This window comes from Chloroflexus sp., assembly GCF_034434295.1.
Taxonomy (GTDB): Bacteria; Chloroflexota; Chloroflexia; order Chloroflexales; family Chloroflexaceae; genus Chloroflexus.
Genome location: NZ_DAOTZQ010000092.1, coordinates 1 through 47,083, shown reverse-complemented (window position 1 = coordinate 47,083; position 47,083 = coordinate 1). Strand labels below are relative to the sequence as shown.

34 protein-coding genes and 1 tRNA gene are annotated in these 47,083 nt (G+C 54.7%); 14 read left to right on the top strand and 21 right to left on the bottom strand.

The window, feature by feature from the left end; translation table 11 throughout:
• The 4 genes from VAE57_RS13135 to VAE57_RS13120 form a co-directional block, all read right to left on the bottom strand.
• On the bottom strand, positions 1-808 hold an 808-nt coding region (locus VAE57_RS13135; protein ID WP_322822326.1), incomplete at its 3' end, for a helix-turn-helix domain-containing protein.
• A 511-nt stretch (positions 809-1,319) separates the two neighbouring features.
• The gene (locus VAE57_RS13130) at positions 1,320-2,135 is read right to left on the bottom strand and encodes an FkbM family methyltransferase (RefSeq protein ID WP_322822325.1); all 816 of its coding nucleotides are present in this window, start codon (positions 2,133-2,135) and stop codon (positions 1,320-1,322) included.
• A gap of 83 nt (positions 2,136-2,218) precedes the next feature.
• Positions 2,219-2,551, bottom strand: a complete 333-nt coding sequence (locus VAE57_RS13125; RefSeq protein WP_322822324.1) for a multidrug efflux SMR transporter — start codon at positions 2,549-2,551, stop codon at positions 2,219-2,221.
• A 340-nt stretch (positions 2,552-2,891) separates the two neighbouring features.
• Positions 2,892-3,773, bottom strand: coding sequence for a LysR family transcriptional regulator (locus VAE57_RS13120; RefSeq protein WP_322822323.1), 882 nt, complete (start codon positions 3,771-3,773; stop codon positions 2,892-2,894).
• A 405-nt stretch (positions 3,774-4,178) separates the two neighbouring features.
• On the opposite strand from VAE57_RS13120, the gene VAE57_RS13115 reads away from it, so the two are divergent.
• Both VAE57_RS13115 and VAE57_RS13110 read left to right on the top strand, forming a co-directional pair.
• Positions 4,179-5,762, top strand: a complete 1,584-nt coding sequence (locus VAE57_RS13115; RefSeq protein WP_322822322.1) for a proton-conducting transporter membrane subunit — start codon at positions 4,179-4,181, stop codon at positions 5,760-5,762.
• Between the two features lie 42 nt (positions 5,763-5,804).
• A complete protein-coding gene (locus VAE57_RS13110; RefSeq protein ID WP_322822321.1) occupies positions 5,805-8,321 on the top strand; it encodes a DUF2309 domain-containing protein in 2,517 nt (838 codons plus the stop codon).
• Between the two features lie 1,108 nt (positions 8,322-9,429).
• On the opposite strand, the gene VAE57_RS13105 is transcribed toward VAE57_RS13110, so the two are convergent.
• From VAE57_RS13105 to VAE57_RS13095, 3 genes are all read right to left on the bottom strand, one after another.
• Positions 9,430-9,897, bottom strand: a complete 468-nt coding sequence (locus tag VAE57_RS13105) for an ATP-binding protein (RefSeq protein ID WP_322822320.1) — start codon at positions 9,895-9,897, stop codon at positions 9,430-9,432.
• 3 nt (positions 9,898-9,900) lie between these two features.
• Entirely contained in the window at positions 9,901-10,650 is a 750-nt protein-coding gene (locus tag VAE57_RS13100; protein WP_322822319.1) for a histidine kinase dimerization/phospho-acceptor domain-containing protein, read from the bottom strand.
• 74 nt (positions 10,651-10,724) lie between these two features.
• Complete coding sequence (locus VAE57_RS13095) at positions 10,725-13,778, bottom strand: clostripain-related cysteine peptidase (protein WP_322822318.1); 3,054 nt, start codon at positions 13,776-13,778, stop codon at positions 10,725-10,727.
• A gap of 272 nt (positions 13,779-14,050) precedes the next feature.
• Here VAE57_RS13095 and VAE57_RS13090 point away from each other — a divergent pair, with 272 nt between their 5' ends.
• Together VAE57_RS13090 and VAE57_RS13085 are read left to right on the top strand one after the other, a co-directional pair.
• The gene (locus VAE57_RS13090) at positions 14,051-15,868 is read left to right on the top strand and encodes an ABC transporter ATP-binding protein (RefSeq protein ID WP_322822317.1); all 1,818 of its coding nucleotides are present in this window, start codon (positions 14,051-14,053) and stop codon (positions 15,866-15,868) included.
• Between the two features lies 1 nt (position 15,869).
• On the top strand, positions 15,870-17,687 hold the full coding sequence (locus VAE57_RS13085) for an ABC transporter ATP-binding protein (protein WP_322822316.1): 1,818 nt from the start codon (positions 15,870-15,872) through the stop codon (positions 17,685-17,687).
• Positions 17,688-18,606: 919 nt separating this feature from the next.
• Here VAE57_RS13085 and carB read toward each other — a convergent pair.
• From carB to VAE57_RS13045, 8 genes are all read right to left on the bottom strand, one after another.
• Positions 18,607-21,900, bottom strand: coding sequence for a carbamoyl-phosphate synthase large subunit (gene carB, locus VAE57_RS13080; RefSeq protein ID WP_322822315.1), 3,294 nt, complete (start codon positions 21,898-21,900; stop codon positions 18,607-18,609).
• Between the two features lie 685 nt (positions 21,901-22,585).
• A tRNA-Ser gene (locus VAE57_RS13075) sits at positions 22,586-22,676 on the bottom strand.
• Between the two features lie 263 nt (positions 22,677-22,939).
• The gene (locus VAE57_RS13070; protein ID WP_322822314.1) at positions 22,940-23,314 is read right to left on the bottom strand and encodes a response regulator; all 375 of its coding nucleotides are present in this window, start codon (positions 23,312-23,314) and stop codon (positions 22,940-22,942) included.
• A 34-nt stretch (positions 23,315-23,348) separates the two neighbouring features.
• Positions 23,349-24,443, bottom strand: a complete 1,095-nt coding sequence (locus VAE57_RS13065) for a response regulator (protein WP_322822313.1) — start codon at positions 24,441-24,443, stop codon at positions 23,349-23,351.
• Positions 24,394-26,094: a sensor histidine kinase gene (locus VAE57_RS13060; RefSeq protein ID WP_322822312.1), complete on the bottom strand. Its 1,701-nt coding sequence runs from the start codon at positions 26,092-26,094 to the stop codon at positions 24,394-24,396. The genes VAE57_RS13065 and VAE57_RS13060 overlap by 50 nt, the downstream gene beginning before the upstream one ends.
• A 3-nt stretch (positions 26,095-26,097) precedes the next feature.
• Positions 26,098-27,039, bottom strand: coding sequence for a spermidine/putrescine ABC transporter substrate-binding protein (locus VAE57_RS13055; RefSeq protein WP_322822311.1), 942 nt, complete (start codon positions 27,037-27,039; stop codon positions 26,098-26,100).
• A gap of 115 nt (positions 27,040-27,154) precedes the next feature.
• Positions 27,155-28,228, bottom strand: a complete 1,074-nt coding sequence (locus VAE57_RS13050) for a spermidine/putrescine ABC transporter substrate-binding protein (RefSeq protein WP_322822310.1) — start codon at positions 28,226-28,228, stop codon at positions 27,155-27,157.
• A 677-nt stretch (positions 28,229-28,905) separates the two neighbouring features.
• The gene (locus tag VAE57_RS13045; RefSeq protein WP_322822309.1) at positions 28,906-30,402 is read right to left on the bottom strand and encodes an aldehyde dehydrogenase family protein; all 1,497 of its coding nucleotides are present in this window, start codon (positions 30,400-30,402) and stop codon (positions 28,906-28,908) included.
• Positions 30,403-30,576: 174 nt separating this feature from the next.
• Between VAE57_RS13045 and VAE57_RS13040 the strand changes: the two genes are divergently transcribed.
• Genes VAE57_RS13040 through VAE57_RS13015 form a run of 6 tightly spaced genes read left to right on the top strand, consistent with a single transcriptional unit; the run spans position 30,577 to position 35,877 of the window.
• Positions 30,577-31,341: a PP2C family protein-serine/threonine phosphatase gene (locus VAE57_RS13040; protein ID WP_322822308.1), complete on the top strand. Its 765-nt coding sequence runs from the start codon at positions 30,577-30,579 to the stop codon at positions 31,339-31,341.
• Positions 31,342-31,358: 17 nt separating this feature from the next.
• A complete protein-coding gene (locus VAE57_RS13035) occupies positions 31,359-32,756 on the top strand; it encodes an LCP family protein (protein ID WP_322822307.1) in 1,398 nt (465 codons plus the stop codon).
• Positions 32,757-32,806: 50 nt separating this feature from the next.
• Positions 32,807-33,379: a LysM peptidoglycan-binding domain-containing protein gene (locus VAE57_RS13030; protein WP_322822306.1), complete on the top strand. Its 573-nt coding sequence runs from the start codon at positions 32,807-32,809 to the stop codon at positions 33,377-33,379.
• A complete protein-coding gene (locus VAE57_RS13025; RefSeq protein ID WP_322822305.1) occupies positions 33,376-34,044 on the top strand; it encodes an alpha/beta hydrolase in 669 nt (222 codons plus the stop codon). The genes VAE57_RS13030 and VAE57_RS13025 overlap by 4 nt, the downstream gene beginning before the upstream one ends.
• A gap of 11 nt (positions 34,045-34,055) precedes the next feature.
• Positions 34,056-34,751 carry an LIM domain-containing protein gene (locus tag VAE57_RS13020; protein WP_322822304.1) on the top strand — a complete coding sequence of 232 codons (696 nt, stop codon included), beginning with the start codon at positions 34,056-34,058 and terminating at the stop codon, positions 34,749-34,751.
• A gap of 34 nt (positions 34,752-34,785) precedes the next feature.
• The gene (locus tag VAE57_RS13015; protein ID WP_322822303.1) at positions 34,786-35,877 is read left to right on the top strand and encodes a tRNA-queuosine alpha-mannosyltransferase domain-containing protein; all 1,092 of its coding nucleotides are present in this window, start codon (positions 34,786-34,788) and stop codon (positions 35,875-35,877) included.
• Between the two features lie 100 nt (positions 35,878-35,977).
• Here the strand turns inward: VAE57_RS13015 and VAE57_RS13010 are convergent, their stop codons facing one another.
• From VAE57_RS13010 to VAE57_RS12995, 4 genes are all read right to left on the bottom strand, one after another.
• Complete coding sequence (locus VAE57_RS13010) at positions 35,978-37,048, bottom strand: hypothetical protein (RefSeq protein ID WP_322822302.1); 1,071 nt, start codon at positions 37,046-37,048, stop codon at positions 35,978-35,980.
• Positions 37,049-37,054: 6 nt separating this feature from the next.
• Positions 37,055-38,029, bottom strand: coding sequence for a sugar phosphate nucleotidyltransferase (locus VAE57_RS13005; protein WP_322822301.1), 975 nt, complete (start codon positions 38,027-38,029; stop codon positions 37,055-37,057).
• Between the two features lie 3 nt (positions 38,030-38,032).
• Positions 38,033-38,266, bottom strand: a complete 234-nt coding sequence (locus VAE57_RS13000; protein ID WP_322822300.1) for a zinc ribbon domain-containing protein — start codon at positions 38,264-38,266, stop codon at positions 38,033-38,035.
• Positions 38,267-38,425: 159 nt separating this feature from the next.
• Positions 38,426-38,638, bottom strand: a complete 213-nt coding sequence (locus VAE57_RS12995; protein ID WP_322822299.1) for a hypothetical protein — start codon at positions 38,636-38,638, stop codon at positions 38,426-38,428.
• Between the two features lie 1,023 nt (positions 38,639-39,661).
• Between VAE57_RS12995 and VAE57_RS12990 the strand changes: the two genes are divergently transcribed.
• On the top strand, positions 39,662-40,594 hold the full coding sequence (locus VAE57_RS12990; RefSeq protein ID WP_322822298.1) for an AEC family transporter: 933 nt from the start codon (positions 39,662-39,664) through the stop codon (positions 40,592-40,594).
• A gap of 6 nt (positions 40,595-40,600) precedes the next feature.
• Positions 40,601-42,205, top strand: a complete 1,605-nt coding sequence (locus VAE57_RS12985; protein ID WP_322822297.1) for an amidohydrolase — start codon at positions 40,601-40,603, stop codon at positions 42,203-42,205.
• A 20-nt stretch (positions 42,206-42,225) separates the two neighbouring features.
• Here the strand turns inward: VAE57_RS12985 and VAE57_RS12980 are convergent, their stop codons facing one another.
• Entirely contained in the window at positions 42,226-43,923 is a 1,698-nt protein-coding gene (locus tag VAE57_RS12980; protein ID WP_322822296.1) for an NAD(P)-binding protein, read from the bottom strand.
• A 10-nt stretch (positions 43,924-43,933) separates the two neighbouring features.
• Positions 43,934-44,953: an anthranilate phosphoribosyltransferase gene (gene trpD, locus VAE57_RS12975; protein ID WP_322822295.1), complete on the bottom strand. Its 1,020-nt coding sequence runs from the start codon at positions 44,951-44,953 to the stop codon at positions 43,934-43,936.
• 418 nt (positions 44,954-45,371) lie between these two features.
• Between trpD and cmr1 the strand changes: the two genes are divergently transcribed.
• Together cmr1 and VAE57_RS12965 are read left to right on the top strand one after the other, a co-directional pair.
• Positions 45,372-46,313, top strand: coding sequence for a type III-B CRISPR module RAMP protein Cmr1 (gene cmr1, locus VAE57_RS12970; RefSeq protein WP_322822294.1), 942 nt, complete (start codon positions 45,372-45,374; stop codon positions 46,311-46,313).
• A 29-nt stretch (positions 46,314-46,342) separates the two neighbouring features.
• The coding region (locus VAE57_RS12965; RefSeq protein WP_416208454.1) for an RAMP superfamily CRISPR-associated protein at positions 46,343-47,083 on the top strand (741 nt) is incomplete at its 3' end.

Below are 47,083 nucleotides of genomic sequence, written 5' to 3'. Positions count from 1 at the left end.
CAAACGCACGTGCCGTTCCCTCCACCAACGGCAAGTAACACACCATCCAAAGTGTATGCTGCGTAGACGGCATCCCCACTCTGATGGTTGCATAATGAAGTGGCCCCAAAACAGGATGGCAGTACCGATATTCATTATATTCATTATTATATTCACCGTGATACGCTGTAGCAGTGAGCTGCGTCTGTTCCCAACAGAATTGGAAGTCTGGATAGTTGCGTAACGTTGTTAGCAGGTTTCTGAACATTGGACTGGCACGGTACCGTAATGAGAGCATACGAAACAATCGCAAACTGGTAATGACAACGTGCTGCCATTCATCATTTGGTAACGAACGAAATGTTGACTGTGGTTCAAACAACATGCGGATCAGGTTGTGTCTTGGACTGGCATCACCATTTGGCGGCCCGATAATGTTGGCTAATGTAACAAACATCTGATTGGCAGCGATCAAATGCATGTAGGGATCGCAAACAAAACCCGGAAATGGCATGGTTGCCAGACGAGCACAAAGGTGCGATTCTACGTGATCGTAAAGAGGCAAGGGTGGTGCCGTTAACTTGTCTACATCCATCGCAGCGAGAAAGAATTCATACCGTTCGCCAGCCGTTAACCTGAGTGCATCCGCCAGTTTGCGCACAACCGTGGTATCGAGATGGGAGAAGGTGCCACTTTCGATGCGCTCGATCATACGGCGTGACAGACAGGCTTTATCGGCCAGGACTGCCTGCGTCCACACCTTTCCCTGCTCGTCGTAGTGTTCTTTGCGCAGCGCTTTTACCAGCCTGCCAAATGCTTCTGGATTCATCGTTGCTCTCAGCAATTCGTAACGTCGCTTCTGACCGTGCGTGTTCGGGCTTCCTGTCATAAGAGACGCGACAACAATGGTTGATTCGGCAGGACTTCGGAAGACATTTCAACCGGCTCGTCTATCAGTTCGGGCGATATACCCGGTACTCACGACGGCGGCCTGCATACCCAGAGTACGACTGGCGGACGCCGGCACGCTATCAGGTATCGCCAAATCCTGGCACAACCACAAGGCATCAACACCCGGCTACCAGTGTTCATGCCGTTTTAGAAATCGTCTTCAATTGCTGAAAAGGTATCGATGGAGAACAGGCCGCGTGTAGCAATAGCAGATGGATTGAGTTATTTTACTTGCACAACAACCCAACTCAGACATTCCCGCCCAGGCAATGGCACAATCCAGAGATCACGCTGTGCTAAACATGTAAGAACACTGCTCATCACCTGCAGCAATACTCTTACTTAATTTACTACCTATTTCCTACCTTCTACCCCCTACCTCCTATCTCCTATTTTCTATCTCTTATCCCCCCATACCAGCACTTCGGCAGCGAAAGTCCATCACGGGCCGTATTCGTGTGATCGAGGGGATGGGGAAAATCACGGCGATAGTGCTCACCGGTTAACCGATCTCGGCGGAGAAATGTAAATTCCATGGTACGGGGAATAGTAATGTCACTCAGCGTCATCGCACCACGCTGATTATTTGGATGGATATGAACACAGGCATGGGTTTGGAGCAGTTTCGCGATTGCCCGACCGGCAACCCGGAAGAAGAATTTATTCCACAACTGATCCAGATAATGAAACTCGATCACAATGATCCGAAACCGGCGGAGCAGGTCGGTCGACGTTGCCAGCAGCACTTCGTACTCCGATCCCTCAATGTCCATTTGCAGCAAGAGATCGTCAGTGCTGTCTGCCGGCAGCGATTGCTGCACCCAATCATCTAATGTGATGTACTGCTCGTCGGTCAATGCGCCAATAAAGCGCTTGCAGAAGCGAAACGCCGGATGGTACGATGGTGGCCCATCAACTGAGGCGTCTGCCATGAAGACAGTCATCCCCCGCCTGGCGCAATCGTGCTCGAAATCGGCAATTCCGCCAACACCAGGCGAGAAACAGGTGGTAATTCCTTCCAGATCGTCTGGTAGGAGGTAGCCACCATCACCGGCAGGGCCGAGACGGATGAAGGGTGTCGGAGGTGTCAGTGGATGGAGTTGACGGATCAGGGTTCGTACCTGATCAACCGGCGTGAGATTGGTGAGAAACATGCGCCGGTAGGCCAAAAGCCTGATCGCCTGCTGTAAAACGATTTGTTTCATCACAGTGCCAGAATAATTGATCTACGTATTGAACACTGTCATTCTAGCAGTTGTGATGATCGAAATCAATAAACATTAGCTTACTAGCGCACCTCAACTTTTGACAAAAGATTCAAAATAACTACCCCGACAATAATAAACCCAATCCCAATCAGTGCCCATACATCAAGCCGCTGGCCGTACAGGAACCAGGCTGCAACCGTGATCAGCACAATCCCGATTCCCGACCAGACTGCGTATGCGATGCCAACGGGTATTACTTCCAGCGCCAGCGACATTGCGTAAAACGAGATAGCATAGCCTGCTACGACGATCAGCGATGGCAAGGGGCGGCTAAAGCCGGCGCTGGCTTTGAGTGCTGAGGTTGCCACAACTTCGGTCAGAATTGCTACCATCAGGTAGAGCCAGTGTTTCATGATGGTTCTCCATGGTGTTCATAGTGCCCAATGATGAACAAATATGCCGCTACGGTGCCGTTGATGCACCCACAATAATATTTCATGACCCAAGTTGCTACCTGTGCTGTGCGCAGGCCACGTGAGGCTGGCTGCCAGGATGAACGGTACGACGCTGCGCCCAATACTATGCCACGTACCTGGATGAACGATGTGGGTAGCAGCCGGTTCCTATGGACGCGCTATGTCACGCACCCCCTCAGAGTAGCAGCTTGGGTCATCCCCATCCTCTGGATCCTCCGTGCCTCTGTGGTGACAAAGGGAGCAATTTGGGTTAATAATCAATCGGTCAGAATGACAGCTATTCCGGTGTTGTGTTTCCGGGCAGCACCAGCCGTAGGAGAGGATTGGGAAAACGGCGCGGCATGGTAATCGCACAGAAGGTTTCGACAAGCTCCGGCAGTTCAGCGTATTCCACCAGCATCCCGCTGCGCAACTCATCCGTCACGACAATCGGCGGAATGACTGCTAATCCATTGTGTTCACGCGCTACCAGACGAAGCATCGCCATATCGTCGATTTCAGCCACGATACGAGGGTGAATGCCTAGCCGATGAACAAGCGCATCAAAGCCGGTGCGAATCGTAGACTCCGGTGATGGCACGATAAGCGGTTCACGCCGGAGCAACACCTCCAGCGGTTGCTGATACCGATCTGATCGCGGTTGTCCAATCAGCCCTACCGGTTGCGTATCGATGATATGGACTATCCACGGCGTAGCGTGATCGCGATTGGGAACACCGGTTGACAGCACAATATCCAGATCGTAGAGCTTCAGACTCCCAAGTAGCTCGTCAAGCGTGCCGGAACGGACAATCACGGTAATTTCGGGATCGGCAAACAAAGGACGCAAAAACCCCACTTGAAAATTGCGCGATAAGGTGGCCAGCGCACCAACTCGCAAGACCTTTTGGTGGGCTTCGGCCAGCCTGCCAAAGGTACCGAGCAGTTCGTCACCTTTGGCGAAAATGGCGTCGGCAAAGTCCAGCGCAATGTGACCGGCTTCGGTCAACACCAGCCGGCGACCAGCACGCTCAAACAGTGGTTGCCCCAGATACTCTTCGAGTGCGCTGATCTGCATCGAAAGCGCTGACTGGGCAATGTTGTGTTTACGAGCGGCCCGCGTCAGGTTACCTTCATGAGCCACAATCCAGAAGTAACGGAGGTGATGGTAATTCAGCATATTGCCAGGTCTCGTATCGGTACATGCTTTCGTCCTTGCCAGATGCTACCACTATACCACCGCCGGGTAGCAAGTAATTCACCGGTGATGGAGGTGGCAATGCGTCACGTCGTGATTGAGGAAGAGCACGATAACCACATACCGGCACATTATTGCGGATGCGCCGTGACAGGGAGGAAGATGGTGCTGTCACTCAGAATCGTGTCGCCTGGCCCCTCTCTTGCCACTCCACGCTGCGCAAGAATGTTTGAAAGCGTCTGGTTATACCATCCCGATAATGGTCAGAGCAGGTCATAAAACGTTCTTTCAAAAAGAACGTTTTATGATAATATATATATTTTACTGATTATTTAACACATGCTACTATCGAGATGTCGAGGATATTGTGAAGGAGGGAACGACAGTATGGACGCGTTGGTCAGTAACCTGGCGCTGTTGGGGTATCTCCCACCACTGTTGTTGATGGCCGTGGCCCTGCTCGCGGCCATCAATCTGTTGCCATCGGCTCATCTGACATTTCAGATCGGACGGCTAATCGGGATCGGTTCATTCTTACTTCTCCTCGGTATTGGGATCGTTGTCTTTACTTCCGGGCCAATAGTAAACCCAATCATCGGTGTTGGTGAGATCGGTTTTGTCGCCAGGTTTGACGCACTGAGTGTCGTGATGTCGTGGTTGGTCATCTTGTTAGGTACGCTCTTGATCCAGTTTAGCCGCAATTATCTCGATGGTGATCCACGCCAGAAGGTGTTTTTTCTTCGTCTCTACCTGACGATCAGTACAGTGCTATTGATGGTGTCAGCCGGTAACCTCTGGCAACTGGTGCTGGCCTGGATTGGTACCAGCCTCACTCTGCACGAATTGCTGGTCTTCTACCCCGAACGTTCACGCGCCATTCGGGCCGCCCGCAAGAAGTTTATCATAGCGCGGATCGGTGATCTCTGTCTTATCATTGCGGCAATTCTCCTCGCTCAGACCTTCGCTACAACTGATATCGGCATGATCCGGGCTGCCGCTGCCTCAGCTCTCGCCACGGGCGTTATTCCAACCGGAGCAGCCATCGCTGCCATTTTGATTGTCATAACCGCAGCTTTGAAATCGGCGATGTTTCCCTTCCACGGTTGGCTGCTTGAGGTAATGGAGACACCTACACCGGTTTCAGCACTGTTGCACGCCGGTCTGCTGAATGCGGGCATCTTCCTGGTTGTCCGTTTTGGTGAACTGGTGTTTCTCTCCACCCCGGCACTGATCCTGCTGATCGTGATTGGTGGCTTTACCGCCATCTTCGCTTCATCGGCAATGATTACCCAGAGCAGCGTAAAGGTCTCGCTGGCCTATTCCAGTGCTGCACACATGGCGTTTATGCTGATGCTGTGTGGGTTTGGCGCACACACAGTAGCGATTATGCACCTGATCGCTCACTCGTGTTACAAGGCGCACGCTTTCCTGTCGTCGGGCAGCATTATTGAATACGTGCGCAATACCGGCATCCAGAAACTCGATAAAGTCCCCAATCCGTTGCAGTTGCTGATGAATATCGTGCTGGCAATAGCCATCTTCCTGGCGGTCGCAACAGCACTGGGGATCGATGTCACTAAACGCCCCGCCGAGACCGCGATGATCACGATCTTTATGATCGCGGTTGCCTATCTGATTGTCAAAGGTACGACCGGCCAGGCCCCGCTGTATGTTGCGAGTCGCACCATTGGTATGGCAACCCTGGTTACCATCGCCTTTTTCATCCTTGAAGTTGTCGCTGAAGCCATATTCGGTTCGGCGGTTGCTGTCTACCCACCACTCGATCCGACTACCTTCACAATGGTGATTGTGTCGGTGATCGCGTTTGCGTTGGTAATGATCCTCAGCGTCTACCTGCCGATCCTGAAGGATCGCCCGGCCTGGCGCACCTTCTATGTCCATCTCAAGCATGGTTTCTACGCTAACACGCTGTTTGACCGCTTCATCGATACGTTTCGCCTGGCCCGTTAATCGTTGAATGGGGATTACTCACTTGCAATGGAGGTAATACCAATGAGCCTGATTGAAACGCAGCTTCGCTCACTACCGGTGACCACGAAGCCAATCCGCGACCTGACGATTGATGCGGTTATCGCGGCAACAAAGCGCGCCGAACAGCGGATTGCTCCGCTATGGCCATTACGCTACTTCGTGGCAGTCAATCCCTATTTGGGGCTAATCGACCACTCCTTTGCCGATGCTGCGCAGTTGCTGGCCCGGCGAGCAGATGCCCGCATGACGGCACCCCGTGACTTTTACGCCCAGGCGATCAAGAGTGGACGCATCACCGATGCCGATCTTGCTGCGGCAATTGCCGACGAGAAGCTGCCCTCGCCGGCTCCGGCAAGTATCGCTGCACTGAAGGCGTTCGCATTCAGCAAAGACCCCGATCCGGCAACGACACCACTGCCTACCATTGCTGATGTCGCAACCACTGTTACCGGTATCAATTGGGCTGATTTCGCTACCGATGCGATCTCCACCTGGGCCGGTGCGTACTTCGATCTGGGTCAATCCTACTGGCGCTCACCATGGGCACAGTTGCCGGCTTATGCTGCCTGGCGAGCCGAAACCGCTCACGACCGTACCGCACAGACTCGTGGCGTGTATGGCATGAACCGGGCACTCCGCGAATTGCCCGAAACAGCGCTTGAGACGATTGTCACCGCTGTGAAGATACTTAACATCCCTGAACAAGGTTTGGAAGCGTATCTGCACCGACTGTTACTGACGATTCACGGTTGGGCCAGCTATGCCCGCTATCTGCGCTGGGACGCAGAACTCTACGGCGGTGAGGATCACACACTGACCGACCTGCTGGCGATCCGTCTGGTGTGGGAAGTTGCGCTCTGGCATAGTTTTGCCGACCGGGGTGTTGCCGAGGCGTGGCACAAGCGCAAGCATGAACTGAGTAATGAACAACTGACGGAAACAGCTCAGTATGCACTGACCGGCAACATACTGCTCCAGCGTACCTTCGAGAAGTCGTACCAGCGGCAATTGTTCTCCCGCCTCGGCGCGGCCAGACCGGCAACGACCTCGCAACGCAAACGAGTGCAGGCGGCATTCTGTATCGATGTGCGCTCTGAAATCTTCCGGCGTGCGCTTGAAACCGTCACCGACGACATCGAAACTATTGGTTTCGCCGGGTTCTTCGGCTTTCCCATCGAGTATGTGCCACTGGCTGAAGTCCACGGCGGTGCCCAGTGTCCGGTGTTGTTGACACCCCAGTTTGTGATCGCCGAAGCAGTTGATGGCGCATCGACAGACGAAGTGGCGAAGATTATAGAGCGATGTGCCATGAGGCAGCGGGTTGCCAAGGCATGGCGCATGTTCAAATTCGCCCCGATCTCCTGTTTCGGCTTCGTTGGCCCGGTCGGACTGGCGTATCTGCGCAAGCTGGTGTTGGATACGCTCGGTGTCACCCGCCCGGTGCCGCATCCGGCCCAGTTTGGCCTCGATGCCCGCACGCGTGCGCACGTGGCCCCCAGTCTCGAACCGGGCTTGATCGGCGACCGACCGACCGGCATGATGCTGGAACAGCGGGTCGCTGCCGCCGCCGGTGCGCTCAAGGCCATGTCGCTGACCGACAACTTCGCCCGTATTGTCTTACTGGCCGGACACGGTTCCACAACGGTTAACAACCCACACGCTACCGGTCTCGATTGTGGTGCCTGTGGTGGTCATACCGGCGAAGCGAATGTGCGGGTTGCCGTGCGTATTCTGAACGATCCAGCAGTACGGATCAAACTCAAGGAGCAGGGCATCGTCATTCCAGACGACACCGTGTTTGTGGCCGCCCTGCATGACACTACTACCGATGACATCACCATCTTCGATACGCACATGATCCCGGCCAGCCATGCCGACGATCTCAAGCGGTTAGAGGCCGACCTGGCTGCCGCCGGTCGCCTGGCACGTGCCGAACGTGCAGCCCTGCTCAAGATTGATCGCAAGGCCGACATTGATCGGCACGTGCGTCAGCGCAGCAAAGACTGGTCGCAGGTACGACCCGAATGGGGATTGGCCGGCTGTGCGGCATTTATTGCCGCACCACGGGATCGTACTGCTGGAATTAAACTCGATGGCCGTTCCTTCCTTCACTCGTACACCTGGCAGCAGGACAGCGATTTCAGCATCCTGGAACTGATCATGACGGCACCCATGATTGTGGCCAGTTGGATCAATCTTCAGTACTACGGCTCGACCGTCGATAACCGGTTGTTCGGCAGTGGCAACAAAACGTTGCACAATGTTGTCGGCACACTCGGCGTACTTGAGGGTAATGCCGGCGACTTACGAGTTGGCCTGCCGTGGCAGTCAGTTCACGATGGGACGAATTATGTCCACGAACCGATGCGGCTCCACGTATTGATTGAAGCCCCCATCCCGGCGATGACAGCCATTATCGCCAAACACGAGCAGGTGCGGCAACTGCTCGATAACGGCTGGCTCTACCTGTTTGCCCTTGATGAGCGGGGAGTCGTTACCCACAAGTACGCCGGCAATCTTCAGTGGGAACCGGTATAATGCTGTATCCGGCGCACAGTACAGCGAGAAATACTATGTCGTAGCCGAAACTGTGTGCCACCACATCAGCACATACTACCGGTCTGACTCCACAGCTCCTCACGCTCCTACGGTTGCAGCGCGAGGAGCTGTCGGTCGTTGATGATACAGAATTGGCGCGGTTGCACGATGGCTACGAAAACACAGCTCCTGCATTTGCAAGCACACACTACATACTATCAAATCTGGTGGAATAGCATTCATGAAACGCGATCCGATAATCACCCTGACACCATACCTGAGCGTGGATGTGCCAAACCAGCATTCCTGCTGCGCACGCAGAGGATCACGTTTCGGAGAGGATATCGTTACCAGACCGGATTGCCCGCGTCGCGTGGTATGGATTGCGGCAGCATGACGGCTGCACCAGCCTTGCTCACAATCAGGCAGACGCGAGGTGTAGCATTTACCTTTGCCGGTACGTGAACCTGGTTAAGGGAAGGCATGTGGTTCGGAGGCTCGCCCCACGAGAGAACTGCACCGGTGAATCACCGGTGAATCACTGACAACCTGGCGAAGGGCCTAACCATTGATTGATAGTCGCAGCGATAATGCACAGGACTGGTCAAGACTTGAACCTATTTCATAAAAAGCTGTGCTATCGTGCTGCGCGACCGTTGTCCAGACGCATGAACGCTTGCCAATCACCAACGAAACCCGACCCGGCTCCTGACCCGTTGGCAGAGCACAGCTCAGGCCATGCCATGACACACTGGACTAGTTACTTTACCCGCTCATCATGCGCGTGTCGCGACGTTTGGAGTGCGGCAGCCATGCTATCGCAGCAGCCGTGTTCACGATCCAGCGCGTGGCACGCCGTTGAGCCTACTGGTCACGGAGATGCCGGGCATGCTCGTTACCATCATAGAGTCGGTCAGGAATGAATCAGATAACTTCATAGTAAACGTTTTTTGAAATAAGTTCTTGAGGAGATTGTTCAGAAAACCGTTGCCATCACACAAGGATATGAACAGAATGAAGTAGCCCAGGCTCTAGCCTGAGCTGCATAATAGCCACAAAATACCCACCTTGCTCTATATCTACTTCCTACTTCCTCCCCCTCACCAACCTACCCTCCCACCGGCAACTGCACAATAAACGTACTCCCGCGCCCTACTTCGCTCTCTAGCGCAATACTGCCACCGTGCGCTTCGACAGCAAGCCGGCAGAAATAGAGACCCAGCCCGGTACCACGGCGCCGATCATGTTCGCGAGCCTGATAGAAGCGCTCAAAGATATGATGTTGCGCTTCGAGTGGTATCCCATAACCAGTATCACTGACCCGAATCTCAACCGTATGACCATCATTGATGAGCTGAGCCATGATCCTGACTTCACCACCCGCCGGCGTAAACTTGATCGCATTCGAGACTAGATTAGCAATAACCCGTTCAATGAGATGGCTATCCAGCACAATTGTCGGCAACTCTGCCGGTATTTCCACCCGTACTGTAGGTTGATCGGGGTGAGCCAGTTGTCGGAACGGTTCACATACCGTCTTAATCATGGTAACCAGATTGGTCGGCTGTAATTGCAAGGCCTAGCTACTGGTCTCCAGACGCGCAGTGTCGAGCACGGTATTGATCAGACCGAGCAGGTAGTTGGAACTTTCCCGGGCAACTTCCAACAACTCCTGGCGCACACCGGCATCGAACCCCTGTCGCTCCAATGCTTTCAGACTAATCAGCAGCGTATGCAGTGGTGCCCGCATATCGTGTACGACCATACGAGTTTGATCCTCGTGGTTCCGTAAACGCTCGCTCAGTGAGCGGTTGGCCAGGGCGAGCGTGATATGTTGGCGTGCCGCGAAATCGAGTGCCTGGTTAGCAATCTGCAAGAGGATGCTGGAAGGGGGTGGTTGGAGTCGCAGGAGCGCAGCGCGCTGCATCATCGGAATGGCCCCATCGAGCAATTCACCAATTGCCAGCAGATCTTCTGGCGCACAACTCCAATGTGCATCGTGCAACTGCAAATCAGCATCACCTTCGAGTGGTTCCATCGGTATCGCAGCCAGCGCATAACCATACCGTGGTCCTAAGCCGATAAGCGCCACACCTTTGCCGTGCGTAACCAGATTGCTGCGCTGAATCGGTAGATGGATATCCTGAAGTGCCAGATCTGCCCAATGACCACCACCGGCCCCTGCCACTAACACCGAACCGCCTTCGCTCAGTGTGGCGTAGCTTAATGCCTGTGTCAGTTGCATCAGAGCCGCTGGGGTATAGCCGCCTGCTACCCCCATCCGAAGACAGGCACGTAACTCCAGAATGTCTGGTGTCGTCTTCTCCACCTGCCTTCCGCCGAGTTCACGTTGATTGCGCCCCCCACGGTTCGTTCCTTCCTCGCTGCGTAGTCTGGCCTGAACTACCCTATTACGAGGCTGTTAAGCATCTGATTAAAGAGATCGAGTTGACGGTCGAAATTCTCCTCTGGTGCTTCAAACATGACCAGGTATGTCCAGCCTGTATTCGGACTGGTAACAACAATTGCGACCACATAACTATTGCCACCCCGCTGATTGGGATAGACATACTCGATCTTGAGACCATCAATGCCGGCAGTGCGAAAATCGGTTGTATCGACACGTAGCTCGCCATTTTGCCCGACCAGACGTTTGAGTTCTTCCATCAGGGTACGGGTAGCAACAGCCGGGTCGCTGTCTATAAACTTATATACATCCACAACAACGTATACGCCGTCATCATTTTCGCGGTGTGAGAAGATGATACGATCATCCCCGGTATCGAATGCTCGCCACTCCTGCGGGTAGTCGATGGTGAAGCCTAATGTACCTTCATAGCGTTGGAATCCGGCCTGCGATGTACCGGGGGTTGGCACAACAATAGCACCCGCATCAGTCGGAACGCCAGTATTGTCTACAGTGACATCCACATAATCATAGTGATAATTGCCGGAAATGTCGCGCACGAGAAAGCCCATCACGTAATTCCCGTTGAGTGTGGGGCCGCGCAACGCCTTCATTGGCGCATCCCCGAAGGTGATGGTCTGACCCTCAAACCGATTCACCTCTAGCCCACTGCCGGTATCGGTGTACGAGCGATAATAGGCGGTAAAGGTGTCACCTGCACGCGGGATTAGCTCGAATGGTTGTGGCTCTTGCTTGCCGGCAGCGCGGGGAAAGCCCCAGATGCGCACCAGTTGGGCTTCGTTGCCCTGGATTGAAAAGATTAAACCAGCATTGATCTCTTCGCCGGTTGCAGTTGAGGTATAGATACCTTCGACGCCGTAGAATTCTGAACCGTACTTGATTGGTCCAAGTAAGACCTCGATCAAATCGTTACCATTACTCAAATACCAGCTCGTCGCATCCCAGTTCAGACGTATATTATACTCGCCGGCGTTCCAGTTTGGAACCTGGTTACCGGGAATCGTTCCAGGTGGATAGATAAAATCAACCAGGATCAGATCAACCGTATCACGACGGTCGTTGGGGATACCGATGAACTGGAAGACGTAGGCAATATCGTTCCCGGCAACTGTCCCGGTAAGGCTGGCCGGTTCGTTGATGCTCACTACCTCACGATTAATCAGCAGGTCGCTGATAGTTGGCCGCTGGACAACAACATTGCCGGCTTGATAGTAAGCGTTTAGAAACTCTTCCCATGCGGTAGCCCGTGGCAATGGCGATGCTCGTTCATAGGCTTCAGCGTAGAGATCGACTAATTGCGGGAAGTAGATTGAAAGACCGCCGCTCTCACGATGATAGCGGCCTACGCCATTTGCCAACCGTGCCGATTCAATAGTACGCAAGAGCTGCCCCGCCTGTTCAGTGATAGCACTACTCGCGCCTTGCTGAGGGAGAAGGGCGAGAAAATGTGGCAGATCAATCGCATTAAAATCCTCTGAGTAGGCAGGTGCGTAGACGTTGGTGAATGAGCGAGCTTGCCCAATTGCCGTGTAACTCTGCTGTACATCACGCTGGAGCGTTTGTGCCAAGCCATCGAGTTCCCTGACAATATCATTGATGCGCGTCAGATCGAACGCCGAGAGGGTTACTTCATCGGCACGGCTGCCTCTGAACGAATCCATATAGGTCTGCACAATAACCGGTGCAATCGCCGCGCCGTCCTGATCGGGATTGGTAACCAGTTGTTCGAGCCAGGCATCCCACGCCCAGCCGCTGTTCGGCTCCAGTTCGGCTGAAGCTACTGCGACTCGCCCATACGGTGCCACTGTTTGTAATACGTCAATCTGTGCCATCAGACAGGCATCAAACCCGATCAGCTCGAAACCACCAATCTGTGTACGTTCCAGCGCATTTTGTAAAGCCGAACTAATTTCAGGCAAGTTCAACGCATCACCATCGGTATCATCGCTGGCAATGCCCAACCACGATGCACCGTGATCCCAGAGAATGATCGCATAGCGACGTGCCGGATAGGTCTCGATCCCCCAGATCATGAAGTCGGTCAGTGTCGCCGGATCGCCCATATTTTGCTCACCAATATCAGCGAGCGCATTTGCCGGGTCAGGCTCCATACCACTCTCCACCCGGAAGCGCAGCGTTCCCTCCCAATTATTGTAACGCTCATCGTCCCACGTTTCTGGCGAGCGGATGCGATCCATTTGGACAACAATATGGACTTGCTCCGTCGATCCCACTCGTGCCATTTCGAGAAAATCGTCAATCGCATCGGCTTCCAGATTATTATCGCCATCAAGGTAGACGAGAATTGTCCATTCGGCAGCATCAGGTGGTGGCTCGCGAGTGGGCACGGTTGGCGGTGCCGTAGTAGGCGACGTGTTAACAATATCGCTCCCACCACTGTTATCTGGATTGTTACCACCACCGGCAATCGTTCCACCACGGTTCAGGAACATGATCCCACCGGCCACGGCTGCGGCCAGGATGATACAGGTAAACAATCCACCTACCAGTAACCAGATTGGAAAGCGACGAGATTGTGGTCGGGGAGGGACAGCAGGTGGTGGGGTGGGTGGTAAGCGAAAACCACCATCAGATGGCGTCGCCGCGGGTGGTGGTTGCGCCGACCAGCCAGGCGCAGCCGGTGGCGTCGCCGGTGGTGGTTGCGCCGACCAGCCAGGCGCAGCCGGTGGCGTCGCCGGTGGTGATGAGCCGACCGGCATCGTCGGATCGAGGCCGACAGCTAATTCTTCAAACCGAAAGCTCTCATCACCGATAGTAAATGTATCGCCGTTGCGTAATATCTGGCGTTGAACAGGTTGACCATTCAGAAAAGTACCGTTGGAACTTCCCAGATCGATCAGGAGATATACTCCGCCTTCACGTCGAATCTCGGCATGCCGACGGGATGCACGTTGACTGGCGATGACGACCGTGTTTTCGGGGGCACGACCGAAGGTCATTGGAATGTCACCGAGCGGAATAGAGCGCCCCACAAGGGAACCGCTTACCGCAACGACACGTGCTGTCATAGGGCTGTTTCTCCATAACGATACGCAGATACGTTCGCATTGTAGCACGCTATCAATACGTTGGATATAGGAAAAAGGTTACATCTGGTGAATGCCGTCACGTATCTTTAAAACAATGTTGTGGTAGAGCAAATGAAGCGAACATAGCCAGTCCCTTCTCGCAAAGGCATTGACAAGTCTGCGACATTCCACCTTCTGACCGATCTCTTTCAGTTTCCTATCAGATATACTAGCAACCATGTTCTATTTAGCCGCGAAAGGAGCAAATCCTCGTGCAGCGTAGTGAATTTTCTGTGGCTTCTGCCTATTCTTATGACCGACGCAGTGTTGCGCGTTGGCTCCTCTCGCATGCTGCTCGTTACTGGCCGTTTGTGTTAGGGTTTTATCTCTGTTTCATCACGGCATGGGCCGCCTATTCGGGAACACAGGCAGTCATTGGTCGTGCTGCTGATGTGCTCAGCGGTGCTCCCGACTATGCTGCATTGGCTGCGCTGGCGTTGGGAGTGCTGGCGTTGATGGTTACCGACAGTATCAGCGCCCTGATCGGCAGCCTGTCTGCCGAGAATGTGGCAGCACGGGTCGAAGCTGATGTGCGCCAGGAGTTCTACGAGAGCCTGCTCGCCAAGAGTAAAGCGTTTCATGATCGGCAACGAGCCGGTGATTTGATGGCCCGCGCCACCGACGATACCAATCTGGTGGCCAATCTGATCGTGCCCGGCGCAACCCTGATTTCAGAAACGGTGTTAGGGATTGTCGTCCCTCTCACGTTTATCTTCTTTACCGAGCCACGGTTGATGGTTGTGCCACTGATCTTTGTGGTCGGTTATATCATCACGGCGCACCTTTACTTGCGCCGCCTGATGCCGGTGATTCAGCGTCAGCGCGAGCAGTATGGGCTGATGAATGCCGGTTTGGAAGAGACCATCAGCGGTATTGAAGTGGTAAAGGCCAGCGCTCGTGAGGCACTCGAACGCTCGAAATACCTCCGCAATGCCCAACGCTTCCGTGATCTGTTTGTTGAACAGGGTCGGATCGAGGCCCGCTATTTACCGCTGTTACTGTTTGGCATTGCCCTGGGTGCTGAATTCTTCCATGCCCTCTGGCTGTACAGCACGGGTGACATCGGTCTAGGGCAGGTGGTCGCGGTCATTGGCTTGATGAATGTGTTGCGTTTTCCAACGTTTATTTCTCTCTTCGCCTTTTCGGTCTTTCAGGCCGGCTTGGCCGGTGCGCGACGTATTCTCGCCATTATCAACGCCGAAACCGATCTCGATGAGAACCCGGATGGGTATCGGGCACCACTGCGTGGCGAAATCACCTTTGAGCATGTCAGCTTCAGTTTTGCTACCAGCCATGGTGAAGTACCTCATCGGGTGCTCCACGACATCTCGTTCCATATTCCTGCCGGACAGACGGTCGCCATTGTAGGCCAGACCGGCAGCGGGAAGAGTGCGCTTACCCAACTCGTCAACCGCACCTACGACGCTACTGCCGGACGGGTGTTGATTGACGGGGTTGATGTGCGTGACTGGAATCTCGATGCGCTACGTTCGCAGATCGGAAAAATCGAGCAGGATATTTTTCTCTTCTCGCGCACTATTGGCGAGAATATTGCGTTCGGCGCACCAGACGCCACACCGGAACAAATTGAAGCAGCAGCACGGGCAGCGCAGGCCCACGAGTTTATCAGTCGCATGCCACATGGCTACCAGACAGTGATCGGTGAACGCGGTGTCACTTTATCTGGTGGTCAGCGCCAGCGCATTGCCCTCGCCCGCGCCTTCCTTGCCAATCCTCGCATTCTCATCCTCGACGATAGCACCAGCGCGATTGATAGTGCGACTGAAGACGAGATTCAACGAGCGATTCGTCAGGCACAACAGGGCCGCACCGTATTGCTGATTACTCATCGCCTGGCCCAGATTCGGTGGGCCGATCAAATCCTCGTCCTCGACGGTGGGCGCCTGGTGGCATCCGGCTCTCACGAAGAGCTGTTACGCACCTCACCACACTACCGTCGTATCTTTGCGCGCTACGAACATACCACCGCGCTGACTGATCTTGTTCGTTCAACAGAAGGGGCAGCATAGTATGGGTTTTCTGTTTGATGGCCTCGACGCCGAAGGTTACGACCGCAAATACAGTGATCGTGAACTGGTGCGGCGTATTCTGCGCTATTTTCGCCCACAAGCGCCCCGCATCATCACCGCAGCGCTTATGATCAGTGCAACGGCGCTGATCGAGGCGCTGATCCCGATCTTTATCTCGCGCAGTATCGACGAGATACAGACGGCAACATCGCTGGATCGGGTGGGTATCCTGGCCGGTGCACTGGCTCTGATTGCCTGTCTCTCGTGGGTATTTAACCTGATCCGCCAGACGATGTCGGTACGGGCGATTGGTGAAGTGGTGCTGGCAATGCGCCGCGATGCCGCCGATGCTGTTCTGGCCCGTGATCTGAGCTTCTACGATGAGTTTCCGTCCGGGAAGATTGTCAGTCGGGTCAACTCCGATACCGCTGCATTCGCGCAGGTGATGACATTGACGATGGATTTGCTCAGTCGGCTGCTGCTGGTTGTGGTGCTGATCGGTTATCTGGCCAGTGTAAGCTGGTCATTGACCTTGATATTGCTGGGACTGGCCCCACTCATCATCGGTGCAGCGCTGGCCTTTCGCGCCATTGCCCGCCGGGTCATCACCGCATCGCGCCGGGTCAATGCTGAAGTCAGCAATCACATTCAAGAGACGGTGAGTGGTATTGGCGTGGCCAAGACGTTTCGCCAGGAGCAAGCCGTCTACGCTGACTTTCTTGATGTGAATCGGAAGAGTCGACGGATCAATCTCCGCACGCGCTATACCTTCAGCAGCATCTTTCCGTTGCTCAATCTGCTGGCCGCAGTTGGGACAGCATTACTGGTCTATCTGGGTGGACAGACGGTGTATGCCGGTGAACTCACCACCGGGAGCTGGTTCCTGTTCATTCAAGGTCTGCAAAGCTTCTGGTTTCCGCTGACCAGTATCGCTTCGTTCTGGAGCCAGTTTCAGCTCGGTCTGGCAGCCGGCGAGCGGGTCTTTGCCCTGATAGACGCTGAACCGCGGGTAGTGCAGGTTGACCGGCTTGATCCCGGACGCCTCCGCGGTGAGATCAGGTTTAGCGAGATTGATTTTGCGTACAAGCCGGGGGAACCGGTATTGCGCCAGTTCAACCTGCATATCAAGCCGGGTGAACGAGTGGCACTGGTGGGCCACACTGGTTCGGGCAAGAGTAGCATTGCTAAACTGATTGCTCGTTTCTACGAATTTCAAGGTGGTCAGATTCAGATTGATAGCTACGATATTCGCCGTCTCGATCTGAATGCCTACCGTAGTCAGCTTGGAATGGTAACCCAAACACCTTTCTTGTTCGACGGTACGGTGCGCGAGAATATTCGTTACGGACGACCAGATGCTGACGATGAAGCAGTATTAGTTGCCGCACAGCGTGTCGGCAACGGTGACTGGCTGAGTAGCCTGCCGGCCGGTTTGGACACGCCGGTAGGCGAGCGTGGCAGTGGCCTGAGTATGGGCCAACGGCAACTGGTTGCCCTGGCACGGGTCTTATTGCAAGACCCGGCGATTCTGATCCTCGATGAAGCGACGGCCAGCATTGACCCACTCACCGAGGCACTGATCCAGGAGGGGCTTGATGAGGCAATGCGTGGACGTACCGCAATCATTATCGCTCACCGACTAAGCACTGTGCGAGAGGTGGATCGGATCATCGTGCTCCGCCATGGCACCATTCTCGAACAGGGCACCCACGATCAGTTGCTGACTGCCGGCGGGCATTATGCCGAGCTTTACAACACCTATTTTCGCCATCAGAGCCTCGAATATATCGAGGCCGCCGGGCGTAGGGATGCGGCGTAGTGTCGGTTGGGAGAAGGTAGGAGATAGAAGGTAGGAGATAGATAGATGGGTTGTAGGGGCAGGTTTAGAACCCGCCCCTACACAACCCGCCCCTACGGACGAGAATATGCCTGTTCACATTGCCACAGGAGAGACACGGTGAACGAGAGGTTGGCGGGAGGTTAGGTCTTGAGCAGAAGCCAGCCGGCACCGCTGGTTCCCACCCCCGCTGGGGGCGAGCTATGCATTACCCACAACTGGTATCAACCACGGGTGTACCAGCGGGGATGATCGCCATAGGTACTGTTTTGGGCGACTGCCCGGTGACAGTGCGCAGCTCCAGCCGTGCTATCACGTGCTGGATGGATTGTCGTACCCGCTCGTCATGCGTGTGTCGCACGGTGTGGAGTGCGGCAGCATGGCTGCCGCGCCAGCCGTGCTCGCGATCCGGCGCGTGGCATACCGTTACCCATCCTGGTCACGGGGGTGCTGAATGTGCTCGGGCCGATCATCGAGTCGGTCAGGCATGCATGCGATACCTGCGCGTAGACGGTTGTGTTGCAAGAGATTCGTGCCTGCGCACCGGCGGCCACGGCCAGCACCTGACGGCGATGGCGAGGATGCCAGCACGGGACTGGAAGCCTGCGCCACAGGGAGCGCTTGCAGCCCGGCCTAATGCAGTGTGACATGTGGGTAATGCATAGCCAGGGGTGGGTGAGGGTGGGGCGTGTCTCATACCTTTACTGAACGCAACATCACCACGACACACTCGCCACCCTTCACGCCGGCAAAGTACGCAAATCAGTCCATGCGCCTGTGCCAACTCACCAGCAACGCGCCGGAAACACACCGACACCACACCAGCACGAGTCTGACCACCCGAACGAGGCACAGTGTCGGTCAGAATTTGATCCTGCTCGTTTAACTCAGCCCCACCAGATTATTCGTCTACCACCAGCGCCGACCGTTCCTGCAATGATTGGAGCGTCCACTGCCCGGCCCGCAACGCCTGAATAGCCTGCACAGCCGCCGCCGCCCCAGAGAGTGTCGTGAGCGTCGGCACACCGTAGGTGATCGCTGCCCGCCGGATCGCCGCCTCATCGAAGAAGCTTGCCTTGCCGAGCGGGGTGTTGACGATCAGCGCAATTTCGCCATTCTTGATGTAATCGACTGCGTTTGGACGGCCTTCATTCACCTTGTAGATCGGTGTGACCTTCAGGCCATGCTGTTGAAGGTACGCAGCAGTACCACTGGTCGCCAGCAAATTGAAGCCAAGTGCGGCCAGCTCACGGGCAATCGGTAGCAATGTCGCTTTATCACGGTCATTGACACTCAAGAAAGCGTTACCGCTCGTCGGCAAATAGCTACCACAGGCCATCTGGGCTTTAGCAAACGCTTCTCCGAACGTCGCTCCGCTGCCCATCCCTTCACCGGTCGACTTCATCTCAGGGCCGAGCAGTGTGTCAACGCCACTAAACCGCGACCACGGTAGCACAACCTCTTTGACATGAAAGCGTTGCTCACTGCTGACGTCCAGGCGATAGCGGGGCGGATCAGGCAGGATAGGATGCGTAATATACACCTGATCGTGATCAACCTTAAGCCGGGCACCGGCTGCACACTGTACAGCCAGTTGCGCCCACGGCACACCGGTAGCCTTGGCGACGAAGGGCACGGTGCGTGATGCACGTGGATTGACTTCCAGAACGTAGACAACCCCGTCTTTCATCGCGTACTGGATGTTCATCAGCCCGACCACACCCAGCGCCCGCGCCAGCCGTTCCGTGTAATGCCGCATGGTCACGACGTGCTCTTCCGCCACCATGTATGTGGGGATCACACAGGCGCTGTCACCGGAATGGACACCGGCCAGCTCAATCTGTTCCATGATGCCGGCAATCACGACCGTATGACCATCGCAGACGGCATCAACATCCATCTCGAAGGCATCCTCAAGAAAACGGTCGATGAGGACGGGATGTTCCGGCGAGGCAGCGACAGCCTCGCGCATGTAACGTTCGAGCGCGGTATCGTCGTAGACGATCGCCATCGCCCGCCCGCCGAGCACGTAGCTCGGACGTACCACAACCGGATATCCAATCCGGCGGGCGACGGTCAATGCCTCTTCCCACGAGGTAGCACTGCCATGCTCAGGAGCGGGAATGTTCAATTCCTTTAACAACGCCCCAAAACGATCCCGATCCTCGGCCAGATCAATCGCTTCAGGTGCGGTACCCCAGATGGGTACACCAACTGCTTCGAGCGCCTGCGCCAGTTTGAGCGGTGTCTGACCACCGAACTGAATGATGACGCCGTCGGGCCGTTCAACATCGACCACGTTGAGCACATCTTCCAGCGTAAGTGGCTCGAAATAGAGCCGATCTGCTGTATCGTAGTCGGTGGAAACGGTTTCCGGATTGCAGTTGACCATAATGGTCTCATAGCCAAGGGCACGCAGACCAAAAACGGCGTGGCTACAACAATAGTCGAACTCGATCCCCTGGCCAATACGATTAGGGCCAGAACCGAGAATGATCACCTTTTTGCGATCAGTTGGTTCGGCCTCGTCTTCACTCTCATACGATGAGTAGAGATAGGGGGTGAAGGCCGGGAATTCAGCAGCGCATGTGTCTACCCTGTGATAGGTAGGCCGGATGCCCAGCTCTAGCCGGCGTTGGCGAACAGCCAGCTCGGCTGACCAGCGCTGCGGGCCGGCAGGCACACGTAGCAGATGAGCCAGTTGCGCATCGCTGAAGCCCATCCGTTTGGCTTGACGGAGCAGATCGGGCGGGATGGTTGCCAGATCGAACGCCCGCAAACGTCCTTCCAGATTAACCATCTGTTCGAGCTGACGGATAAACCACGGATCGATCTTGGTCAGGTTGCTAATTTGCTCCACCGACATCCCACTCTGCAAGGCGTAGCGGATGTAAAACATGCGGTCAGGATGCGGGGTAATCAACCGTTCGCGCAGCCGTTCCGGCTCAATCGCATCGCGACCATCTGCTCCCCAGCCGGCACGTCCCTGTTCGAGCGAACGCCAGGCTTTCTGGAACGCTTCGGCGAAGGTACGCCCAATCGCCATCACTTCACCAACCGATTTCATCGACGTGGTGAGGGTCTGATCGGACTGGGGGAACTTCTCGAACGTAAACCGCGGTATCTTCACTACCACGTAGTCGAGGGTCGGTTCAAACGACGCCGGTGTCTCACGGGTGATGTCGTTGGGCAGCTCATCGAGGGTATAGCCAATGGCCAGCTTGGCTGCGATCTTGGCGATAGGGAAACCGGTCGCTTTCGAGGCCAGTGCCGACGAGCGGGAGACCCGGGGGTTCATCTCAATCACGTAAATCCGCCCATCGGTTGGCGACACGGCAAATTGCACATTCGAGCCACCAGTTTCCACGCCAACCGCCCGCAACACCGCCAACCCCATATCGCGCATGCGCTGATACTCGCGGTCGGTGAGCGTCATCGCCGGTGCAACGGTGATGCTATCACCGGTATGGACACCCATCGGGTCGATGTTCTCAATTGAACAGATGATCACGCCGTTATCGTTCCGGTCGCGCATCACCTCCAGCTCAAACTCTTTCCAACCCAGCACGCTCTCTTCAATTAAGACCTGTGATACCGGTGAGGCATCGAGTCCGCGTTCAACAATGATGCGGAACTCCTCCATATTGTAGGCAATGCCACCACCTTCACCACCCAGCGTAAACGAGGGACGAATAATGGCCGGAAAACCGGTTTGCGCCACAATAGCTAACGCTTCCTCAAGCGTGGTCGCCGTCCCCGAACGTGGTACCTGTAACCCGATCTCGATCATTTTGTCTTTGAAGCGTTGCCGATCTTCGGCGATACGTACCGCTTCAACAGAGGCGCCAATTAGTTCTACGCCATACTTTTCCAGGATACCGGCCTCGTGGAGAGCCACTGCCAGATTCAGTGCCGTCTGCCCACCAACCGTAGGCAGAATCGCATCTGGTCGTTCACGAGCGATAATCCGTTCGAGGCTGGGAACAGTTAGAGGCTCAATATACGTCGCATCGGCCAGGCCGGGATCGGTCATGATTGTAGCCGGATTCGAGTTGACCAGGACGACACGATACCCTTCTTCACGTAACGCCTTACAAGCCTGGGTGCCGGAATAGTCGAACTCACAGGCTTGCCCAATCACAATTGGGCCAGAGCCGATGATCAGGATGGTATGTAAATCGGTGCGCTTTGGCATCTTCTCTCAAACTCCTCCGCAGTGGATACATGCGTGCGCCCCGGCAACGCTGCCTGATTATACAGCAGATCGACAGGTGAGGCGGTAAGCATAGGTATTACAGTAGAACTTATTTCATAAAAGCTGTTCTGTCGTGCTACCTGACCACTGTCCAGGCGCATGAGCGCTTACCAAATCACCAACGGTAGTATATCCTGCTCCCAATCTGCCAGTATGGGGGCGAGGAGGGTTGACGCCCATCGTCAGTACCATCACACGTTGGATTGAGTGCCTTATCCGCCTGGTATGCGCGTGGCGCAGCGTTTGGAGTGCGGCAGCCATGCTGCCGCGCCAGCCGTACACACGACCCGACGCGTGTCACGCCGTTGACCCGGCTGGTCACGGGGATGGTGTGTGCTTGCCACGATCATGGAACTGGTCGGCAGTGAATAAGATACCTTCTCGTAGATGTTTTTGAAATAGGTTCTAGTACAGTGGTAGAAAAACTGGGGGCAAGGCAACGTAAAGGATTTGTTGAGACGATCCACATCGCAGTAATCATCAATTGTACGATGTGACACGCGCCTTGTTAGGGTATAAGCGTGTACAATGCAGCGGAACACTCTTTGAAAGGCTGTCTTACCAATAGCCAGGTGAAATAACAACAGAGAGCACTGACGTGCTCCCTACCTGCGTTCGTTTGCTATGGCGGGCAGGGTGGGATTCGAACCCACGACAGCGTTACCGCTGTACGGCATTTCCAGTGCCGCGCACTAGACCAACTATGCGACCTGCCCTTTTCTATCGGTGAGACCAACCCTATTTGAGCGGAGCGTCGCAGATATACTGACAACTATATTGCTGCCTGATCCGTCACAGCAGGTCTCATGCGTTTTACCTAGATACCACAGCATCCGGTATTTGTCAACTTGTGCAATGTGATGATCGTGCGATAGTGATGCCCTATTGCACAGGAAACATGGCAACCACCATCTACCTATACCCTCCATGTCTCTGCGGTGAACCCATATACGTCAACAACAGGCAAGCGTATCAGCCGTTAGTCGACCTGCCGTGCAAGTAATGCATCCACCTTTTCACGGAAGCGGTTGAAATCAATCGGCTTAGTCTCGAAATCATCACAACCTGCAACCATGGATCGAATTCGATCTTCATTCATCGCGTATGCGGTAAGTGCCAGTACCGGGATATGCCTGGTTGCCGGTTGCGACTTAATACGGTGGGTTGCCTGCCAGCCGTTAAGTACCGGTAGACCCATATCCATGACGATCAAATCAGGTTGCTCACTACGGGCCAGGGCAACACCCTGCGCACCATCGGTTGCCAGGATTGGCTGATGTCCCATGAGTTCAACGATACGTGCGATCAAGTCCCGATTGTTGCTGTCATCTTCTACGATCAGAATTTTTGCCATAGGTGTACCCCCGGAGCACCGTGACATTAATAGATTACCCCGACACTGTACTATCGGCAGAGGTTGAGCGAGCGTGCATCAACATAGTGCGAATATGAGTAATGAGTGTTTCGATATCTAAGTTGGCTTTGTGCTGAATAGCGTCCGCGCTTGCCGCCAGTTGCTGCCGCTCATCGGTAGACAAGTCACGAGCGGTCATCAAGATCACCGGAATAGTCTGACCAATCGGATCAGTGCGCAACTGAGCAAGGAATTGCAAACCATCGAGTTTCGGCAACATATAGTCTAACAGAATTAACCCTGGTGGTCGAGTCAGAGCTGCGGTCAGACCAGCCTCGCCATCAAAGGTTACTTCCACCGACCAGCCAGCAGCACGCAAGGTTCGTTCCAGCAATTCAGCCAACCGCTGATCGTCTTCAACCAGCAGGATATGGTCAGTAGAGGATGTGGATTGAGGTCGGCAATAGCGTTTAACTACCTCCAGGAGGGTTTCGAGTGCAACAGGTTTAACGAGATACTCAGCTATGGGAAAGGTAATACTGCGCCGTGATTGCTCATCGATAGTCAATACAACTATCGGAATGTTGGTTAATTCAGGATTGTCGCGCAGACGGGCCAGAACTTCCAAACCATGGAGATCGGGCAGTTTGAGATCGAGAACAATCAAGTCGGGAACAAGATCAGTTGCCAGACGCAAGCCTTCAGCACCGGTTGTCGCTGTCACAACATACGCCTCACCTGACGCCATGAGGCGCTGAATCATGGTTCCGACGGTTGGATCATCATCAATGACCAGAATGATAGCATTACTTACCGGCACCACCGGTACCGATTCGTCAATGGTAACCGGTTGCTCACTCGTCACTTGAGAAGGAAGTTCATCTAAATCCAGCGTAGACGTTGTTAAAGGATCGCCGAGGATAGCAGGAATCTCTATCGTAAAGGTTGAACCGACACCAACGGTACTCTCCATCGTAATCCGGCCCCCGATAAGCTCACATAGGCGCTGGCTCAATGCCAGACCCAGGCCGGTGCCACCGTATTTACGGGTTGGCGAGTCATCGACCTGCGAAAATGCTTTAATCCTGCTTGTCAGCCGGAATACCAATACCGGTATCGGCAACGACAAAACGGAACCAGGTTTGATGATCCTGTTGATACCGGCTGACAGTCAGAGCTACCTCGCCGTCTTCGGTAAACTTGGCTGCATTGCTCAGCAGATTAATGAGAGCCTGACGCACTTTGGTGGCATCACTATTGAGGATGCCAATATCCGGAGGACAATGAACGTGTAACCGGTTTCGATTTTTCTCGATTTGCGGAATGATCGTATTCACAGCAGATCGCACTAAATCGGCCACATCCACATACTCGACACTCACCGTCATCCGACCGGCTTCGATCTTCGAGATGTCGAGAATATCATTGATAAGGGCCAGCAGATGCGTACCGGCTGCCCGAATACGCTCAACATCGTGAACCACCGTGTCGTATATCCCTTTGCTCACCAGTTGTGCCAGAAGCTGGCTATAGCCAATAATTGCCGTTAGCGGGGTACGCAGCTCATGGCTCATCGTGGCAAGGAAGGTACTCTTGGCCCGCGATGCCGCCTCGGCAGCATCACGCGCTTTGATCAATTCTTGTTCAATTCGACGACGCTCCTGAATTTCAGCTTTCAAATTTGCGGTCTGGCGGGCAATCTCCGTATTACGCGTGCGTAACTGGTGCATCATCGCGTTGAAGGATCGGGTAACCTGTGCCACTTCTCGTTCAGGTGGTACAGGTAAGGGATGCGATAAATCTCCACTTCCGATTCGTTCGGTACCTTGCCGTAGCTCCTCCAATGTGCGGAAAATAAAGCGGTTGAGCAGGTAGTTGACGGCGAGCACCATAACGACACCAAAAATTATTAGACTGAATGTAAAAGTAATACCAGCCCGGGTTGACAATTCGGTGGCTTCTGCTTCAGGAATTTCGGCGAATAACCGCCATGGTGTGCCGGGGATAGCAAGTGTTACCCCAAGAGTCTCCTCACCGAAGAGATTAATGTAAAACCGTTGCTCACCGTCGGGGGGAAAGCTACGAAACTCAGGGCGCTCACTAATCGATGTATACGAGAGGGCAAGTTGTGGATTAGGGTGGGCGATGATGATACCGTACTCATCGACAATATACGCATTGCCGGTACGCCCAAATCGAATCGCTGCTACCGTTTCCCAGAGCAAATTTGCCCGCAATCGACTGGCAACGACACCGCCATCACTGGCCGGTACCGCTAAGATGAGGTAAGGCTCACTATTGGCAGTGATGTAGAGAGGGCCAAGATAATGCTTACCGCTGCGTGCCTCGCGAAACCAGTTGGAGAGTGGTATGGTGACAAGGTCAGCCAGCAGTGCCCGATCACGTGTCGCCGAGGTAATAACCTGACCATCTGGATCAACACGGACAATCTCCACCCACGCCGGTATCCGGTTAAGGAGATCAGACACCAGTCCCGGCGACTGACGGATCTGTTCAGCCGAGAGGGAACCGAGCAGGACCAGCGTATCTTCAACCCGCAGCAGAAAATCATCAATAGTACGCACCGCATTCTGCGCCGCTTCGCGTTGACGACCCGCCCATCCTTCTTGTTCAATCGACTCGATAAACAGAAAGACACCGTAAGCGGCGATCAGGAGAATTGCCGTTAGCATGAGGCTCAGAAAGAGTACCAGTTTGGCTTGCAAGCTGGCGTTAAAGTGAGTAAGCAGGTGGTGTAGGCGACGACGCAGGGAATGCACAGATCACCTCGTAGCGATGCTCTCTAGTTCTTGCCAGAGTTGATGGCGGTAGGAGAGAATATCCGGTGGTAATTCTTCCAGATATTCGGCATTCATTAGATCGGTTCCACTGGGAAAGACCCAGGGATGATCACGCAGCGCTGGATCGATGAATGGCGTCGCATATTCATTCGCAGTAGCAACAAAGATCTCGTTGGTAACCAGGGCACTCATTTCTGGACGCAGGACAAAGTCGATAAACCGCAACGCCAGTGATTGGCGGGTGCTACTGGTTGGTACAACAAATGTATCGATCCAGAGGATTGCCCCTTCTTCCGGCAGTACAAACTCAACCGCTGGATTGAGCGACTGTGCTTTCAGTGCATCAAATGACCATCCATACACAATCGGATAGGAGCCATCAGCCAACAATGCTGCGGCATTAGGCATCGTGGGATCGAGTGCAACAATACCGGGTAGTAGCTCGCGAATGCGTTCGGCAGCATAGTCTAGTACTGCCGGATCGGTCGTACCCACGGGTTGGCCGATTGATTTGAGGGCAATGGCAAACAAGTCATCTTCCGTCACCCACATGGCAATCTTACCGGCCAGAGATGGATCCCACAGATCGGCCCAGCGCGTCACCGGTCGCTCAAGTAAATCGGGACGTACCACCAATCCGCCAACCCCCCACTGATAGACAACTGAATGTTTCCCACCGGGGTCATAACTCAGATCACGAAAATTCGCACTGACATAGCGGAAATTGGAGATCTGACGATAATCAATCGGTGCAAGCAGACCATCCTTGATCAGTTGCGGCACAAAAAAACTTCCCATGACCACCAGGTCGTAATCGGCGCCAGCCCGCATTTGCTCGATAGCAGTAGGCTGTTCTTCATAGATACGGTACTCAACCGTAACCCCGGTCTCAGCCTGGAAGGCATCCAAAATGGCCTGCGGCACATAGCCGGCCCAACCTGCAATGACTAACCTGTCCGCTACAGGCGTAGGAGCTGATGTGCTACATGCAACCAACGTGAGTAACAACAAACATAGTGCTAGTGGTCGTATCATACATTCACGGTTTTGCTGACATGAAGGCTGCGTATATTTCATTATGTATTGCTTGCGTTGTAGGGTCAAGTGACAACTCGATTTCAGCGTTCTGCAAGGCATCACCGGACGGAAAAATAGCCGGGTTGTTACGCAACTCAGGATCAATTAGCGGAGAGGCTACTTCATTACCGGTTGCAACCGCCAGTTCATTCGTTACAAGAGCACTCATATCGGGTCGTAACACAAAATCGATGAAGCGTTCGGCCAATGCCTTGTTTGAGCTGGCGACCGGAATGACAAAGTTGTCAAACCAGAGAATGGCACCCTCGGCAGGTATGATATATGCGATATTCTCGTTCTGCGCCTGAGCATCAAATGCGTCATACGTCCAACCGAGAGCAACCACATGCTCGTCAGACAGAAGATAGGGCGTCACAACCTCATCCCCTTCCTGGGTCAGGGTTACCCGGCGAGCCAGTTCGGCAGCCCGTTCACGAGCCAGCGCGAGTTGGTTGGGATCGGTGGTGTTGATCGAATAGCCAAGCGACTTTAATAATACATTGATGGTATCGCGGGGAATTGGCCAGAGTACAATCTTCCCTGTGAGTTCCGGATCCCACAGATCGGCCCAGCGGGTGATTGGTCGTTCAACCAGATCGGTGCGTACCAGTAAGCCGGTTGTGCCCCACTGATAGACGATTGAATAGCGTCCCCCAGGATCAAAGATCAGATCACGGAAGTTGGGGCTGATGTTGCGGGCATTGGGGATTTTCGCGTAGTTTAAGGGGGCAAGCTTACCGGCAGCAATCAGATCAGGCACAAAGGAATTGACCATGATCATCAAATCGTAGTTAGCTCCCTGTTCCAGGCCGATCAATGCCTCTTCGGGTGTGTCATATCCAATATATTCGACGCTCACTCCCGTCTCGGCGCTGAATGCGTCGATAATGGCTTGTGGCATATACCCAACCCAACCGGTCACGGTCAGTTTGGGAGGAGTTGAGACGGGGTTGATAATAGCCCCAGGTGAGCACGCTGCGAGCAACACGCTTGCAATGATAAACAGAATTCGCATAGCGGTGAGAACTTTCCCCATGTGATGACTGCATATGCATTCGATATATACCGTCCTGGCATTACCATGATGTTACCATTAACAGGTGTTACTAAAAAAATTGTTTTTGTACAAAATTGTTCATCTACAGTACGCGGCTACTATATAGCGACACTATCTGTCACTAACTTTGTTATATGCGTCGAGAAAGTTGTTAAACATCTACATATGAATTCCGCACGTTTAAAACATATATCGAGTTTCGCTCACCGTAGAACCTATTTCAAAAGTATCTCATGCAGCCCTGACCGACTCTATGATCGTAACGAGCGCATCCAGCATCCCTGTGACCAGTATGGTCAATCGCATGCCACGCGCCGGATCGTACACACGGCTGGTGCGGCATCATAGCTGCCGTATTCCAAATGCTGCGACAAGCGCATGACGCGCGGACATGGCCCCCAATCCAATGAGGAGATGGTCGTCAGCCCTCCTCGCTGCCATACCAACAGCCTGGAAGCAGGATAGACTATCGTTGGTGATTAGCAAGCGTTCATACATCTGGGCGATGGTCAGGTAGCGCAACCGTACAGCTTTTATGAAATAAGTTCTAACAAAAGTAGCGGCGACGCATGCGTCGCCGCGGAAATGTTTTCGTATACGTAGTATTATCTTTGATAGTTTGGACAAACCCTGTCGTTCAGGCGCCACAATGACTATTAATCGGCATTGTCAATCTGCGCCCGTTGCAAGGCACCGCTGTAATCGATGTACACACTCTTCCATTCGGAGAAGACATCGAGCATAGTCGGGCCGGCTTCGCGGTGACCATTGCCAGTGGCTTTGACTCCACCAAAAGGCAGATGAATCTCGGCCCCAATCGTTGGTGCGTTGATGTAGACAATCCCGGCCTGCAATGCCTGCATTGCCCGGAACGCGGCATTGATGTCGCGGGTGTAGATCGCCGAACTGAGGCCGTAGGCGACATCATTGGCAATCGCAACAGCTTCATCGAGACTATCAACTTCGATCACGCTCAGTACCGGCCCGAAGATCTCTTCGCGGGCAATTCGCATCTGGGGGGTGACGTTGGTAAATACGGTTGGCGCGATGAAGTAGCCATAATCGTAGTCACCACCGGTCAGGCGATAGCCGCCGCACAACAGTGTAGCACCTTCTTGCTTGCCGATGTCAATGTAGTTCAGCACACGCTGCAACTGCTTCTCGTTGACCAGCGGACCCATTTCGGTTGCCGGATCGAGTCCGTTACCTACCCGCAAGGATTGCGCACGGGCTACGATCCGTTCGACCAGCTCTTTAGCCACAGCACGATGGACGATCAGACGGCTGGTTGCCGTACAACGCTGACCGGTCGTACCAAAAGCGGCCCAAAGCACGCCATCGAGGGCCAGATCGAGGTCGGCATCAGGCATCACGATCAACGGATTCTTCCCACCCATCTCCAGGCTTACCCGTTTGATCCGCCGTGCTCCTAACTCGTACACCAGCCGCCCGGTTTCGGTGCTACCGGTAAATGAGATCACCGGTACGTCGGGATGTTCAACCAGCGGTTGCCCGGCTCGAGGCCCGTATCCGGTGACGATATTGACCACGCCAGGGGGCAAGCCGGCTTCCATCAGACATTGCACCAGATTATAGGTGCTCACCGAGGCATCCTCACCCGGTTTAATAACCACCGTGTTGCCACAAACAATTGCCGGCAGCATCTTCCAGGAAGCAATTGCCATTGGGAAGTTCCACGGTGTGATCAGGCCGACTACCCCAATCGGTTGCCGAATACTCATCTGAAACTTGTTGGGTAATTCGGAAGGGGTCGTCACCCCATGCATCCGACGCCCCTCACTACCGGCGTATTGGGCCATCCCGATAGCTTCAACAATATCGCCGCCGGCTTCAAACAGCGGTTTACCCATTTCGCGTGTCAGGTCGTGACTGTACTGTTCTTTGCGCGCCTGCAAGAGTTCGGCTGCCCGGAGCAGAATCTCGCCGCGCTTAGGCGCCGGTACCTTACTCCATTGGGGAAATGCTGCCTTGGCTGCTTCAACAGCAGCATGCACATCGCGCTCATCGCTATCGGCGAAGATGCCCACCACATCGCGGGTGTCCGCCGGATTACGCCGCTCAAAGGTCTTGCCGCTCTGGGCAGGCACAAACTCACCGCCGATCAAATTGTGAAATACACGTGGTGTGGACACCCTTGTCCTCCTTCGACCATACAACAAACACCTGAACACCAGTGCGAGCCTATCCAATATTATGGATCATCTGCTGCGGTACCGTTATCAGATAGACTCTTAGGGTGATTATAGCATGAGGCAAATTATGGTATGCTGTTACGGATAAGGTACAAGCTAAAGGGGATGAGCGTGATGGCCGATCTGGAAATGCGTGTCGCAGTTGCCAAAGTTCCCCGCTACGGAGATCGGGAGAGTGGTGATACACTCGAGACGATTGAGCGTCCGGGTGGCGGCTTCTCGTTTGTGTTGGTTGATGGGCAGGGGAATGGCCGAAGTGCCAAGACGTTATCGCATCTGGTTGCAACGCGGGCAATTACTCTCTTGAAAGATGGTGCCCGCGATGGAGCAGTGGCGCGGGCTGTCCACGATTATCTCTACACCTATCGGATGGGACAGGCATCAGCAACGCTGAATATCCTGTCAGTTGATTTCGCCAGCTACAAGATTCTGGTGACGCGCAATAATCCAGCTCCATTCTTCGTCATTACGCCACAAGAGTTACGCAGCTTCAATACGCCGTCAACCCCGATTGGCTTACATCCACTGATACGACCGCAGATCAGCGAGATACCAGTTGCCGCCTACACCTATGTTGTTCTGTTTACCGATGGTTTACTACGTGCAGGTGAACGACGCGGCGAAGACCTCGGTCTCCCGAATTATCTGGCAGCCTGGCCGGCGCACGAGGGACGTGATCCGCAAACACTGGTTGATAGCATTATGAATCAGGCGCTTGAATTGGATGACGGTCAGCCGGTTGATGATATGAGCATTGTAGTGCTCGGCATTCTGCCGGTCAGCGGTGTTCCCGGGTTACGACGAATGATGGTCAGTGCACCGATTATTGCGACCGGTCAATACGAACCTCCCGATGAACTAGAGATGGTTGATGAGTAGGTGCAGGTTAGATAGGGATGGAGCGACCACGGCGCACTGAACAAAAACAGCGACGGACATTGCCCCAGGGTAGTGCACGCGAGCGGGTTGCCTTGCTGCGTGCCCAACGCCGACGACGGTGGCGCTGGTTGCTAATGACAGGTGGTATCGTGCTGTTGCTGCTACCGGCGCTGGCCGGTGTCGGCTGGCTATGGCAAACCGTTGCCGGGATGCGACAACCCGATCTGCGATCTGCTGGAACAGTAGCGCCGACGAACGCAGTGTTTCGTCAGCCTTTTACCGTATTATTGCTGGGAGTTGATCTTCGCCCTGATGGCAGTGAAGGCGTTCGCAGCGATACCCTGATCCTGGCCTACGTGCATCCAACCGAACGTTGGGCCAGTTTGCTCTCAATCCCACGCGATACGGTAGCCACAATCCCCGGCCTTGGTGAGCAGAAGATCAACGTCGCGTATAGTTATGGCTATCAGCATGCGGACGAACTCTACGGCGCAGGTGCCAATCCAGCAGCCGCCGGTGCAGCGCTGACCGCCGAAACGGTGGCTCAGTTCTTGAATATCCCGGTTGATTATGTCGCCCAGATTGATTTTGCCGGTTTCGAGCGCTTCATCAATACGCTCGGAGGGGTAGTGATTGATGTTCCGTACCCGGTGCTCGATAGTAGTTTTCCAACCGCAGATTACGGCTACGAACGGATCTTCATTCCTGCCGGCTTGCAGGTAATCAATGGCGAGACAGCGCTGAAATATGCACGGTCACGCCACGGATCGAGCGACTTCGAGCGCGCCCGACGGCAGCAGATGCTGTTACGCGCCGTGTTGGAAACCGTCCGTGCGCGTGGGGTATTTGAACAGGCCAGTGTGTTAACAGCGTTGATTAACGAGACACGGCGCAGTGTGAAAACAACTCTGCCTATCGATGATCCAACGGCTCTGCGTGAACTGATTACGCTGGCCCAAACGATTGACAGTCAGCGTGTCGCTACCTTCAGTATCAACCCGCGTGACGTGGCGATTGTCGCTGAAATTGGTTCAGACATCTACTGGAACCGCCGGGATGTAGCAGCGATGGTCGAACGATTACAGGCCGGGCCACGGATCGATGCTGAACAGGCACGGATACAGGTGTTGAATGGTACACCAGTGAATGGATTGGCAGCCCGGATTAGCCGGGCACTTGTTAACGCTAATTTTCAAACCCTGCCGCCCGGGAACACGGATTGGAGGGAAACAACTATTCTAATCGACTATACCGGTAAACCGGCGACACTGGCCCGTCTTGCCGGACATCTTGGGTTACCGGCCAGCCAGGTCTTTGCCACACCACCAGACGATGCTCCTCCGCAGCCACTGGGAGCTGATATTGTGTTGTTGATTGGACAGGATTACGATCCGGCCTGGGCAATGGCTCCATAACGGTACGTTCTTGGCGAGCAATGAACTGGGATTGAGCATCTACGCATTATATGCTTACTGAAACGACACTCTGGCTATTATTACTCTTTATCTTACTGGCACCACCAGTCGGTGCCCTCGTGTTGCGCATGGTGCAACACTTGATTGGGAGTATCGGCATCGCTGCCGGGATGACGACCGTCCTTGTACTGGCAGCCGTAGCCCTGTTGACTATCGCCCGCAACCCGTTACCACCGCTACGGATCGGTGATCTAACGATCCTCCCGGCGTGGGCACCGCCGGTCGTTGATACGATGAGTGAAGAGCCATTACCGGTAGTGCCGACATTGCCGGTGTTACCAACCCTAACACCACGACCAACGGTCACGATAACGGCAACCGCAACACCACAACCCTCTCCAACGCCTGAACCAAGGCCAACCGTTGAACCAACACCAGAACCGACACCTACCCTCGCTCCAACGGCAAGTGGCCCACAACGGTACACGGTACAGGCTGGTGATACATTGCGGACGATTGCTGAGCGATTTGGGGTTACAATTGAGGCACTCTTACAGGCCAATAATCTCACTCCAGCCCAGGGGGATAACCTGCAAGTTGGACAGGAACTGGTGATTCCATGACAACAATTCGTACTATTGAACGCAGGCCAATTATTGAGAGCGGACCGGCACCGTTGTTAGTAATGTTGCACGGTTTCGGGAGTCACGAACGCGATCTCTTCGAACTTGCCGATCTGATTGACGACCGGATGCATATCGTGAGTGCACGGGCACCGATTGCGTTGCCGTGGGGCGGCTTTGCCTGGTATGAGCTAAGCGGTACACCCGGTCGGCTTGTTCCCGATCCGGTGGGTCGGGCCCAGGCCATCGAGTTGCTCATCAAGTTTGTCAGTGAATTGCCTGGACGGATCGGAACTGATCCGCGGCGAACCTACCTGTTCGGCTTTAGCCAGGGGGCGATTCTTAGTATGGCGCTGGCCTGGCGCATTCCCGAACACCTGGCCGGCGTGATTGCAGCGAACGGCTACCTTGATCCGGCCCTGACCACACAACCACCCGCTGCCGGCATTGCCCGTCTGCCGATCTTGCAATTGCACGGCACCTACGATGAAGTTATTCCGGTTGAACAGGCACGAGCAACCCGTGATGTGCTGGCCCAATACGCACCACGCCACCGCTATCACGAAGACCCGGTAGGGCATAGTCTGCATCCAAATGGCTTGAGCCTGATGCAGCACTGGCTGGCCGAACAGCTCGATGCCCCGCCACCGCACGATCTCGCGTAGGCAGGTAGGCTATGGCCGCTGATCATTTGCATTGTGCCAGTTGTGGACAGCCGCTTACTGGCAGTTATTATGTCTTGATCAACCGGCCAGAACGATTTTGCCCTCATTGTATTGCGACGCGGCCACGATGCAGCACCTGTGGCGCACCGCTAGGGAACCACTTCTGGAAACTGCACGATGGTCGCCAGCAATGCGATGCCTGCCATGCGGTCGCCATCTACGATCCGGTACAGGCTCAACACTTGTTTCAACAAACTGCGGGCATGCTGGCTGAAGGCATGGGATTACGGCTTCATGTCGGGGTAGCTTTCCGGCTGGTTGATGCACCGACAATGGCCCGTCTACGCGGTCCAACTGCACCTGGACAGGATACCCTCGGCTTATACCGCCGCCAGAATCATGTGCGAGTGATTTATCTGCTTTACGGTTTGCCGACACTCATCTTCCGCATCACAGCAGCTCATGAATATGCCCACGCCTGGCAAGCCGAGCATTGCCCCCTGTTGCGCAATGAGTTCTTGCGGGAAGGACATGCCGAATGGGTGGCCTATCAGCACCTCTTGCAGCTTGGCAGCCACAAAGCGGCAGTACGGATGCTCGATGAAAATCACCCGTATCATGAACCGTTGCGCTATCTCCTTCAGCTTGAGGCTCAATTAGGTATCGAAGGCGTGAATCGCTATATGATGCGGGTGGATATTGAGTGACAACCTTCGCCAGGACTCACTAAGATACCGGGACATGTTGATCTGGTGGCTTGATCCATTTCATGGTGGGTCACACGCAGCAGTAGCAAGCGGTTATGCTGCCCATAGCACCCACTACGTTAGACTTATCACCCTCAGTCAGGCCGGCGGATGGCGCTGGCGAATGCGCGGCGGAGCAGTGACTCTGGCTCGCCTGGTAGCCGATTTGCCTGAACGGCCTGACGTCATCGTTGCGACTGATATGCTCGATCTGGCGACCTTTCGGGCGCTAACCTGTCGTCAGTTGGGGCACATTCCGGCAGCACTCTATTTTCACGAAAACCAACTCACGTATCCCATCCCGCCAGAGCGCAAGCGCGACTACACATTTGCCTGGATCAATTTCACCAGTGCTCTGGTGGCGGATGCCGTGTTGTTCAATTCCGCTTTTCATCGGCGAGACTGGCTGGCAGCGCTGCCGGGAATGCTCCGCCGTTATCACGACTACCACGAACTACAGACCGTCGAGCAGATTGCTGCAAAAGCGCAGGTGTTACCCCCCGGTCTTGACCTGCCATCGCTACCGCCACGGCAACCGCGTGACCCGACCGCACCACCGGTTATTTTATGGAATGCCCGTTGGGAATATGATAAACAGCCCCACGTCGTAATGGCTGCTCTGGAGTCACTGGCAGAGCGTGGCGTAAGATTTCGCCTGATCGTGACTGGTGAGCATATCGATCCGAATGCCCCTGATCTGATAACTGCCCGCCAGCGCTGGGCAGATCACACTATTCACTGGGGCTATGCTGGAGATCGCCAGACGTACCTCGCATTATTATGCCAGGCCGATATTGTTGTATCGGCGGCGATTCAGGAGTATTTTGGGATTGCGATCCTTGAAGCAATGGCCTGTGGTTGCGTACCACTTTTGCCGGCACGGCTGAATTACCCCGATCTGATTCCACGAGAATGGCACGCCGACTGTCTTTACGCAAACGATGCCGATTTACCGAACGCACTTGCCCGCTTGATCGGCGACCTACCACGGCTGACGCGCTACGATTGGTCGGCGGTGGCCCGCCCTTACCGCTGGGAAAACCTGGTCGATCAGTACGATGCAACACTGGCAGCACTGTTACGGTGAGGTGTCGATGTTCAGTCTGGCTCTGTTATCAGATTTGTTCCGTCGAGGGGCGCACGGTCGCGCCCCTCACACTGCATCAATCAACCTCATCCGCCGTTAATCACTCTGCCTGACATCCAACCGCCCGGGCCAACTCAGGCCGCAGTGCCGCGTTCGCCGGGTCGAGCTGGGCCATAATGCGTTGCACCATCCGCAGATCATAAGCGATCTGGAGATTGCGATATGCATCGGTGTCAAACAAGCCATGGCCGTAGCGGTCGAAACTGTTGGCCAGGAACAGCCACATATCGCTATCAAGAGTGGTATCGGGTTTCAGACCATACCAGCGCAGAAAACCGGCAATTTGCGTGGAAGGACTGAACTGAGGCAACTGCGTGCTGCCAAACACGGTACGCAGGCGGTCACGGGCGGCGACGACATCGTGCAAGGAGTCACGGATCACGGCGCGCTGTAAGCCAACCGGCGGTGGGGGCAGTGATGGTAGCGAGCGTCGGTAAGCGGTCACGTTGATCTGATGAGCGTGAGCCAGCACGTGCGTATCACGAACCGACAACCGATGCAACTGATGGAAGGTCGCAATGAACCAGACATTAGCCGGTGGCGGTTCGGTCGGCACTAGCGGGGTCGTGGACACCGGCAAAAGTTGCAGGCGTTTGTGCAGATAGTGGAAGAGTTCGTCAGGGGCCAGGCCATCAAACAAAACGAGATACAGCTTCCCCGCACCCTGCGGTGATTGTGCTTCATTAAGCACTTCGTTTAACTGACTATCGCCAAAGCGGGTGTGCAGGTCACGATAATATTCACGCTGACCACTGTGGTTAGCCCAGTGTGACGAACCGATACGGATCAACTGGCCGGGGGGTTGACCAATAATGGCTGCGGCCAGATGCTGAACCAACACTGCCTTCCCAGCTCCAGCCCTGCCACTGAGTACCGCGCATGGATACGTCTTGAGCGAGACGTAGACTGCGGTTAAGAGACGTGTTTCCGCAGGGCTGGCAGCAACTGTGAGGCGACGAATGATCTCTTGTTCGGCACTTAAGGATGGAGCGTGATCAGTAGCGGTTATTGCTGGCATATGCCTGTTACCAGGCGAAGCCAACTCCCAACGGCCATCCTCGGCCTCGCCGCGAGCGCCATTGTTTGCAGCATGGAAGTTGTAAGCAATCATAGTTGTTCACCTGAAACGAATATCAGATAAATCGCCGACGTTTAACTCCTGACTAACACCATTAACGGAAGCACGGTCACCGATCAGGCTGCGATTGAGAATAACCGACTGAATTTGTGCGCCTGCGTTAATAATCGAGTCGCGGACAATCGCATGCCGCACAACTGCCCCATCAGCAATCGAGACATACGGGCCGATGACCGCATGTTCGATGACGGCTGTCGGAGCAATATTCACCGGCGGCACAATCACGGCATTGGGATACTCCGCCGCTTGATTGTGCCCGTGATCGAGCAGATAACGATTGGTATCGAGTAATGCCTCTATCGTACCGCAATCGTACCAGGTTCGCACCGTTTCAGCACGTAATTCCTCGCCGCGGTCGATCATTACCTGAAGAGCATCTGCCAGATAGAACTCGCCCTTGGTTTGAATGTTGTTCTGCATAATGTAGTCGATCGCTGACATCAGCCGGGCAGCCTCTGGTACATAATAGATACCGGCCACAGCCAGATTGGAAATCGGCTCACTCGGCTTCTCCACCAGCCGCACGATGCGGCCTTGTTCGACCACCACAACGCCGAAACGACGCGGATCGTCAACTTCCTTGCAGTAGATAATGCCGTAATTGGGATGCTGATTGAGCTGTTCAATATCAAACTCCAGCAACCCGTCGCCGAAAACCACCAGCAGCGGCCCGGTCAGCTCGCGGGCGAGAGCAATGGCATCGGCCTGCCCGCGCATCACCTTCTGTTCAAGGAAGCGCATTGGATAGGTGTAGTTGGCCCGCATAAACTCTTCAATCTGGTTGCCCAAATAGCCAACCACACAGATCAGCTCATCGATCTGAAGGGTTGCCAGATAATCGATAATGTGAGACAACACCGTCTTTCCGGCAACACTCACCAATGGCTTAGGCCGCACGAAGGTATGTGGGCGCAGGCGAGTACCGAGGCCGGCTGTCAGGATCATAACGCGCATACCTTAGCTCCTTGAGCCACAACTACAGCCGCTGCAACCACACCCACCACCGGTTGTCGTCGTCGTTGCCGCAACGGCTGTATCGCCGCGGCTCTGCGTCGCGAACAACGAGAGGCGACGCCGGACATGGGTGCTCTGGCAAAATGGACAGACAACGTGCTGATCGGTCACATTCATCGGCAGGAGCCGCTCAAACTGGTGCGCACAGTCCAGACAGCCATATTCGTACATTGGCATAGGTTCACCTCATGACGTCAGGGGAATGGATCGGGGCGGACATGGCCCATCCGCATTATACCACGCGGATCATGGCCATGGGATAACGGTTTACTTATCTTCACGATAACTTTAGGCAAATCTCTGGGTTCGATTGCCAATCCTGACTCTTGCAAAGACCTAACGCAATTCGGGCAATTCAATCGGGTCTTCGCGCGGTTCGCACAGACCACAGAAGAGGGTGCGTGCGGTGACGATTGCTTTATGCCCCCCTTTGCGGTCGGCGAAGAGGGCAACAATGTGCGGCATTTCCTGAGCGTGATCGCGACAAATGGCACGACCGCAGAAGATGCACGTGCCATGGGCCGGACGGTTACAGTGCCAGCAGTTCATGCATAACTCCGTTGAGAAGATGTGCATTCTGAAGCACACCTCTCTATACAGGCCAACATCCGTGCTATCTCTGGACAGTTACTTTTCTACTGAGATAACTTCATATATGTTAGCACAGGGCAGCCGGTAATGGTGCTAATGGCAGAGTGTCACCAGGGTATTGGCTGCTACAAAACGTGTAATCACCTCACAAGGTATCTCATTCATTCCTAACCGCCTCTATGATCGTCACGAGTACATCCAGCATCCCCGTGATCTGTGGGGGCAACAGCGTGCTACGCGACGGATCGTGAGCACGGCTGCTGCGGCAGCCATGCTGCCGCACTCCAAACGTCGCGACACGCGCATGACGAGCGGGCAAGGCTACACCTCCAGCACGTGATGGCACGACCGGCGTTGTGCTATGCCAACAGGATAGGAGCAGGGTAGAATCTGTTTCAAAAAAACGTTTGTGAGAAGGTATCTCATTCATTCCTGACCGACTCTATGATCGTCTCGAGGTACATCCAGCATCCCCATGATCTGCGGGGGCAACAGCGTGTCACGCACCGGATCGTGAGCACGGCCGCCGCAGCAGCCATGCTGCCGCACTCCAAAACCTGCGCCACGCACATGATGCGCACGTAAGGCAACCCATCCGGCACGTGGTAGCACGGCTGGAGCTGCGCACTGCAACCAGGCCAGTCACCCAAAACAGCACCCATGGCAATCATAATCGCTGATACACCTGTGGTTGCTAGTTGTGGGTAATGCATAGGCTATTACAGGCGTCAGGATAGCGGGTGATAGTTGCCAAATGCACATGACCATCCGGTAATTCACAGAGGTATGCAAGGGAAACATAAGTCTGTTTGTTCACATTATTTCTATGCAGGCAACGCGATGATACAACTGACACCAGCAAACCATCTAACGATGGGAATGCAGAGCCTGGTTTCAGCGTCTTCCCGGCATTCCCCTCACCTGACACACCGATCTATGCTATGATATTTGACTTGTAAGATATTGTTGACCGGGGATGCCATGATCGCCGTTTTAGTCGATGTCCTCTTGCCGATTGCTGTCGTAGCAAGCGCAGGATTTGCGCTCCGTCGCGCCTTACCGCTCGATCTGATGACGCTTAATCGGTTGATGATCTACGGTCTCAGTCCGGCCCTCATCTTTGTCGCCTTGCTCCGCGCCGATCTCAGCGGACCAGATGCCGGGCGTATGCTCTTTTTTTCGGTTGGCGTGATTGGGCTGATGGCGCTTACAGTCTGGCTGAGCGCTATGGCACTGCGCCTGCGTGGCAAAGAGGTAACGGCGCTCTTGCTGACCAGCATGTTTATGAATTCAGGGAATTACGGCCTACCCGCGTCACGCTTTGCCTTCGGTGAAACCGGGTTTACGCTGGGTGTTTTCTACTTTATCATGCAGTCAATCATGGCCCAAACGTTAGGGGTAGGCGTGGCTGCTGCGGGTGCCGCCGGGGGAGGACGACGGGCCTGGCGTCAGGTTGGCAATCGCTTGCTCCATATGCCTCAAATCTACGCCGTTGCCGGAGCACTGCTGCTGCGAGGGTTGGGATTTCATCCGGCAAGCGCAACCGGTGTCGCCCGTAGTCTCTTTGAAGGCGTGGCGTTGCTCAGTGAAGCGGCTCTGCCGGTGATGCTGCTCATTCTTGGGGTGCAATTGGGAGCCGGGGCACCGATTGTACAACCGACGATGGTAGCCTTCGCTACTGCGATCCGGCTGGTTGTATCACCTGTGCTGGCGTTTGGCCTGGGGCGCCTGTTGGGGATGGATGGTGTGGCGTTAGGGGTTGGGGTGATGATGGCAGGGATGCCGACCGCAGTCAATACGACGATTCTGGCAATTGAGTTTGACACCCGACCGCAACTGGTGGTGAGTACCGTTGTTGTCTCATCATTCGCCAGTCTGGTAACGCTGAGTGTGTTGTTGAGTCTGGTACGGTAGGATGGTATGATGGATCTCATTCTGCGCAATGTTCGCTTTCCCGGTCAATCTGTGGTACAGGCCATCGCGATTCGAGGCGAACGTATCGCCTGGATCGGTCCCGATTACGATGCAACGCAGTGGCAACAACCGGCGACCCAGATCATCGATGGCGCTGGGATGCTGGTGCTCCCCGGTTTCACTGATAGTCATTTTCATTTACACAACGGTGCACGTGCGCTGAGTGTGTTGCGGCTAGAGCAGGCCGAGAGTATCGCCGATCTCCAGACACGCCTGGCCGATTATGCCGCTGCCAACCCAACGCTGCCGTGGATTATCGGGCGGGGCTGGCGGTACCGCTTGTTTGCGCCCGGTGCATTGCCAACCCGCCATCTCCTCGATGCAGTCGTCCCTGATCGACCGGTGCTGCTCACCGCTTTTGATGGCCATACTGCCTGGGCCAATACGGCAGCCTTGCAGATTGCCGGCATTCTGGCGGGTGCCGATACCGGTAATTCATTCAGTCAAGTGGTGATGGGCAACGATGGCCTGGCAAGCGGCGAATTGCGTGAAGCACCGGCGATGGATTTCGTGCGTCGCTGCATTCCATCACCGACCGAAGCTGATATTCGGGATTCGGTACGGCGTGCGCTCCGTGAGCTGGCGGCATTGGGGTTGACCGGCGTCCACAACATGGACGGCGATGAGGCACAGCGCACACGCTACCGCGATCTGGCAGCGGCTGGTGAACTGACCCTGCGCATCCGGTTGCCACTCTCGCTGTCGCCGGGTACCGACCCGGCTCGTATCACGGATTGGGCGATAGATGCGCGTCAGTATCGCAACACGTTGGTGCAGACCGACGCGGTGAAGCTGTTTATTGATGGTGTGGTGGAAGCGAAGACGGCGCTCATGCTGACACCGTATGCCGATGGTAGTGGCGATTGTGGTGTCGCCAATTACGATATAGATGAATTTATCAGATTGGTAACCCACGCCGATGCGACTGGCCTTCAGGTCTGTGTGCATGCGATTGGTGATGGCGGCGTCCAGCAGACTCTCAATGCACTGGCACAGGCCCAACAGATCAACGGGCAACGCGACGCACGGCATCGCATCGAGCACGCCGAGATTGTTGATCCAACCGATCTGCCCCGTTTTGCCCACCTGGGGGTCATTGCCTCTGTACAACCGCTCCATGTTGATTTTGGCATGGATCGGGATAACCCCTGGTGGCGACTGGTTGGTGAGCAGCGTCTGCGTTACGGGTTTCCCTGGCGCGACCTGTTGCAGGCCGGGGCACGCATGGCACTGGGAAGCGATTGGCCGGTCGCCGATCCGAATCCGTTGCGCGGGATACAGGTAGCCTGTACACGAGGCAAACTTGATGGAAGTACCGCGGATAGCGATTTTCCAGATCAGCGCCTGACGATTGCTGAAGCGCTGGCCGGGTATACGACCTGGGCCGCTTATGCGGGTCATCGTGATCACGAATTGGGACGATTGGCTCCCGGCTACCTGGCCGATCTGGTTTTGCTTGATCGCGATATTACGACGATCCCACCTGATCAGATTGCGACGACGCGGGTGATGTTGACGATGGTTGGCGGGCGGATTGTCTTTACCCGCTAAGGGCAGTAGTTGACGGGTGTTTACGTCAGAAACGTAAGCAATTCAACTTCGTCGTTCGCCTCAATCACCGTTTCATCTGGCGGCAACCTTTGATGCTGTTCACCGCGACGCAAACTGAGTGGCAATTGACCGGCAGCGCGTAATTCGGCCACCGTCTGGCCTACCCGATGATCAGTGATAATCTGACGGCGAACGACCAACAGGTGATCGCCAACGTCAAAGGCTCCTTCAACGTCGGGGAGCAGCGCAGCCGCAACCAGACTGGGAGCGGCCAGAGCTGAGGTGCTGAACGCGGTATGGATTCCGAACAGATCAACAAGGCGGTCGGCCAGTACATCACTAAAAACGCGCAGCACCAGATGCACATCGGGATACATGCTGCGCACGGCCAGCCCGATCTGCAAATTGAGCAGATCATCGCTGTAGAGCGCGGCCAGTGCCGCTGCCTCTTCGATCCCCGCCTCACGGAGCAGAACCGGATCACGAGCATCACCTCGCAAGACCCGTATGCCCTGGGCAGTCAAGGCTTCAACATAGCGCAGTGGTGTCTCGACAGTGCAGATGACGGTGAGCGGAGGACGCGGTTCACGCCGACTGAGCAGGCGCACGACCTGGGTACCAACCTTCCCCAACCCACAAACGATCAGGCCACCGTTGCGCCGAGTGAGATACGGCCGATTAGCCCACTGCACTGCTTCAAGGGCAGGGAGTGGGCCAACCAGTGCAATTTCCTCGCTCGGCAGAATTGGGAGATGGGCATGCGGACCGGGCAAGCGGCGGACACCAAACCGTGTTTCCAGATCGGCGACCGGTCCGATCAGCGGGCTATCATCGCTCACGTTGACGAAGGCTATCCCCAACAGTCCAGCCGGCAGATCGAGCACGTAACGGACATTGGAGCTTAAAAGGGCAGCAGCAAATGTCGGCGCAGCCAGTGCTGCCGGGCTGAAGGCTGAATTTCGACCAAACGAGCGTTCGATGCGTGCATCAAGGGCGCGACTGAAGACACGTTGCACTGTTGGCAATTCGGGCCGAATCCGGCGGGCTGCCAGTGCAATCTCCAGATTTTTCAGATCATCATCAATGGTGGCAATTAACCCCTGGGCGCGGCGCAAACCTGCTCGCACCAGTACCGCCGGATCACGGGCATCGCCGCGCACAACCGGCACACCCAACTGGTACAGAATCGGCAAAAATTCACAGCCGGGATCAGGCTCAATCGCCACCACCTCCCGCCGGCAATCAAGTAATTGCAGCACTGCCCGATACCCTACCCGGCCCAGACCACAGACGATCATATGTCGGCGGTACGTTGCAGCTAGCGCTTCCTGCCACCGTTCAGGGCGTGCGCGCTTGTCAACCAGTAAACGCCCTATATCAACCGCACTTTGCAACAGGAAGAACAGACCGAGGAGTGGAATGAGGAAGAAGAGCACGCGACCGGCGGGATCGGTCGGCAAGTCGAGGTCGGTTTGAAAAATGAGCAGCTTCAGCGTCTCAAAGAGAGCAACTTCAAGATCAGGGCTACAGTTACAAATGAGTGGTAGATAAAACCAGCGCAGATAAAGTACACCACTGGTCAACACCAGCGCAAGCGCTGTCAGGGGAAACCAGGCTTCCCGCAGCACACGCAAATCGTCAAGCAGATTTGCAACGATCAGACGCCAGAGCGCAAATCTACGACGACGCAACTGTGTCAGTCGCACATCCTGAGCCATACCGTCGCCTTCATTCGCCACGACTGACGGCAATCATCTGGTTCAATCGCTCCAGCGCTCGGCCACTATCGATACTATGACGGGCCATCGCCACACCGGTAGCCAGATCGGGGGCCAGATCACCGGCAACCATTGCCGCCGCCGCATTGAACAGCACAACATCGCGTCGTGGCCCATGTTCTTCGCCACTCAGAATGGCGCGTACAATTGCGACATTGTATGCCACATCACCGCCGCGTAGCGCATCCTGCGGTGCTCTGGGCAACCCGACATCTTCGGGCGCGACCAGCATCTGCCGAGGTGGCTGACCGGCACGAACGTCAAAAATCAGATTCGGCCCGGATAGCGTCAATTCATCGACACCACCATCGCCGTGAACAACCAGGGCGTGCACCGTATCAAGCCGGCTGAGCGCGTAAGCCAGCTTTTCGGCCAGGGGAGCACTGGCGACACCCAACACCTGATAACGGGCGCGTGCCGGATTGGTTAGCGGACCAAGAATATTGAACACCGTGCGAATACCAATCTCGCGGCGTACCGGCCCGGCAAACCGCATGGCCGGATGGAATTTAGGAGCAAACATAAACCCGATCCCGGCCTCGCGCAAACAGCGAGCGACACCCTCAGCATCGAGTTCGATCTGCACGCCTAAACCCTCAAGCACATCAGCGCTGCCGCACACACTCGACATGGCCCGATTTCCATGCTTTGCCACCGTCAACCCGGCACCGGCAGCCACAAACGCTGCCGTTGTGCTAATGTTAAACGTATGCGCCCCATCGCCACCGGTACCGCAGGTATCAATCACCGGCCCATCAAAATAGACGTGGGTTGCCTTTTCGCGCATCACCGCCGCCATACCGGCGATCTCCGCATCCGTCTCACCCTTCATATGCAAAGCGGTCAGAAACGCCCCAATCTGTGCTGGCGTCGCCGTACCGCTCATAATCTCTTCCATCACACTCGCTGCTTCAGCCTGGGTCAAATCTCGCCGGGCGACCACTGCCGCAATCGCTTCGCGGATGTTCATCATCAGCTCCTTTAGCTCGTCATGCGCACTGCGTTTGTATTGTAGCGATCCGATGCGTTGTGGTCAATGGGGGGGATTAAGAGAAGCAGACCCTGGTAGCAACGTGTCCAGGCAAGAGAGAAGGCAATACTTGCAATTGTTGCAACTCTTGCTTCCAGCTTTGCTGTGTATGTGACGGTGACAGCAATGTAGTGTGACATCAATGGCAGAGGCACTCTACATGCACCATTTCAAAGGCTAATGACCAGAAATATATACCGATGATCTGCAACGTGATGTGTTATTATGTATCCAATAACCCGGACAGACAGCATTACTCAGTTTCACTAATGGTATTAGAACCATACCCTCGGCAAAAGGCACTCTTTCCATTCCAAAGCAACAAATAGTTCGTGCTGACAGACAAGGAGATCGGTTCGTGACTCAACCGCTGACTATCACTCTCAAAACCCTTACGCCACTCTGGACCGGTGGCATAGACGGAACGTGTGACCGCCTGCACGAGACGGGGCTGATTGGTTCACTGCGCTGGTGGTATGAAGCGCTGGTGCGCGGGTTGGGGGGGTATGCGTGCGATCCGACGAGTGAGGATCGTTGTCCTGGTAGAGATGGTAAACATTGCGTAACCTGCGAGTTATTTGGCTGTACAGGCTGGTCGCGCAAGTTTCGGTTAAGTGTTGCCTCGACACCGGAAATAAAAAACCGAGCTATCGCAGCACAACAATCCATTCAGATTCAATTTGTACCTTTGCGGAGCATAAGCGAAGAAGAATGGTGTCTTTTGGAAGCAACTCTGCGTCTGATCTCTGAATATGGCGCCATAGGTGGCAAAACAATCTTCAAGCCATCAGATGAACACAACCATCAGAACCAGTTTCACCATCAAGATTTTGGACTGGTAGAAATCATACCACCTCAAGGGAGCTGGCGCTGTTCTATAACTCTGGATAAAATCAAAGCATACATACAATCAAAACAGTGGCGCTCAGGCAATGCGCATAACTATTCCTGGGTATCTATCCAACATTTCTGGTGTGTCAAAGGGCACTATCTGGCGAGGCAGAACGCTCAACAAAGTGCATACAATCGTGTGTTGGGTAGAAAAGAACAAAAGCAGCAAGGACAATCTTTGAGGAATAACGACCCATCTTCTCGCTGGCTTGCAGGTAGCCAACGGGAAAGCAAGAAAATTTTCAGTTTCAAGCATTCTGCCGAAAAGGGGCGTACCTTTGGCTTTGTAAACCCGAGCAAGCCTAACTATAAAGAGATACAGGAGCGTTTGAAGGCAGTCTGGAAAACTTTCACCCCCCAAAATGAATTCATCACAGGTGAACAGATTATCCAGAAATTATTTGCGTAGCCTTCGCAAAAAGTAGCTGGAGGTGCCGAATGACCTATGATCTATACGTCGCCCGACCCAAAGGCGATATTCCCACACAACTGCGCCTGCTGGTAACCAAACGGAATAGTACAAACGCTGCCAGAAAGTTTGTCCAGCTCGTGCATGGGAGCCAGGCAAAATTCAATGATTTCATCACCGAGCAGTGTAATTCTCTGAAATCTATAGGCTTGCTCGATCATTCGCCTGATATGGCTTGGCTGCCTTCTGGCTCCTGGTTCCTCCAATTCACCTTCACCCTGGCCAAGCCCTGGATGAGCAAGGATGATGACCCGTTCTACGTCGCCGCCAGCGTCAACCCGGTACGTAAGGATAAGGTCTTCAAAGTGCCGTACATGGCTGCCTCTTCCTGGAAGGGTCTGCTGCGCTGGACGCTGATGCACACCCGCCTGGCGCAGAAAAAAGATGAACTATTGCCACAGGAATTTGCTCGGGAGCGTTTTGTTCAAACCTTGCTCTTCGGTGATGAACAGGGCGAGGAACCCGGCCAGGTGAAAGGTTTTGCCAGATATCTCAACACCCTCAAGCCTGAAGCCCGCGCTGAATACGAACGTTTACTGCGCCAGCATTTTGGTGTGGCCCCAAAAGACCCGCTTCCTCACTACAGCGGACGCCTGTACTTCTACCCGACCTTCTTCAACCAGATTGATGTCGAAGTCATCAACCCGCACTCGCGTAAGACCCGCGCTGGAACTCAGCCGATCTATCTTGAATGCGTCCCCATCGGCGCT

Bases quoted from the DNA above. Each gene is read 5' to 3' on its own strand.
- VAE57_RS13115 (WP_322822322.1), top strand. From the start codon at position 4,179: ATGGACGCGTTGGTCAGTAACCTGGCGCTGTTGGGGTATCTCCCACCA.
- VAE57_RS13130 (WP_322822325.1), bottom strand. From the start codon at position 2,135: ATGAAACAAATCGTTTTACAGCAGGCGATCAGGCTTTTGGCCTACCGG.
- VAE57_RS13015 (WP_322822303.1), top strand. From the start codon at position 34,786: ATGTTGATCTGGTGGCTTGATCCATTTCATGGTGGGTCACACGCAGCA.
- VAE57_RS13070 (WP_322822314.1), bottom strand. From the start codon at position 23,314: ATGGCAAAAATTCTGATCGTAGAAGATGACAGCAACAATCGGGACTTG.
- VAE57_RS13020 (WP_322822304.1), top strand. From the start codon at position 34,056: ATGGCCGCTGATCATTTGCATTGTGCCAGTTGTGGACAGCCGCTTACT.
- VAE57_RS13005 (WP_322822301.1), bottom strand. From the start codon at position 38,029: ATGCGCGTTATGATCCTGACAGCCGGCCTCGGTACTCGCCTGCGCCCA.
- VAE57_RS13050 (WP_322822310.1), bottom strand. From the start codon at position 28,228: ATGGGGAAAGTTCTCACCGCTATGCGAATTCTGTTTATCATTGCAAGC.
- VAE57_RS12990 (WP_322822298.1), top strand. From the start codon at position 39,662: ATGATCGCCGTTTTAGTCGATGTCCTCTTGCCGATTGCTGTCGTAGCA.
- VAE57_RS13025 (WP_322822305.1), top strand. From the start codon at position 33,376: ATGACAACAATTCGTACTATTGAACGCAGGCCAATTATTGAGAGCGGA.
- carB (WP_322822315.1), bottom strand. From the start codon at position 21,900: ATGCCAAAGCGCACCGATTTACATACCATCCTGATCATCGGCTCTGGC.
- VAE57_RS12980 (WP_322822296.1), bottom strand. From the start codon at position 43,923: ATGGCTCAGGATGTGCGACTGACACAGTTGCGTCGTCGTAGATTTGCG.
- VAE57_RS13110 (WP_322822321.1), top strand. From the start codon at position 5,805: ATGAGCCTGATTGAAACGCAGCTTCGCTCACTACCGGTGACCACGAAG.
- VAE57_RS13010 (WP_322822302.1), bottom strand. From the start codon at position 37,048: ATGATTGCTTACAACTTCCATGCTGCAAACAATGGCGCTCGCGGCGAG.
- VAE57_RS13040 (WP_322822308.1), top strand. From the start codon at position 30,577: ATGGCCGATCTGGAAATGCGTGTCGCAGTTGCCAAAGTTCCCCGCTAC.
- VAE57_RS13095 (WP_322822318.1), bottom strand. From the start codon at position 13,778: ATGACAGCACGTGTCGTTGCGGTAAGCGGTTCCCTTGTGGGGCGCTCT.
- trpD (WP_322822295.1), bottom strand. From the start codon at position 44,953: ATGAACATCCGCGAAGCGATTGCGGCAGTGGTCGCCCGGCGAGATTTG.
- VAE57_RS13035 (WP_322822307.1), top strand. From the start codon at position 31,359: ATGGAGCGACCACGGCGCACTGAACAAAAACAGCGACGGACATTGCCC.
- VAE57_RS13000 (WP_322822300.1), bottom strand. From the start codon at position 38,266: ATGCCAATGTACGAATATGGCTGTCTGGACTGTGCGCACCAGTTTGAG.
- VAE57_RS12995 (WP_322822299.1), bottom strand. From the start codon at position 38,638: ATGAACTGCTGGCACTGTAACCGTCCGGCCCATGGCACGTGCATCTTC.
- VAE57_RS13120 (WP_322822323.1), bottom strand. From the start codon at position 3,773: ATGCTGAATTACCATCACCTCCGTTACTTCTGGATTGTGGCTCATGAA.
- VAE57_RS13125 (WP_322822324.1), bottom strand. From the start codon at position 2,551: ATGAAACACTGGCTCTACCTGATGGTAGCAATTCTGACCGAAGTTGTG.
- VAE57_RS13085 (WP_322822316.1), top strand. From the start codon at position 15,870: ATGGGTTTTCTGTTTGATGGCCTCGACGCCGAAGGTTACGACCGCAAA.
- VAE57_RS12985 (WP_322822297.1), top strand. From the start codon at position 40,601: ATGATGGATCTCATTCTGCGCAATGTTCGCTTTCCCGGTCAATCTGTG.
- VAE57_RS13030 (WP_322822306.1), top strand. From the start codon at position 32,807: ATGCTTACTGAAACGACACTCTGGCTATTATTACTCTTTATCTTACTG.